Source organism: Jeotgalicoccus aerolatus (assembly GCF_014635205.1).
Taxonomy (GTDB): Bacteria; Bacillota; Bacilli; order Staphylococcales; family Salinicoccaceae; genus Jeotgalicoccus; species Jeotgalicoccus aerolatus.
In genome coordinates, this window is sequence record NZ_BMCN01000003.1 from 115344 (window position 1) to 173014 (window position 57671).

At 39.9% G+C, this 57671-nt stretch carries 59 protein-coding genes, 2 tRNA genes and 1 riboswitch (2 of these 62 cut by a window edge); of the genes, 43 read left to right on the forward strand and 18 right to left on the reverse strand.

What is annotated here, in order from left to right:
- Nucleotides 1-130, forward strand: partial view of a nucleoside hydrolase gene (locus tag IEU81_RS11000; RefSeq protein WP_245203013.1) — the 3' portion only. It extends 128 nt beyond the left edge of the window; the window shows 130 of its 258 coding nt (coding positions 129-258); its start codon lies off the left edge, out of view; it ends in the stop codon at nucleotides 128-130.
- Between the two features lie 10 nt (nucleotides 131-140).
- The gene (locus tag IEU81_RS11120) at nucleotides 141-374 is read left to right on the forward strand and encodes a nucleoside hydrolase (RefSeq protein WP_208454703.1); all 234 of its coding nucleotides are present in this window, start codon (nucleotides 141-143) and stop codon (nucleotides 372-374) included.
- Between the two features lie 48 nt (nucleotides 375-422).
- Here the strand turns inward: IEU81_RS11120 and IEU81_RS09050 are convergent, their stop codons facing one another.
- From IEU81_RS09050 to IEU81_RS09065, 4 genes are all read right to left on the reverse strand, one after another.
- A complete protein-coding gene (locus tag IEU81_RS09050; protein ID WP_186089280.1) occupies nucleotides 423-707 on the reverse strand; it encodes a hypothetical protein in 285 nt (94 codons plus the stop codon).
- A 24-nt stretch (nucleotides 708-731) separates the two neighbouring features.
- On the reverse strand, nucleotides 732-1601 hold the full coding sequence (locus tag IEU81_RS09055; protein ID WP_186089278.1) for a hypothetical protein: 870 nt from the start codon (nucleotides 1599-1601) through the stop codon (nucleotides 732-734).
- A gap of 131 nt (nucleotides 1602-1732) precedes the next feature.
- A complete protein-coding gene (locus tag IEU81_RS09060) occupies nucleotides 1733-2674 on the reverse strand; it encodes an ornithine cyclodeaminase family protein (protein WP_186089276.1) in 942 nt (313 codons plus the stop codon).
- A 20-nt stretch (nucleotides 2675-2694) separates the two neighbouring features.
- The gene (locus IEU81_RS09065; protein WP_186089274.1) at nucleotides 2695-4005 is read right to left on the reverse strand and encodes an MFS transporter; all 1311 of its coding nucleotides are present in this window, start codon (nucleotides 4003-4005) and stop codon (nucleotides 2695-2697) included.
- A gap of 157 nt (nucleotides 4006-4162) precedes the next feature.
- On the opposite strand from IEU81_RS09065, the gene IEU81_RS09070 reads away from it, so the two are divergent.
- From IEU81_RS09070 to IEU81_RS09110, 9 genes are all read left to right on the forward strand, one after another.
- Nucleotides 4163-4234: transfer RNA gene (locus IEU81_RS09070), tRNA-Val, on the forward strand.
- A gap of 122 nt (nucleotides 4235-4356) precedes the next feature.
- A complete protein-coding gene (locus IEU81_RS09075) occupies nucleotides 4357-5079 on the forward strand; it encodes an ABC transporter ATP-binding protein (RefSeq protein ID WP_092597832.1) in 723 nt (240 codons plus the stop codon).
- Entirely contained in the window at nucleotides 5076-6152 is a 1077-nt protein-coding gene (locus IEU81_RS09080; RefSeq protein WP_186089273.1) for an ABC transporter permease, read from the forward strand. Before IEU81_RS09075 ends, IEU81_RS09080 begins: the two co-directional genes overlap by 4 nt.
- 19 nt (nucleotides 6153-6171) lie before the next feature.
- Nucleotides 6172-6555 carry a VOC family protein gene (locus IEU81_RS09085; RefSeq protein ID WP_186089272.1) on the forward strand — a complete coding sequence of 128 codons (384 nt, stop codon included), beginning with the start codon at nucleotides 6172-6174 and terminating at the stop codon, nucleotides 6553-6555.
- A 10-nt stretch (nucleotides 6556-6565) separates the two neighbouring features.
- Entirely contained in the window at nucleotides 6566-7015 is a 450-nt protein-coding gene (locus IEU81_RS09090; protein WP_092597823.1) for a GNAT family N-acetyltransferase, read from the forward strand.
- A gap of 157 nt (nucleotides 7016-7172) precedes the next feature.
- On the forward strand, nucleotides 7173-10052 hold the full coding sequence (locus tag IEU81_RS09095) for a DEAD/DEAH box helicase (RefSeq protein ID WP_186089271.1): 2880 nt from the start codon (nucleotides 7173-7175) through the stop codon (nucleotides 10050-10052).
- Nucleotides 10053-10136: 84 nt separating this feature from the next.
- The gene (locus tag IEU81_RS09100) at nucleotides 10137-12050 is read left to right on the forward strand and encodes a hypothetical protein (RefSeq protein WP_186089270.1); all 1914 of its coding nucleotides are present in this window, start codon (nucleotides 10137-10139) and stop codon (nucleotides 12048-12050) included.
- Nucleotides 12040-12891 carry a hypothetical protein gene (locus tag IEU81_RS09105; protein ID WP_186089268.1) on the forward strand — a complete coding sequence of 284 codons (852 nt, stop codon included), beginning with the start codon at nucleotides 12040-12042 and terminating at the stop codon, nucleotides 12889-12891. Before IEU81_RS09100 ends, IEU81_RS09105 begins: the two co-directional genes overlap by 11 nt.
- Nucleotides 12881-13621 carry a hypothetical protein gene (locus IEU81_RS09110; protein WP_186089266.1) on the forward strand — a complete coding sequence of 247 codons (741 nt, stop codon included), beginning with the start codon at nucleotides 12881-12883 and terminating at the stop codon, nucleotides 13619-13621. The genes IEU81_RS09105 and IEU81_RS09110 overlap by 11 nt, the downstream gene beginning before the upstream one ends.
- A 30-nt stretch (nucleotides 13622-13651) precedes the next feature.
- On the opposite strand, the gene IEU81_RS09115 is transcribed toward IEU81_RS09110, so the two are convergent.
- Nucleotides 13652-15511: a DUF262 domain-containing protein gene (locus IEU81_RS09115; RefSeq protein ID WP_186089264.1), complete on the reverse strand. Its 1860-nt coding sequence runs from the start codon at nucleotides 15509-15511 to the stop codon at nucleotides 13652-13654.
- A 229-nt stretch (nucleotides 15512-15740) separates the two neighbouring features.
- Between IEU81_RS09115 and IEU81_RS09120 the strand changes: the two genes are divergently transcribed.
- From IEU81_RS09120 to IEU81_RS09130, 3 genes are all read left to right on the forward strand, one after another.
- Nucleotides 15741-17135 (forward strand): YfcC family protein, encoded by a 1395-nt coding sequence (locus tag IEU81_RS09120; RefSeq protein ID WP_186089262.1) that lies wholly within the window; start codon nucleotides 15741-15743, stop codon nucleotides 17133-17135.
- 20 nt (nucleotides 17136-17155) lie between these two features.
- Nucleotides 17156-18283 (forward strand): M20 family metallopeptidase, encoded by a 1128-nt coding sequence (locus IEU81_RS09125; RefSeq protein WP_186089260.1) that lies wholly within the window; start codon nucleotides 17156-17158, stop codon nucleotides 18281-18283.
- Between the two features lie 122 nt (nucleotides 18284-18405).
- Entirely contained in the window at nucleotides 18406-19581 is a 1176-nt protein-coding gene (locus IEU81_RS09130; protein WP_186089258.1) for a benzoate/H(+) symporter BenE family transporter, read from the forward strand.
- A 45-nt stretch (nucleotides 19582-19626) separates the two neighbouring features.
- On the opposite strand, the gene IEU81_RS09135 is transcribed toward IEU81_RS09130, so the two are convergent.
- Nucleotides 19627-20514, reverse strand: coding sequence for a diacylglycerol/lipid kinase family protein (locus IEU81_RS09135; protein ID WP_186089256.1), 888 nt, complete (start codon nucleotides 20512-20514; stop codon nucleotides 19627-19629).
- Between the two features lie 117 nt (nucleotides 20515-20631).
- Here IEU81_RS09135 and IEU81_RS09140 point away from each other — a divergent pair.
- Nucleotides 20632-20702 (forward strand) — tRNA-Thr (locus tag IEU81_RS09140).
- Between the two features lie 22 nt (nucleotides 20703-20724).
- A complete protein-coding gene (locus tag IEU81_RS09145; protein ID WP_186089254.1) occupies nucleotides 20725-21018 on the forward strand; it encodes a hypothetical protein in 294 nt (97 codons plus the stop codon).
- 334 nt (nucleotides 21019-21352) lie between these two features.
- Here the strand turns inward: IEU81_RS09145 and IEU81_RS09150 are convergent, their stop codons facing one another.
- A complete protein-coding gene (locus IEU81_RS09150; protein ID WP_186089252.1) occupies nucleotides 21353-22042 on the reverse strand; it encodes a YsnF/AvaK domain-containing protein in 690 nt (229 codons plus the stop codon).
- Nucleotides 22043-22158: 116 nt separating this feature from the next.
- Between IEU81_RS09150 and IEU81_RS09155 the strand changes: the two genes are divergently transcribed.
- The 4 genes from IEU81_RS09155 to IEU81_RS09170 all read left to right on the forward strand — a co-directional run bounded on the left by IEU81_RS09155 (nucleotide 22159) and on the right by IEU81_RS09170 (nucleotide 24888).
- Nucleotides 22159-22932 (forward strand): serine hydrolase, encoded by a 774-nt coding sequence (locus IEU81_RS09155; protein WP_186089250.1) that lies wholly within the window; start codon nucleotides 22159-22161, stop codon nucleotides 22930-22932.
- Nucleotides 22933-22956: 24 nt separating this feature from the next.
- Nucleotides 22957-23478 (forward strand): hypothetical protein, encoded by a 522-nt coding sequence (locus IEU81_RS09160; RefSeq protein WP_188352526.1) that lies wholly within the window; start codon nucleotides 22957-22959, stop codon nucleotides 23476-23478.
- Between the two features lie 210 nt (nucleotides 23479-23688).
- A riboswitch (TPP riboswitch) is annotated at nucleotides 23689-23785 on the forward strand.
- A gap of 83 nt (nucleotides 23786-23868) precedes the next feature.
- Nucleotides 23869-24549, forward strand: a complete 681-nt coding sequence (gene tenA, locus IEU81_RS09165; RefSeq protein ID WP_186089246.1) for a thiaminase II — start codon at nucleotides 23869-23871, stop codon at nucleotides 24547-24549.
- A 141-nt stretch (nucleotides 24550-24690) separates the two neighbouring features.
- Nucleotides 24691-24888, forward strand: coding sequence for a hypothetical protein (locus tag IEU81_RS09170; protein ID WP_092599382.1), 198 nt, complete (start codon nucleotides 24691-24693; stop codon nucleotides 24886-24888).
- An 83-nt stretch (nucleotides 24889-24971) separates the two neighbouring features.
- On the opposite strand, the gene IEU81_RS09175 is transcribed toward IEU81_RS09170, so the two are convergent.
- Nucleotides 24972-25391, reverse strand: coding sequence for a RidA family protein (locus IEU81_RS09175; protein WP_092599385.1), 420 nt, complete (start codon nucleotides 25389-25391; stop codon nucleotides 24972-24974).
- Nucleotides 25381-26601 (reverse strand): pyridoxal phosphate-dependent aminotransferase, encoded by a 1221-nt coding sequence (locus tag IEU81_RS09180; RefSeq protein WP_186089244.1) that lies wholly within the window; start codon nucleotides 26599-26601, stop codon nucleotides 25381-25383. Before IEU81_RS09180 ends, IEU81_RS09175 begins: the two co-directional genes overlap by 11 nt.
- Nucleotides 26602-26722: 121 nt before the next feature.
- Here IEU81_RS09180 and IEU81_RS09185 point away from each other — a divergent pair, with 121 nt between their 5' ends.
- From IEU81_RS09185 to IEU81_RS09210, 6 genes are all read left to right on the forward strand, one after another.
- The gene (locus IEU81_RS09185; RefSeq protein WP_186089242.1) at nucleotides 26723-27625 is read left to right on the forward strand and encodes a LysR family transcriptional regulator; all 903 of its coding nucleotides are present in this window, start codon (nucleotides 26723-26725) and stop codon (nucleotides 27623-27625) included.
- A 108-nt stretch (nucleotides 27626-27733) separates the two neighbouring features.
- Complete coding sequence (locus IEU81_RS09190; RefSeq protein WP_186089240.1) at nucleotides 27734-28984, forward strand: dicarboxylate/amino acid:cation symporter; 1251 nt, start codon at nucleotides 27734-27736, stop codon at nucleotides 28982-28984.
- A 14-nt stretch (nucleotides 28985-28998) separates the two neighbouring features.
- Nucleotides 28999-30273 carry an aminotransferase class V-fold PLP-dependent enzyme gene (locus tag IEU81_RS09195; protein WP_186089238.1) on the forward strand — a complete coding sequence of 425 codons (1275 nt, stop codon included), beginning with the start codon at nucleotides 28999-29001 and terminating at the stop codon, nucleotides 30271-30273.
- A gap of 83 nt (nucleotides 30274-30356) precedes the next feature.
- Complete coding sequence (locus IEU81_RS09200; RefSeq protein ID WP_186089236.1) at nucleotides 30357-30629, forward strand: hypothetical protein; 273 nt, start codon at nucleotides 30357-30359, stop codon at nucleotides 30627-30629.
- A 122-nt stretch (nucleotides 30630-30751) separates the two neighbouring features.
- Nucleotides 30752-31570: a metallophosphoesterase gene (locus IEU81_RS09205; RefSeq protein WP_092599400.1), complete on the forward strand. Its 819-nt coding sequence runs from the start codon at nucleotides 30752-30754 to the stop codon at nucleotides 31568-31570.
- Nucleotides 31571-31782: 212 nt separating this feature from the next.
- The gene (locus tag IEU81_RS09210; protein ID WP_268884116.1) at nucleotides 31783-32694 is read left to right on the forward strand and encodes a nuclease-related domain-containing protein; all 912 of its coding nucleotides are present in this window, start codon (nucleotides 31783-31785) and stop codon (nucleotides 32692-32694) included.
- Between the two features lie 319 nt (nucleotides 32695-33013).
- Here IEU81_RS09210 and IEU81_RS09215 read toward each other — a convergent pair whose 3' ends face one another.
- Nucleotides 33014-33448 carry an acyl-CoA thioesterase gene (locus tag IEU81_RS09215; protein ID WP_186089232.1) on the reverse strand — a complete coding sequence of 145 codons (435 nt, stop codon included), beginning with the start codon at nucleotides 33446-33448 and terminating at the stop codon, nucleotides 33014-33016.
- Between the two features lie 132 nt (nucleotides 33449-33580).
- On the opposite strand from IEU81_RS09215, the gene IEU81_RS09220 reads away from it, so the two are divergent.
- Nucleotides 33581-34438, forward strand: a complete 858-nt coding sequence (locus IEU81_RS09220) for a fumarylacetoacetate hydrolase family protein (protein ID WP_186089230.1) — start codon at nucleotides 33581-33583, stop codon at nucleotides 34436-34438.
- Nucleotides 34435-35154, forward strand: coding sequence for an MOSC domain-containing protein (locus IEU81_RS09225; RefSeq protein WP_308807835.1), 720 nt, complete (start codon nucleotides 34435-34437; stop codon nucleotides 35152-35154). The genes IEU81_RS09220 and IEU81_RS09225 overlap by 4 nt, the downstream gene beginning before the upstream one ends.
- 38 nt (nucleotides 35155-35192) lie before the next feature.
- On the opposite strand, the gene IEU81_RS09230 is transcribed toward IEU81_RS09225, so the two are convergent.
- From IEU81_RS09230 to IEU81_RS09250, 5 genes are all read right to left on the reverse strand, one after another.
- Nucleotides 35193-35960, reverse strand: a complete 768-nt coding sequence (locus IEU81_RS09230; protein ID WP_092599414.1) for an alpha/beta hydrolase — start codon at nucleotides 35958-35960, stop codon at nucleotides 35193-35195.
- Nucleotides 35961-36025: 65 nt separating this feature from the next.
- Complete coding sequence (locus IEU81_RS09235; RefSeq protein WP_186089227.1) at nucleotides 36026-36715, reverse strand: ABC transporter permease; 690 nt, start codon at nucleotides 36713-36715, stop codon at nucleotides 36026-36028.
- 1 nt (nucleotide 36716) lies between these two features.
- Nucleotides 36717-37643, reverse strand: coding sequence for an osmoprotectant ABC transporter substrate-binding protein (locus tag IEU81_RS09240; protein WP_186089225.1), 927 nt, complete (start codon nucleotides 37641-37643; stop codon nucleotides 36717-36719).
- 10 nt (nucleotides 37644-37653) lie between these two features.
- Entirely contained in the window at nucleotides 37654-38289 is a 636-nt protein-coding gene (locus tag IEU81_RS09245) for an ABC transporter permease (protein ID WP_092599423.1), read from the reverse strand.
- Nucleotides 38286-39440: a betaine/proline/choline family ABC transporter ATP-binding protein gene (locus tag IEU81_RS09250; RefSeq protein WP_092599426.1), complete on the reverse strand. Its 1155-nt coding sequence runs from the start codon at nucleotides 39438-39440 to the stop codon at nucleotides 38286-38288. The genes IEU81_RS09245 and IEU81_RS09250 overlap by 4 nt, the downstream gene beginning before the upstream one ends.
- A 265-nt stretch (nucleotides 39441-39705) precedes the next feature.
- Between IEU81_RS09250 and IEU81_RS09255 the strand changes: the two genes are divergently transcribed.
- The 4 genes from IEU81_RS09255 (at nucleotide 39706) to IEU81_RS09270 (ending at nucleotide 43102) form a co-directional block, all read left to right on the forward strand.
- The gene (locus tag IEU81_RS09255; protein ID WP_231957220.1) at nucleotides 39706-40620 is read left to right on the forward strand and encodes an AEC family transporter; all 915 of its coding nucleotides are present in this window, start codon (nucleotides 39706-39708) and stop codon (nucleotides 40618-40620) included.
- A 256-nt stretch (nucleotides 40621-40876) separates the two neighbouring features.
- Nucleotides 40877-41410 (forward strand): thioredoxin domain-containing protein, encoded by a 534-nt coding sequence (locus IEU81_RS09260; protein WP_176760660.1) that lies wholly within the window; start codon nucleotides 40877-40879, stop codon nucleotides 41408-41410.
- A 57-nt stretch (nucleotides 41411-41467) separates the two neighbouring features.
- Nucleotides 41468-41740 carry a YciI family protein gene (locus tag IEU81_RS09265; protein WP_186089223.1) on the forward strand — a complete coding sequence of 91 codons (273 nt, stop codon included), beginning with the start codon at nucleotides 41468-41470 and terminating at the stop codon, nucleotides 41738-41740.
- An 18-nt stretch (nucleotides 41741-41758) separates the two neighbouring features.
- On the forward strand, nucleotides 41759-43102 hold the full coding sequence (locus IEU81_RS09270; RefSeq protein WP_186089221.1) for an anthrax toxin lethal factor-related metalloendopeptidase: 1344 nt from the start codon (nucleotides 41759-41761) through the stop codon (nucleotides 43100-43102).
- 104 nt (nucleotides 43103-43206) lie between these two features.
- On the opposite strand, the gene IEU81_RS09275 is transcribed toward IEU81_RS09270, so the two are convergent.
- Entirely contained in the window at nucleotides 43207-44364 is a 1158-nt protein-coding gene (locus tag IEU81_RS09275; protein WP_186089219.1) for an aminotransferase class I/II-fold pyridoxal phosphate-dependent enzyme, read from the reverse strand.
- 136 nt (nucleotides 44365-44500) lie between these two features.
- Here IEU81_RS09275 and IEU81_RS09280 point away from each other — a divergent pair, with 136 nt between their 5' ends.
- The 5 genes from IEU81_RS09280 to IEU81_RS09300 are packed head-to-tail and all read left to right on the forward strand — an operon-like array spanning nucleotide 44501 to nucleotide 48384.
- Nucleotides 44501-45499: a DctP family TRAP transporter solute-binding subunit gene (locus IEU81_RS09280; RefSeq protein WP_186089217.1), complete on the forward strand. Its 999-nt coding sequence runs from the start codon at nucleotides 44501-44503 to the stop codon at nucleotides 45497-45499.
- A 1-nt stretch (nucleotide 45500) separates the two neighbouring features.
- Nucleotides 45501-45962 (forward strand): TRAP transporter small permease, encoded by a 462-nt coding sequence (locus IEU81_RS09285; RefSeq protein ID WP_186089215.1) that lies wholly within the window; start codon nucleotides 45501-45503, stop codon nucleotides 45960-45962.
- A complete protein-coding gene (locus tag IEU81_RS09290; RefSeq protein WP_186089213.1) occupies nucleotides 45963-47252 on the forward strand; it encodes a TRAP transporter large permease in 1290 nt (429 codons plus the stop codon).
- A complete protein-coding gene (locus IEU81_RS09295; RefSeq protein WP_092599447.1) occupies nucleotides 47253-47588 on the forward strand; it encodes a cupin domain-containing protein in 336 nt (111 codons plus the stop codon).
- Nucleotides 47589-47643: 55 nt separating this feature from the next.
- The gene (locus tag IEU81_RS09300; RefSeq protein WP_186089211.1) at nucleotides 47644-48384 is read left to right on the forward strand and encodes a 2-keto-4-pentenoate hydratase; all 741 of its coding nucleotides are present in this window, start codon (nucleotides 47644-47646) and stop codon (nucleotides 48382-48384) included.
- Between the two features lie 82 nt (nucleotides 48385-48466).
- On the opposite strand, the gene pdxS is transcribed toward IEU81_RS09300, so the two are convergent.
- The gene (gene pdxS, locus IEU81_RS09305; RefSeq protein ID WP_186089209.1) at nucleotides 48467-49321 is read right to left on the reverse strand and encodes a pyridoxal 5'-phosphate synthase lyase subunit PdxS; all 855 of its coding nucleotides are present in this window, start codon (nucleotides 49319-49321) and stop codon (nucleotides 48467-48469) included.
- Nucleotides 49322-49416: 95 nt separating this feature from the next.
- Here pdxS and pdxR point away from each other — a divergent pair, with 95 nt between their 5' ends.
- A complete protein-coding gene (pdxR, locus tag IEU81_RS09310; protein WP_092599453.1) occupies nucleotides 49417-50748 on the forward strand; it encodes a MocR-like pyridoxine biosynthesis transcription factor PdxR in 1332 nt (443 codons plus the stop codon).
- 49 nt (nucleotides 50749-50797) lie between these two features.
- Here the strand turns inward: pdxR and IEU81_RS09315 are convergent, their stop codons facing one another.
- A complete protein-coding gene (locus IEU81_RS09315; protein WP_092599456.1) occupies nucleotides 50798-51877 on the reverse strand; it encodes a branched-chain amino acid aminotransferase in 1080 nt (359 codons plus the stop codon).
- Between the two features lie 162 nt (nucleotides 51878-52039).
- Here IEU81_RS09315 and IEU81_RS09320 point away from each other — a divergent pair, with 162 nt between their 5' ends.
- From IEU81_RS09320 to IEU81_RS09340, 5 genes are all read left to right on the forward strand, one after another.
- Entirely contained in the window at nucleotides 52040-53188 is a 1149-nt protein-coding gene (locus IEU81_RS09320) for an NADH-dependent flavin oxidoreductase (protein WP_186089207.1), read from the forward strand.
- A gap of 149 nt (nucleotides 53189-53337) precedes the next feature.
- Entirely contained in the window at nucleotides 53338-54864 is a 1527-nt protein-coding gene (locus IEU81_RS09325; RefSeq protein ID WP_186089205.1) for an AbgT family transporter, read from the forward strand.
- Between the two features lie 86 nt (nucleotides 54865-54950).
- The gene (locus IEU81_RS09330) at nucleotides 54951-56120 is read left to right on the forward strand and encodes a M20 metallopeptidase family protein (RefSeq protein WP_092599465.1); all 1170 of its coding nucleotides are present in this window, start codon (nucleotides 54951-54953) and stop codon (nucleotides 56118-56120) included.
- Between the two features lie 119 nt (nucleotides 56121-56239).
- Nucleotides 56240-56536, forward strand: a complete 297-nt coding sequence (locus IEU81_RS09335; RefSeq protein WP_092599469.1) for a metal-sensing transcriptional repressor — start codon at nucleotides 56240-56242, stop codon at nucleotides 56534-56536.
- Between the two features lie 12 nt (nucleotides 56537-56548).
- Nucleotides 56549-57671, forward strand: the start of a protein-coding gene (locus IEU81_RS09340) for a heavy metal translocating P-type ATPase (RefSeq protein ID WP_186089203.1). It continues 1262 nt past the right edge of the window; 1123 of the gene's 2385 nt are visible here — the first part of the coding sequence; the start codon lies at nucleotides 56549-56551; the stop codon falls past the right edge of the window.

Genomic DNA, 57671 nt, shown 5'->3' on the forward strand with positions numbered 1-57671 from the left:
ACAGCTTGTTGCAGGAAATGTACATGGAGAGACAGGTATTGACGGACCTGTGTTTGATGAGTTGAAACGTAAAGCTCAAGATAAAAATGATGTTCAATTTATCATAGATACGTTAATGGAAAGGGTATGAAGAATTTGGTCTGGAAGCTGGACCTATACACGATGCAACGACGATTGCTTATTTGATAAATCCCGATCTATTTGAAGTGAAAGATATGTTTGTTGAAGTCGACATTAACCGTGGTCCATGTTATGGCCGAACGGTATGTGATGAATCTAATGTGCTGAAACAGAAAGCTAATGCTTTAGTGGGTGTAGGTATAAATAACGATCAATTCTTTGACTTGGTCGAAGAGTGTATTAGAATGTACTAAGAAAATAATAAGGCGTCTCTCGATTACATTACGAGAGACGCCTTATTATTACGATTCTTTCTTTTCCTCGAGCTGACGATCTCGTGTTTCCTGAATCAGCCAAGGGCTGTTCTTTTCAGCTGCATGTCTCTCATTATCTTCTTTAATCCGGTCCAAAACAACTTTCATTTCTTCATTTTCGAGAAGATAATTTTCCTGCTTCAAACGCTGGAGTTCAACTTCTTTATCGATTTGCTCAATTTTAATAGTTTCCATTTCTTTTCGATGGTTCAAGTAATTACTAATAATACCCGCTATAATCCCGGCAACAGCAATGATGACAATAAACCACATAAAAATTCCTCCTTCATATAAAACCTATTTAATTTCACCATCAGCATACGGGATGAACTCGCCGTATGCATATTCACCATTTTCATTAATATAATCGATCTGGCCGTATGGCCATACTCTGAACAGCCCGGTTAATCCGTGGTGGACATTGACGAATGGGATTTCAAAGTAACCGTCGGCTTCGCTGAATACAGGGTCTTCAAAATTAATCAGCGACATATCAAGCACATTTTTATCGTAATATGCTGAAATGAAATCCATCACATTGTCTTCATTGACGACTTCTGCATTCGTTAGCTGGGAAGGGTAAATCAAGCTGACATTGTCATCTCCATCGCCTTCAACTGCAATATAGAAGTTTGCATCGTCAGCAGGCTGATAGATTAAAATGCGGACGGTGCTGCCGATGTCTTCGGGTGATAAATCTTGTGTCGGCTCACCGAAAGCACTAATTATTTCATCGAAAGTAATTGTTTCATCGGGAGTGACTAAGACCTGCTCAACGGTGTCGGCTTGATAAGAGTATCTGACGGCCAGGTCGTTAAATATTTCATCTGCGGGTATATCGTCATCTTCCGAAGGTTCGCCTATAAGTTCTGCCACTTCGTCAGATGTCATGCCGCGTTCAATTCCGCCGTAACTGTAATAGTAGTAGTGATTTAAATAATCTTTGTGGAAGTTAGGGGAGAGAATATCGACATTGCCCGCATTATCGTATGCAGGTTCAAGTGCGGGTTCTTCTTTAGATTCTTCTTCAGAATTCTCAGTTTCTGCATCGTTTTCTTCTGCGTTTTCAGTGTCTGTATCTTCTTCAGTGACATCTTCATCGTCAACTGGAGAGTAGCTGCAGGCAGTAAGTATTACAATGGAAAATGATATTAAAAGCAATCTCATTAATAAACGCATCCTTATTTTTATTATCGGTGTGCCGCGATGTCTACCGGTAATCCATGAACGTTTAATCTTAGTTTCATTATACAACAAAAAAAGAACCGGTATTTTAAAATACCGGTTCTTTAATCAATTTAAGCAAACATTTTCATAACGCCGCCTGCGACTGCCAGGTCAAAGTAACCGGCACCGACGCATTTGTAAATCGTAATATCCGTATCATTTTCACGCAGGTGACCCTGGTCGTAAATATCCGCGAGTGTTCCTCTGATATCGTCCCAGCTGATGATTCCAGCCTCAACGGCATCGATCAGTTCACCGGCTTCGTCTTTGACACCGTCCATGTCATCGACATAGATGTGATTTGCACGTTTAATCGCTGTCTGGTCCATTTCTTTCATTTCATGAGTAAATGATCCGACACCGTTCACATGCGTTCCAGCAGCCAGTAATTCGCCGTTATATACGGGTGTTTTACTTTGTGTCGCACAGTTAATAATATCGCTCTGTTTGACTAGGGCATCGACGTCTGTCAGAACTTCAATATCAGCCCAAATGCCAAAGGCTGCAAGGCGCTGTTTAAACTGTTCTGCTTTTTCAGCCGTGCGGTTATAGAGATAAATTTTCTGAATGTCTCTGACTTCCACAACGCCGAGGACTTGTTCAAATGCCATATTCCCTGTGCCGATTACGCCTAATGATTTAGCATTTTGACGGGCCAGCTTATCTGTGGCAATGGCTGTCATCGCACCGGTACGCAGTCGCGTTAAGTACGACGCGTCCATCGTCGCCTTGTGGGCGCCGTCGGTTAAGTCTGTCACTAAAATATTGCCTTGAGTCGTCGGCAGATTTTTATTGTTCGGGAAAATCGATACTGTTTTAATAATCGATACTTGCTGAGTCAAGCTGATGCACGGCATGTACAGCATAGAGCTGTCATCACCCGCAGGCAGCACTGTGCGGATGGACTCGACAATATTATCTTCATTGTAATCTTTTAAAATCGCATTAACGTCTTTAATTGCATGGCTGATTTTATACTGTTCTGCTATTTCTTTATCTGTCAAAGTAATCAATGTATTCACTCCATAATATATTATTCGGCGTTCATTAATCGATCTTCTTTATCTTGTGCGTTTTCACCGCGCATTGCAAGCACAGCGATCAGTGATACGACTGCTGTGAGTACAATATACAGCGATACCGGTATGCTTGAACCGTTGAACTGGTTCATCAGGAACTCAGCAATCAGCGGTGCAGATCCGCCGGCAACTGCGGCACCAATTTGATAACCGAGTGTGACGCCGGTATAACGGACTTCCTTGCTGAATGATTCTGAGAACATGGTGCCGAGTATGGCAGTAATCGGCGGCCAAACGACAACCAAGCCGATAAAGGTCGCCAGAATAACGAGCACCGGTTCATGTGTATTGACGATGATGAAGTACGGGAACGCGTAGATCAGCATAGCGACCGCACCGATTAAGAACATTTTCTTGCGTCCGACTTTATCTGATAAACTGCCCATAATAGGAATCATAATCGTCGTCAGTACAGATACGGCCATAATAGACAGCATCATAAATTCAAACGATACGTCTAAATTCGAAACACCGTAACCGACGATAAATGTAGTAAAGATATAGAACGGCCCGGTTTCAACGAATTTAGCACCGGAAGTAATGAGTACTTCTTTCGGATGCTTCTTAAAAATTTCAACGATTGGCAAACGGCGGACTTCATTTTTCGCTTCAGCTTCTTTTTGCATAGCAATGAAAGCGGGTGTTTCGTCCAGTCCTTTACGAATTAAAAGACCGACGATGACTAAGAGCAGACTGAAGATAAATGGAATTCTCCATCCCCATGAAAGAAACATTTCTTCAGGCATTGCCCATGTCAGTAAAAAGAAAAATCCGTAAGCGAGCACGAGTCCAATCGGGATCCCCATCTGAGGGAAACTTCCGAACAGGCCGCGCTGATTTTTAGGCGCGTATTCAGTTGCTAAGAGCAGGGCGCCGCCCCATTCTCCGCCGATGCCGAGTCCTTGAATTAAACGGAATAAGAGCAGCAGCAAAGGTGCAGCAACTCCGATTTGTGCATATGTAGGTAACAGACCGATACCGGCGGTAGCCAGTCCCATTAAACTTAAAGTAATGATTAATGTTTTCTTACGGCCGACCCTGTCACCGATATGTGCAAAGATGACGCCCCCTAAAGGCCGTATAAAGAATGATAATGCCAGCCCGAAATAGGCCAGAATATTCGACAGGAACGCATCGTCTGTAACGAAGAACTGCGTATTAAAAATAATACTTGCTACAGCAGCGTACAGGAAAAAGTCGAACCATTCGATTGATGAACCAATTAAACTTGCTGATAATACTTTTCTTCTGAGTTTCTTATCCATATTAAACCTCCCCTTATTTAATCCAGATTAGCATATAAAAAAGTTCCTGAATATAAAAATATGCAATGTTCAGATTTGCCGGAAAAATTGCTGTCTTAAATAAAATGAAGTTGATTTTTATACAGGCATAGCGTAATCTATATTAGTAACCGAATATGATTCCGTAGCTCAGCGGGAGAGCGCTTCGTTGACATCGAAGAGGTCGGTGGTTCAATCCCACTCGGAATCATTACAGAAAAAGCAGTACGATGTTCCCGCATCGTACTGCTTTTTTCAAAAATATACGCTTGAAGTCAGCTGTAAAAGGGTATTCAGCAAGAAAAAGTGTAGACATGAAGGTCGTGATAGGAAATGGCTGAAATTATTGCATCACTGCACGACGCGGGAAAGAAGTTTTTCTTTCATCGCGTCCTTAAAAATATAAATTTAGAAGTAAAAAAAGGGGAAATACTTGGTTTAATCGGTCCGAGCGGTTCAGGTAAAACGACGTGCATCCGCTGCATGCTCGGCATGGAAGATTTAACAGAAGGTGAAGCGTTTGTGCTGAATGAACAGATGCCAAAGCGTAAAGTGCTGGATCGTACCGGTTATATGGGGCAGGAGACTGCCTTGTACGGCACGTTGACTGCCTATGAAAATATGGTGTTTTTCGGTCAGTTGAAAAATTTAAGCAAAGAGACCCTGCAGACGGAAATCGATAAAAACTTAAAACTCGTCGACTTATACGAATACCGCAACAAAGTCGTGACTCAGTTTTCCGGGGGTATGAAGCGGAGACTGTCGCTGGCGATTACACTGCTCGGATCACCGGAATTTATCGTGCTGGATGAACCGACTGTGGGAATCGATCCGAAATTAAGACTGTCAGTCTGGAATCAGCTGAGCGCCTTAGCAGATGAAGGCAAAGGTCTAATCGTAACGACGCATGTGATGAGTGAAGCGGAGAAATGCGACCGGGTGGCACTATTAGTTGACGGTGAAATTTTGGCTGTAGGCACACCCGAAGATTTAATGCGGGAATTTAAGGCGGCATCTATTGAGGAAGTGTTCATCAATATGGAGGTGGAAACATGACGCGTCTGAAAGCCATCGCGGTAAAGATTATCAGAGAGCTGATCAGAGACGTCAGAACGCTTGCTTTAATGATGCTGGCGCCGCTGATAGTGATTACTTTGATGTATTTTATCTTCGATGTGAATAATGAAGCGGATATTAGAATCGGTATACCGCATACGACGAATGAAACGTTTATAGAAGGATTGCCGGAAGACGCGGAAGCGGTGCCGTATGAAGTGGCACCGGTGATGGAGACGCTGCTCGATACGGATGATTTAGACGCCTTTGTTGAAATTTCGGATGAAGCGGTGAATATTACGTATAAAAATGAAGACCCGACAAGAACAACGGCAGTCAGGCAGATGGTGCAATCAGGACTTGAAGCAATGAAAGAAGAACAGCTGAACAGTGTCATGGGAGCCTTGCCGGAAGAAGCGGTGCTGCCGTCAGTTGATGTAGAAGAAGACTATTTGTACGGGAGTCAAAACAGTACGTTTTTCGATAAAATGTTCCCAATCCTCATCGGCTTTTTTGTCTTTTTCTTTGTCTTCTTAATATCAGGAATTGCACTGCTCAGAGAACGGACGATGGGCACGCTGGAAAGAATCTTATCGACATCGGTCAGACGGAGTGAAATCATCGTCGGTTATTTAATCGGCTTCGGTATATTTGCGATCGTCCAGACGATGATTATCGTAATGTACTCAATCTATTTACTGGATATGACAATCAAGGGAGCTGTCGGCTGGGTATTTGTGATTAACATCCTGCTGGCCCTAAGCGCTTTAGCCATCGGCATGTTCATTTCGACATTTGCAAAAACGGAATTTCAGATGATGCAATTTATCCCGCTGATAATCGTTCCGCAAATATTTTTCTCAGGGATTATTCCCTTGGATAATATTGCAGACTGGATTAGTGTAATCGGCTATGTCTTTCCGCTGAGCTATGCAGGAGACGCCTTGACTGAAGTGATGATTAAAGGCAACGGCTTCCTGCATATTTGGAAAGACTTATTGGCGCTGGTGTTGTTCATACTTGTGTTTGTGCTGCTGGATATTTTTGGTTTAAGAAAATACCGCAGGGTTTAGAATTTAAGGAGGAACTTAAATGATAAAAAAATTAATGAACGTCATGTTGTATGTCGAAGATATCGATCAGGCAGTAGACTTTTGGACGAACCGTTTAGGATTTACAGTTAAAAATGAACTGGATTTAATGGAAAACTTTAAAGGATTTGAAATCGCGCCGGAAGTGGCGTCAGAAACGACACTGGTACTGTTTCCGTTGGCATTTATAGAAAAATACAGCCCGGAAGTGAGCCGTGAAACACCGTCCTTGATGTTTGAAGTGGAGAATATAGAAGAGACGTATGAGAAATTTAAGGACAAAGGCGTGCATGTTGGAGAACTGGTGGAAATACCGGATATGAAGACGTTTAACTTTAACGATGGGCAGGACAACTACTTTGCGGTGAGTGAAGCGGTGGAATAGGAGTTGGCTGATGGTTGAGTTTGTTGAGATCAATGAAGAAAACTATGAAGCAGTGCTGCAGTTGAAGGTGACAGAAGCACAAGGGAAATTTGTTGCACAGAATGTGCGGTCGATCGCAGATGCGTATCTGTACCGTGAAGCGGGAGACGTGTTTCCGTATGCGGTACAGGATGGAAAAACTGTGGTTGGCTTCGTACTGCTGGATGAAGACGTGGAAGAGAAGGAATATATGATTTGGCGGATGATGGTTGGCCGGGAATATCAAGGTCAAGGCTATGGCAGAGCGATAGTGGAGAAAGTGATGGATATGTTTAAAAAAGACGACAGATTTGATGTACTCATTGCGGATTATGTTAAAGGCAATGAAGTGATGGGGAAAATTCTGGAATCTTTTGGATTTGAATATGGCGAGTTTGATGAAGAGAATAATGAGTATGTGATGAAGTATAAAAAAGCTTGAGAATATAAATATTCTTGAGCTTTTTTATATTAATAAGTAGATTTACGATACATTTATATTTTTGTAATTAATCGGAATCTTATATGAGTTCTGGATCTTCACTTATTTCGAAATCTTAATTATAATAAAGATATATCAACGGAACGGACGGGATGCTATGGAATCAAGGAAAGCAAATTTACTGAATGCTTACGAACGTGGCTTTATTGATCGCTTTACAACCAAGACTTCACATTATCCACCAGAATTGATTATTAATACTAAAGATGAAAATGTCTTGTCACCGATGCTCGACGCATTAGAATCATGTCAGTCTTTCGAGATCTCAGTTGCTTTTATTACCGAGGGAGGCATTGCTTCACTAAAGACTGTGTTACATGAACTTAACCAGCGTGGTGTAAGAGGTAAAATCATCACGTCTACATATTTAAATTTTAATAAGCCAAAAGTTTTTAAAGAATTACTTAAGATTCCTAATATAGATGTACACATTACTCAACAGGTAGGGTTTCATGCCAAGGGATATGTTTTTGATAAGAAAGATTATTCTGTAATGTTTATTGGAAGCTCAAACTTAACTGATGCAGCACTTAAAAAGAATTATGAATACAATTTGAAACTGACTTCTTTAGATAATGGTGAAGTGATTCAACATTTCAGATTACAATTCGAATTACTGTGGAAAGATTCTACTCTTTTATCGGAAGAGTGGATTAAAAGCTATGAGCAGACCTATTTAGAAAATAAGCCTGATGAAAAAGTTCTTCAGTTAATAGAAACAAAGAAACCATATCGCTACGATAATTTTAATCTAGAAGAGATAACACCTAATTTAATGCAAGAAGAAGCTCTAAGATCTTTGGAGGAACTGCGTTTATCTGGTGAAAAAAGAGGTCTGGTCATATCAGCTACTGGAACCGGGAAAACATATTTGTCTGCATTTGATGTCAGAAATTTTAATCCGAGTCGAGTTCTATTTATTGCCCATAGAGAACAAATTTTAATGAAATCACTAAATGATTATAGAAACTTAATTGGTGGAGATCCATCTGATTTTGGTATATACAGCGGATCTAAAAAGGATATCGATGCGAAATATATGTTTGCCACTGTACAGACATTTTCAAAAGAAAGTCATTTAGAACAGTTTCCCAAACACGCGTTTGATTACATTGTGATGGATGAAGCACATCGAAGCAGTGCAAACTCATACACTAAAATAATCAATTACTTTGAGCCTAAGTTCCTATTAGGAATGACTGCAACTCCGGAACGTACAGATAATAATGAAATTTTTGGTCTGTTTGATTTCAATATTGCTTATGAAATTAGATTACAAAAAGCATTAGAAGCTGAAATTTTATCACCGTTTCATTATTTTGGTGTGACTGATTATATTGTGAATGGAGAAACAGTAAGTGATACTAGCTCAATGAATGAACTGTTAGACCAAGAGAGAATCCAGCATATCATTGATAAGCTACATTATTACTCCCACGCAGGTGAAGAAGTGAGAGGATTAATGTTTGTTTCAAATAGGGAGGAAGCTCATAAATTATCTGAACTACTTAATCAAAAAGGGTATAAAACAAGAGCATTAACAGGTATGGATTCTCAAGAAGAACGTCAAGAAGCTGTAGTGATGCTAGAAGCTAATAAATTAGATTACTTAATCACGGTAGACATTTTCAATGAAGGTGTTGATATACCTTCAGTTAATCAGGTGGTCATGCTAAGACAAACAGAATCGAGTATTATCTTTGTCCAGCAACTTGGTCGAGGTTTACGAAAACACGTTGATAAAGAATTTCTCACAGTAATTGATTTTATCGGTAATTATAAAAATAACTATTTGATACCCGTAGCATTAACAGGAGACAAATCTTTCAATAAAGATAGTTTACGGAAAGATGTTGTTGGCGGTAGTTTAATAACTGGTGAATCAACAATTAATTTTGAAAGAATTGCTCAAGATAGAATTTTTAAGTCTATTTCAAAAGTATCATTAGATACCTTAGCTAACCTAAAGAAACTGTATCACTATACAAAAAATAAACTCGGACAGATACCGACGTTGGTTGAATTATATAAAGATCAAGATGCGATGAATCCAATGTTAGTATTAAATAAGTATGATCATTACGTACAATTTTTAACGAAAATCAAAGAGGAAACTGTACCACTTACCAACGGACAAGATAGGATATTAACTTATATATCGAAAGAAATTGTTGATGGTAAAAGAGTTACAGAGATTTTATTGCTCAAAAAGTTATTGAATGGTCCGGTTAATAAAAGCGAATTCCAAAGAGACATGAAAGAACATAATTATTACATGACAAATGAGACACTGAGATCGATCATCAGAATGTTTACTTTAGAATTCTATACTCAGCAAAAGCGGAAAAAATATAAATATCCGCTCATAGAAGTAGATGGTGAGAAAATATACGTGACAAAAGAATTTAGATCTTCTTTAAAAGATGAATATTTTAGAAAACAAGTAGACGACTTATTAGAATTAGGGTTACTACAATCGAAAAATTATGATCAGACGGTTCAACTAACGATTAATGAAAAATACAGTAGGACAGATGTGTGTAGAATACTGAACTGGGAAAAAGATGAGTCCAGCACGATGTATGGATACAAAACCAAACATAATACGACACCAATATTTGTGAACTATAACAAAAAAGATGATATTGATGAATCAGTTAGATATGACGACCGTTTCTTAGACTCTCATGTGTTTCAGTGGTATACACGAAAAGGGACGGATTTAGATTCCAAGATTAACAAAGAGATTATTGAGAAACATGAACATGACGCAACTGATATTCACTTGTTTGTGAAAAGAGACGACGATGAGGGTGTCTACCATTACTATATGGGTGAAGTCAGTATTGATATGTCCTCAACAGAAAATGCATCGATAGGGTTGAGTGAAGACAAACATAAAGTAGCCAAAATGAATTTCATATTGGAGAACCCGGTTGATTATAATATGTATCGGTTCATTGATGGAGAGAAATAATAATTTAAAAACTGATGTTTTTAAAGTTTAATTTCTCATTCATATTTAAGTGAAAAAATTAACTTAATAATTGGAGGAGCATAAGTGAATATGAATGACTTTCAATTTGCAAAGATTGAATATATTGAAAATACGACATTTGATGGATCATTGGATTCTTTTTATGAAAAAGGTATAGAAGGAACAATTAGAGAGAATATACAAAACTCTATAGATGCGAAGCTTGAAACTGAAAACAAAGTAAAAGTCAGGATTGTCTTAGGAAAGGTTGAAAGATCAGAATTACCGGGCATTAATGAAGTATTTCAGCATATAGATTCAATGGAAGGTAAAAATGAATATACGATTGAGAAGATAAATTATATGCAAGGAAGAAAAGAAGAGAACTCGATTAATGTTTTAACAATAGAAGATTTAAATACAAAAGGATTGTCAGGAGCTAAAAATGGTCAATCTGGTAGATCAGAAGATACATTTGGTTCCTATGCTTATAGAAAAGGATTTCATAATAAAAATGAAAATGCTGAAACCGAAATATCTCGTGGGGGTTCTCATGGTATTGGGAAAATTTCAAATAATGCGGTGTCAGATATCAACTTAATGTATTTTTCAAACTGTGATGAATTTGGAGAAAAGCACGTAGGCGGAAGTATTCATTTAATAGAACATAATCACGATAATCAAGATTATAGAGCCACAGGATATTTTTCAAAAAAAGATGCATATAATAATCGCTTATACCCATTTGAAAATGTAGGGTATAGTAAAATTTTTAACAAAGATACAAGGGGTCTAAAAATAATAATTCCCTATTTGCGTAAGGAATTTACAAATTTTCAAGAGATAGTAAAAGCTGTATGTGATAATTTTTTCGTTGCTATACTAAATGAAAATATAGAAATTGAAATTATTGATAAAATTCAAGACAAAAATATATATATTGATAAAAAAAGCTTATTAGAAATTGTGGAAGATAGAAATTATTATGAAAATTATAAACCGAGTATCAAAAAAATATTTACACCATTATATGTACAAACATTTCAAGAAGTAATCGAACCTACGAAGATAAAAGTAGATTCACTTAACGAAACCTACGAATTTGATTTATATTTTAAATATGATGAAGAATTGCCAGTTGGTCGAGTGGGGATAGTGAGATCTATGGGTATGAAAATTGTGGATTATAAAGTTGATAGATATATTAGACGCCCATACAATGCGGTTCTCATTGGTGGTCCTAAAGAAGATGGGTTCCTTAAGACAATGGAAAATGAATCTCATACCCAGCTATCAGCAGATAATATAAAAAATACTAACAGTAAGAAAAATGCTAAGAAATTTTTAAGCAATTTGACTAAGAAAATGCAAAAAATTATTGATGACTCTATTACAAGAAACAGTGTGGATAGTGGTGAACTTGATACTAGCCATATACTCTCAGAACTTGATTCCACATTTAGTAAAAATTTATCTAAATCTACAGAAAAAGTACAAGTGGATTCTAAGACTTCTCTTTTAAAGAAGAAAAATAAAGAGAGACGAGAAACAAGAAAGGAAAAAGAATATTCGATACAAACAAAGAAAACACAAAATAGAACACCTAGGAAGTTAAAACCAAGCGAGAAAGAAGAACAAGGATATGAAGCAATGATATTACCAAACTCTTCTGTAGAACGTATTTCTTTATCAGATAGGGAAATTATAAAACTGGATTTTAATAATATAGAGGGTTCTACTAATTGGTCAGAATGTGATATTACTTTTGTAGTTGTTGACGGAATGGGTCAAGAGCATCAACAAGAAGCTCGCCTAACTGATAGCTTTGAATCAATAACAAATCCAACGGGTAGTAAACACTATGATTTTAATGATTATAAAATAAAAAATGTGGAGATAGAAAACAATCTTTCGGTAATAAATTTAAATAAAAATGGAGATGTCAAAGATTCCTTGAAGTATTTATATAAAGTTGAGGTGGAAAGTCATGATATATAAAAAAGGTGCCTCATTTCCTCACCCAGTGTACTACGAGGACACATCAAGCTATCGAGATTGTGTTTTTGATTTTGATATTCAGAGCGTAAGTGAAGACAGGACACATTATATTTTTACATTTGAATATGAACTACAATCACAATTCCTTAAAGAATTATTGGCGAATAACGAAGTGAATTTAAATATAATTATTCAATCAAATGATAACTTTTTTTCTAAAATACATTTTCAAGATAAGATAATTAAAATACCTAAAAATCGGTTAAGCCTAAATAAGAAAACGTTGGTACAGTTACAATTACAAAGTAGAAAGGATATCTACTTTGCGAAAAATCATGAATTGACCACTTTTTATAATGAATATAAAGAGGATACAATTGTCCCTAAGAACTCACTATTAGGATTTTCAAATACTGTTAGATACGATGGGGAAGGTAATAAACCTCTGCTTCTTTTCGAGTATGAAACCGATCCAACTTTAAAAAGTGAATTTAAAGTTGATTTAAGACCAGAAACAATAGTTTTGATCTTTAAAGATGACAAGTATTTGATGAAAGAATTCAATAAAAATTTAGTTAATATGTATGTTTATGCAGGGCTAAGCCAAGCGCTAACTCTGTTCATTAATAAATATGGAAAAGAAGAAGAGTACGTTGTGTTGGAAAACTTATCAATATCTTATGATGATGTATTGGATCAAAAACTTTATGATTTGTTAGAAAGCAAACAAGTAATTGATGTGAGTTTAGAAGAAATTGATGAGGTTATTTACTTAATTACAGACAATATAGTTGGAAAATATGTTGAAGCGATTAGAGAGGTAAGTAATTATGAATATTAAACTTCTAGCGGATGGATATAAGAATAATCATTATTTATTTGAAGACTTCAAAAATAATCAAATTAATTTGGATGAAAGTTATTTTTCAGAGCAAAATATTTATATAGAAAATGCTCCGGATTTCCCTATATATATGGGGAAAGGGAAAGAGTCATATAAACGTGAAGAGTTTATAAAAGCAGTTAAAATAATTAAAGATCATTATATTGATACTCCTAGAGATATTCATTTGAATGGAAAGTTTTGGCATTCCTTATTAATAACATCAAAGAGAGATTATTTATTAAATAAGTACCCACAAATTGAGAATGCAAAAGAATTTTATAATATTGTGTTGAAAAAATTTGATTGGGAAAATTATATATATAAATGTGTATTGGCTGCAGAATATATTTCAGATGCAGGTTTAGAGGAAGAAAAAGAAGAAGAGTATATAAATTTAATTTATAATAATTTAGATGTATTTAATTACATTATTAAATATGAAATTTTCCGTAACTCCAAGTTTTTGATAAATTTATTAGATATTATTAAAGAGGAAAATTACAGTTCTATATTCAAAAAAAAGATTTTGAATCGGCCAGATCTTGGAGATGATGAAAGATATGGACGTAGAGTTATATTTGAATTGAATAAAAAATACCCAGTAGTTTTATCGCCTTTTATGGATAAAGATGATCTTAAAGAACAGGTAAAAAAAGCACTATCAATTTATTACAGTGAAGAGTAAAAGAAGCCTCAGTAAAGTCTGAGGCTTCTTTTATATTTTCTGTATTAATATATCAGCAAGGAAATGAGAAATTTCGGCAGATCGTTTATCAATCATCGACTTAGTGAAAAATTGTTGCTTACTAGTCAACTTAGGAGTGCTTATACTTTTGTTAATTTGATTAATCAATTTCGTATCTTTTCCATTACTGACACTAGTAGAAAGTTGTGTACTTAGTTTTTTAGTTAGGAAGAAGTCAACTTCCTTGTAATGCGGACTTTTTTCAGAGAATGGTTTATTGCCTAAAGATGAGTTATCTGTTGTATATATTAATGATAGGTTACCAATTCGATTAAGATATTGCTCGAATTCCTCTTCATCCTTGAACCCCATAACGGAGTAATCATACACTGTAAGTTTTCTTGACATAATATGTTCAATAGAGAATCGCTTACCTGTTTGTGGAGTGATCGCATCCATTCTATTGCAGTAATAACCTTCCAAAAATCTATAAATAGTAGTAGTTTTTTTACTTACTGTACCGTTTTTATTTTCTAATCTTCTTGCAGGTAAAGAATCTCTTATATCTGCTGCATATTTAGCGACTTCTTTGTTAATAAAAGATACCAACTTGTCTATATTAGGATCATTTTTATATTGTTGGATCATTTTCGGGATAAAGGCCTCAATTTGATTGGCTTGAGTAAAGCTGAATAGGATTGAAGCTACAAATCTTGTAGTAGCATCGAGTATTTTCCACTTATCTTCATTATCTACAAAATAGAAAGGCATCAGCATAGCTTTAGATTGTTCATTACCTAATATGTCATAAAGGATTGTCATTTCTTTATGACTATCTCTTAAGTAACTACCAAATTCTTTCATAGATAGTCTCGAATAAACTTCTGATACTTTATTTACATTTTTAGCAAAATCAATTAGATCTTTAGATGAAAGCTGATCATGTTTTTTCTTAAAGTATTCAAAGAGATCATTCTTTCTAACATTCTCACCTTCAAAAGCTAGAATATAGCTACTTAAAAAGCTAGAGGATGATAGTTTACTACGTCTTTTATCTTTAGTCATTGGGTACTCTAAGTTTTCACTGAATTTACTCCAATGCTGCAAGAATTCTTTCTTTTGAGTATTGTTTTTATCGTTCTTAGTAATTATTTTTAGAAACATATTTTTAATAAGGTCTAACGGTTCTAATGAACGACCTCTATCATTCAATACTTCAAACAACTGGAATGCCTTACTTTCATTTGGAGCGGTTGTCATAATTAAAAAGACGTTCTCTGTTAAATAGTTTATGAACCGAATCATTTTTTCTTCAGACATCTCTTCACTGTCAAAATATTCAGTAACGTAATCGTAAATTGATTGGATATTTTTATCGGTTTCTTTATCAGGGATATAATCAGATTCCAAGTCATCTTCCATAAGACGACGATAATAATCACCAAATGATAGGGAAGAGTCGTGGCTGATTTTTAATCCCTTATAATCTCCTAAATCACTTGTTAGACTATATCCTTTGGATAAGTTTGAGCTATAACTCCTCCATTTTTCTTGATATTTAGCAGAAGAATCATCAGCTTTATTTTTGGCATAGGCTTGCAATGCTTTAAAAATTATCGTTAAAGTAGTGAGCCGTTGCTGTCCATCGATTACCTCATAGTTTTTACCTTGACCAATTAGTACAATGTTTCCTAAAAGATATCCAGACAATTCGTCAGTTTCCTGTTCGAAATTGCGGGAATCTTCATCGAAGTCATTTATTAAATCTTTAATTTCGTTTTCTGACCATACAAAATCTCTTTGGAAATCAGGTATACTGAATACAGTATTACCGCTTAGTAATAATTCTGATACTGATTTATTGAGAGATGCTATTTTAGCATTTTCCATCATAACGCCTCCAAGTCCTTATATATCAATATATATTAAGAAACCGAACTTTTAAAGATCTTAAGTACTAAATTTTATTGGCAGGTTATTTTTTTTACTACTAAGCATGAATAAAGACTCTAGATATTAATTCTATAATTATTGTAAAATTCAAATTTATTATAATTAGATGTAGATTATTATGCTAATATTGCTTTGCAAGATACTTTTATAAATGGAGGGGAATACGATGGGGGAGAAAAAGAAAAAAAGATTTGCAGTACCTGATGCTTTTGTTATTATCTTTGGTATTTTAATTATTGCATCTATCGCTACTTATTTAGTACCGTCAGGAGAGTTTGAACGGGAGGATGTTGATGGTCGTTCAATAGTAGTAGAAGGTACATATCAAGGGGCAGAGCAAAGTCCAGTCGGTATTATGGATATTTTCTTAGCGATTCAAAATGGCTTAATTGAAAGCTCGGATCTAATTTTTATGGTATTGATTGTCGGTGGTGTTGTAGCGATTTTAGAACATACTGGTGCAATTAACTCAGGGATCAATGCATTGATTGATAAGGCAAATGGTAAAAAATATCCCTTAGTTATTTTATTTATAATTATTTTTGCATTTATGGATATGGCGGGAATTAGTGGTAACGCGATTATTGCATTTATTCCTATAGGAATAATTCTCGCTAAAGGACTGAAGCTAGACCCGTTAGTTGGGGTGGCTATGGTTTATCTGGGACAATATGTAGGTGTTGCAACTGGGACATTCGATCCAGTGATTACAGGACTCGCTCAGAATATCTCAGAATTACCTTTATTTTCAGGAGCTTGGCTAAGGTTTATTGCATTTGTTATCTTGCTCATTGTAACAATCGTTTATATTTGTCTCTATGTTAAGAGAATTAGTAACGATCCTAATAAAAAGATGGCGGAATTTGAAGTAGATGAGGAGCTTGAAGATACTCAAAATAAAATTGGGAAATTCACAGGGATACATAAAATTATTTTATTAGTATTCTTTGGGTTTATGGGGATTTTTCTGTATGGAGTATTCCAGCTTGAGTGGAATGTAAATGAATTAGCTGCAATATTCCTGCTAGCTGCAATTGTAATCGCAGCTATTGCTCGAATTAATCCAAATGAATTTGTAAAAGTATTTATAAAGGGTGCTCAGGGGCTAGTATATGGAGCACTAGTAATTGGTCTAGCAAGATCTATAGTATTAGTTCTAGAAGAAGGGGCAGTACTAGATACAATTGTTAATTATGCATTCGAACCTTTGAATGTTTTACCACCAATGCTTGGTGCAATTACGCTATTTTTCTTCAACTTATTTTTTAATTTAATCATTACATCTGGTACTGGACAAGCAGCAATTGTCATGCCATTCATTGTTCCTTTAGTAGATATGCTTGAAATAACAAGGCAGACAGGTGTTATTGCGTTTAAGCTAGGTGATGGTATCACAAACATTATTACACCTACATCAGGGGTGCTTATGGCGGTACTCGCTGTAGGTAAAGTTTCGTATGTCAGTTGGTTCAAATTTGTTTTACCATTAGTTTTAATTTGGACGGTAGTAGGTGTCTTAATCGTTGCAACAGCTGTGTTAGTAAATTATGGACCATTCTAATGAAGAGGATATGACTTAAAATGGATAAAGTATTAGATTATATGGAAGAAAATAAGCAAGATATTATTAAAGATATTAGATATTTAGTTGAAAGAGATTCACCGTCAAATGATGTAGATTTGGTTGACTTATGTGCCGATCGAATACAGAAGTTATTTGTAAGATATTTTGGTTATTCAGCAGACGTAATAAAAAATAGTGATTATGGAGATCATTTACGTTTTGAATATGGAGAAGGTGAACGAACGATTCTTATTTTGTCTCATTTTGATACAGTATGGGATGAAGGAGATTTAAAACTAAAAATTGATGGGGATAAATTATACGGTCCTGGTATTCTTGATATGAAGGGTGGTCTAGTACAAGCTATTTGGTCAATTAAAGCTATAAAGGACCTTTCTTTAGAAATGCATAAAAAGATAGTATTTTTATGTACTAGTGATGAAGAGATCGGAAGCCCATCCTCAAAATCTTTAATTGAATCCGAAGCTAATAACAGTGACTATGTGTTAGTAACGGAACCACCTGTTGCAGAAACTGGTGCGTTAAAAACAGGTAGGAAGGGTTCCTCAAGATATTTCGTGGAAGTGAAAGGAAAAAAAGCACATTCTGGTAATAATCATGAAGATGGTATAAATGCAATAAAGGAAGCTGCTAGACAAATCGTATATTTAGAATCACTCACGGATTATAAGATTGGTACTACGATTAATGTGGGATCTATTAAGGGTGGAGGTAAACTTAATGTTGTTCCGGACTTTGCGAAATTCGGTGTGAATGTCCGTGTCAGTACTAAAAAAGAACAGAAACGTATAGATCAATTAATTAAGAATTTATCTCCTTATGAAAATGGAATAAAATTGAAAGTCAGCGGTGGGATTAATCGGCCACCTATGAATAAAAGTGAAGCAACTGAGGAACTATTTGAAATAGCACAAGATGTAGCTGCAGATCTAGATCTCGGCGAGCTTGAACAGGCTTATGTTGGTGGAGGCAGTGATGGAAACTTTACAGCGAGTTTAGGAATACCAACGTTAGATGGGCTGGGGGCAGTCGGTGAAGGGATTCATGCTAAAAATGAGCATATATTAGCGAGTGAAATACCGAATAGAAGTGCATTGCTCTGTAGATTACTGACTGTATTATAAAATTGATTAAGAAAACTCTGAGGAATATTATCTCCTCAGAGTTTTTATAGTATTCCCCACTCACATACTATTATCTAGTGGTATCATCAATATATTACATATATAGTAACGGAGATTTTTATATGAACAACATTCGTAACAGAAGCTTCATTAACGATTTAAACACACAAAATATTTCCGCCGGTCTCATCACCGGGACACTCGGTATCGTCGGTGCCCCGATCATCGTCATTGAAGCGGCTACAGCGGGTGGTTTTTCTCATATCGAGACCATCTCCTGGTTTTACGCTGTACAGTTCTTCGGCGCGCTTTTCGGATTAATTATGGCATTGTACTACCGCATGCCCATAGTCGGTGCGCATTCCATCACCGGCGTCGCATTTTTAGTCACCGTCACACCGCATTTCACGTATTCCGAACTGGTCGGCGGTTTTATTATCACCGCCATTATCATTACGCTTTTCGGAGTTTCCGGCATTTTTAAGAAAGTCATGAGCTGGATTCCCCGCGAGATTATTTCAGCCATGCTCGCCGGTATTATTACCAGCTATGTCGTCGGCCTGATTCCCGCAGCACAGGATCTTCCGATTGTTGGAATCAGCGCAATTTCCGTCTTTTTTATTTTAACTAAATGGGATTTAAGAATCCCGCCAATGCTCGGTTCTGTTTTAACGAGCGTCATTGTCTTTTTCATTTTTTATGATTTTGACATGTCCGCATTAGGAACAGATTTTGTTATGCCGATCGTGCATATGCCCGATTTCTCACTGCAGGGTGCGATTTCTATTTCCATTCCTTTGGCATTGATGATTTTAAGCAATGATGCCACACCGGCTGTGGGTGCGCTCAATCGCGGCGGCTACAATGTTCCAACGAACAATATTTTAACAGTCAGCGGAATCTTATCGATTTTTACCAGCTTCTTCGGCGGTCAGTCTGCCAACGTGGCAGGAATGATGACAACGATCGCTTCGGATGAGGAGTCTGGTGAAACGGATAAACGTTACGTGGCTTCCATTATATCGAGTATTATTATGCTGATTTTCGGGCTGTTTGCCTGGGCACTGGTGCCTTTAATGTTTGAATTGCCAGAAGCATTAATGGCTATGCTAGCTGGTTTCGTCTTAATCGGTGTATTTGCTTCTACGATGAGAACGAGTTTCTCAAGTTCAAAAAATACGATGGCAGTTGTTTTTACATTTATTATTTCCGTATCGGGAATTTCAATATTCTACGTCAGTGCGCCGGTATGGGCACTGTTAATCGGAACGATATTGGCAAAAGTGGTTAGGAAATAAGAAAATACCGGAGTGTGAAGGTTTCATTCACATGTCCGGTATTTTTTATTCTTCTGTTTTATGCTGTACCAGTGTGATCCCGTCTTTTACTACAGAAATTTTCACATCTTCATAGTCGTTAATATCTCCGTCGATATTCATATCTTCTAAATCATTCGACCGAATTTCAATCTGTTCAGCCGTGAGGTATGTCACTTTCGGATGGTCGGTAATGTCTCCTTTGAAGGCTTTTAAAATAAGCGGTAACAGTTCTTTGAATTTTACTGGTGCCACATTTAATATGTGCAGGAGGCCGTCATTCGATTTCGCTTCCGGTATCAGTTTTTCTACACTGCCGACCGATGATATTTTAGAAACTACTGTAAATACAGAGTCTATTTCCATTTCGACTTGGTCGACCTTCATATTCAGCCGGTAGGTTTTTAAACTGATGATTGTTCGAATGCCGCGGATGAGATAGGCTGCGCGACCCAGCTTATTTTTTACGGAACTTTTTACTTTGGCGAATGATGTCATGAAGTTGCCGAAAGCAACTAAGTAGCCGGCATAGTTTTCATTAAGTTGAATGGTGTCGACTGTTTTAGCAGATGTTGTATCCAATGTTTTCGCAGCGCTCACCGGATTCAGCGGGATATCATTCGCTCTTGCAAAGTCGTTCACTGTTCCTGCAGGGATGACTGCTGCCGGAGTTTTTATATTTTCACTGACGAGTATGCTGATCAGTTCGCTGACAGTGCCGTCTCCGCCAGCTACCACAAATAAATCAGTATCCGGTTCATGTTTCATTACTATGTGTTTAAAGCCGGTCGGCTTCGTATATTTAATGACCGTTTCATAGTCTTGGGATTTTAAATTGCGGATCAGTGCCGCTTCAAGTTCTGCTTTTTGTCCCATGCCGGCAGTCCGGTTTATAATTGCCAAAGCTTTTTTCATCGTCCGTCCTCCGTTCTTTGGTGCATGTATGTATACTATTATACCGCAACATTACCACTTGTTGGGGCTGGATAAAACACGGAGAATATACTATAGTAATAGCTGATGCTAATACATGCCGGCATAGTTTAATGGCAGAACGCAGCCATGGTAAGGCTGAAATGCGAGTTCGATTCTCGCTGCCGGCTTAGTTTAAGGAGAATGCTCAACATGATTACGATAGGCGCCGTGCTCCTAATTGTTTTAACTTATGCACTGGTAACAGCAGTGAATTTCTTTAAAGATACAGAACTGAGTAAAGAAGCGAAAGAAAAAATACTGGACAAGTCTTTTAGAGCAGCTTTTATTACAGTCATTGCAGGCTGGATTGTCTTTGAAATGCTGATGGTTATGCGAATCGATCCATCATTTGAAATATACCGTTTGGTCATGCTCGGTCTTGTGATTATTTCATTTATCGTCTTCGGTTTGAACTTAAGAGTTCAGAATCATCGCCCGGACTAAGTATTAATCTTTTTTAATATTCATTCAGGATGCTATGATAAGGAAGACTTTAAATAGAAAGATGCAGGTATTTATATGAAGAATATGATTATTAGACTGATTAGACAGACGATGAGTGACCCGGTTAAAAGAGAAAAAGTGATTAATGCGGTGAAACCGTACATTTCCAAATATACAAATAAGAAAAAATAAGATAAAGGGCTAAGACAATAGCTCATAAAATGTTATCAATTTTGCACAAGACAAAGAAATCCGTACGTTAGACTCCTGATACACGAGGAAAGCTGACGTACGGATTTTTTTATTATGGATATATTTATGTCCCAATTCCTTTTTACTTGTCTAAGTCTTCGTTTTTTACTTCGCTTACTCTAATATCTTCACGTCTGACTGTGCCGGAGACATGCTCTGTTTTTTCAATGACTTCTTTTCTGACGATAATTTCTTCCGTGACGACCTGCTCTTTAATAATCCTGATACGTTCTTTAGTAATCGGGATGCGAATCACATTAAGATCGTCCTCGCCGTCCTCAGTCTGGTTGTATGTTTCAAACAGCGGTTCGCCTTCTACCGGACGGCGTTCGACTGTGACATTATCCATATTCACAGGAACGTCAAATTCTTCAATTTCTGATTCTGCATATTTTTCTACGACGACTTCACCCTTATTGACGGAATCTTTATTCACAGAGAGCCGTTCTTTACGGAGTTTAATCGTTTCTTCGTCAGCTGCAGCAGGTGCTGATGTATCATTTTCAATATATAAGAGCAGTTCACCCTTATTTAATGCATCGGTATACTGACCGGCTTTTTCGTCAGAGACAGCGATATATCTGCTGAAAATGTCGGCGATATCACGCCCGCCGGCCATCTCTTCTTCAACGCTGGGATAGTCTCTTAAAAAACCTTCAACGCCGCGGTTTGACACCACAATTAATTTGTTTTCCGGCACGCCGCTGTCGATATGGTGCTGCAGCCTTTCTTGTAAATGCCGTTCATCTTCAATGATTTCAATATGTCCCACTATGCCAAACCTCCATATAAATTAGTAATTAAAGTTATATTCCCCGTTAAGACTAAGTGCAAACGGCACATGACTTATGATAATGTTTAGTTAAACAAAGCCAAGGGGATGACTTTATGTTTATAGATGAAATCAAGGCGCTGGTCGAGCGTCAGCCGACCAGTGATATTTCTTACAAAATACAATTTGAAGATCAGGTATACGTCCATAATGAGCATGTTGTATATCCATCAGCCAGTACGATAAAAGTGCCAATCAGCATTATCAATCTGCAGCAGCATTTTCATAATTATGAAGATACCTTACTGACTGTCGGTAAGAAAGTCGGCGGCTGTGGTGTCCTTCATACATTACAGGATGTTAAACGTCTGACTTTATGGGATACCATTGTGCTGTCAACGATCGTCTCGGATAATACTGCAGCCAATATGCTGATTGATAACATGGGCATTGACCGCATTAATGAAGGGTTTACGGCACTCGGTCTGCACGACACGACATTGGCGCGCAATTACTATGACACTGCCGGCATTAAAGACGGCAAGCGAAATGCAACATCTGCTGCAGATATGTTTACTTCCATGCAGTACGTAATTAAAGAAAACGATGTGCTAGAAGAAAACGTTAGAAAGAACTTTTACGATGTGATGAAAAAACAGCAGATCAACGACAGAGTCGGCGGCTGTTTTAATATCGATGAAGATGATGATGCAGAGTTTATCGCGTCGAAAACGGGTTCAGTGACTGCACTGGAACATGAATTCGGTATCATTCAGCAAAACGGCAAACAATTAATTTTCTCGATTTTTTCAAATCATTGGCCATCTAACCAGGAAGGTAAGTATTTCCTGAATGATATGGGTAAAATTTTTAAGAAATACATGAATTAAACTAAAGGACTACAGGAGGCAATGATGACAACACTTACTTTGCAGGAAGCTATTTTTACAGTCAGTAATCTCCGCACACAGTTAAATAAAGAATATACGAAGTTTGATACAGAATATCGTGTGCCGATTGCTGTGAATAATGAGAGTGTCGTTAAGGCGGATAAAAAAGAAGATGTGAAAGCGTCACTAAACAAAATAGAAACGGTTAAACAGGATATTATCGCTTTAAAAGCAGCCATTCATGTTAAAAATACGACGGGCACGATTAATATCGACGGGCAGGAGGCGACGGCATCTGAAGTGCTGGAATCCTTAAAACTGGAGCGGGATATCGTTAATAATCTGCAGAACAATACGTCCTTCGGTTACAGCAGAGAACGTATTAAAACAGTGTCCGGTGTCGGTATTGTTGAAGAGGGGATTATTAACGAAGCAGAAGTGCTTCAGTACATTGAAGAGATGGAAGTGACAGTACACCGGAAATCGATGCTGATTGATAAGTTCAACAGTACTGAAACCGTAGAAGTGACGCTTCAGTCACTGTAATAATTTTTGGCAGAAATCAGATCATTCCTTATTTGAGAAATTAATGGATTACCATTTACGGCTTACTCATCTATTACGTTTTAAGAATTCGGATACTGGATACGATACACACATTGTGCTGATCATCTGATTTCGACGGGGGCTTTGCCTCAAAAACTTCCGGACGGAAAGTCTTGCCTTTAAGACCGTCCATCATGTTTAAAATAAAATATAAACGGCTGGGGGCGCACTTTAAGTGCTGAGAGATCATATCGACCCTTTGAACCTGTAGGTTAGTACCTGCGCAGGGAAGTCTGTGTCGATATATGTGCCTGTATATTCATATGACCCGGACCCTCAAAAGGTTCGGGTTTTTATCGTCTTCAGCTGTAAAAAAAGGAGAACAGTTAAATGAAATTTACTGACAGGTTGTGGCGCAGTGTTGAGGATATTTGGAATGGTTATCTCGAGCATCCTTTTGTGGACGGTTTAGGGGCGGGGACGCTCGATGAAGAGAAATTTCAGCATTGGCTGAAACAGGATTATGTCTACTTAATGGAGTATTCAAGATTGATGGCCATCGGTGCAGATAAGGCGCCGGATTTAAAGACCATGCAGATGTTTTCGGAGCTGCTGCACGGGACGCTTCACGGTGAGATGGCGCTGCACAGAGCGTATGCAGCTGAGTTCGGAATTTCTGAAGCGGTGTTATTAGAGACGAGGCCTTCTGCGGTCAATACGGCTTATACGAGCTACATGCTGAATCATGCTTCGCGGGGCGACGCGGCAGCGGTTGCGGCGTGTCTTCTAGCTTGTGCCTGGAGTTATAATTTTATCGGCAATCATTTAGTCAAAAAGTATCCAAACCAGGAAAACAATCCGTATAAGCAATGGGTAGATACGTATTCAGGTGAAGATTTTACCGAACTGAACGGGACGGCGATGACATTATTAAACGAGCTGGCTGAAGGTAAACCGGAGCGGGAACTCGAGGCGCTTGAGGAGATTGTTGTGACAACCAGTCTGTATGAATATATGTTTTGGGACATGTGCGAGAAGAAAGAAGCGTGGCCGGTTCAAGCTAAGTTATAGATGGTTATCAGTTTTAATAAGTTTTCGAAATTGTTAAGGCTTGGTAAATTAGGTATAAGCATGTTTTACTCTGGGGTATTGTAGATTTAACATCAAGAATCAGTCTGGAATATAATCTACTTTAAGGAGCTGGAATTCATAATGAAGAAACTTTTAACAGTTGGATCATTAGTTGGAGTATTAGCATTAGCTGCATGCGGCGGAGGCACTGAAGAAGAGAGCACAGAGGAAACTGGCACTGAAGAGTCAGGAACTGAAAGCACAGAGACTGAAGACAGCACAGAGACTGAAACAGATACAGAAACTGAAGATACTGAATCAGACGACGAAGGCGCATAAGCCTATTAAGCAATTGAAATTAGAGTATGTATAGAAAAAGGACGTTTGAATCGAGCTTTCGATTTAAACGTCCTTTTTCTATGCTATTTTATTTTTGCAATTAACGATATTTCGAGCGGAGCATTGCCTGGCAATGACGACACACCCACTGCAGCTCTTGAACCGGTAATGCCGGTACCAAAAGTTTCTGCAAGATAGCCGGAAGCAAAGTCAGCAATTTGTGAATGTGCTGTAAAGTCTTCTGATGAATTGACGTAAACGGTCATCATGATCATTTGTTCGATGGACTCATTATCCTCGAGCTGTTCTTGAATGACCTGAACGGCATTTTTAACAGCCTGCTGGGTAATCTGTTCGTATTCCGTTAAATCTGTTTCACTATTCAGCTTGCCTGTTTTAATCAGTTTTCCATTTATTTTCGGTGTAATGCCTGACGTGTACACTCTATTGCCATCGCGTGTGGCCAGCTTATAATTACCGTTTGGAATCACATTATTTTTCATTTTTATAATACCCCGCTACTTTAATAATTCGTTTTACAGCATCGACTGCTTTTTCTTTATCTTGTGAGAAGTTTAATCTGATGCAGTCGGTGAACTGCGGACCAAACTGGGTTCCCGGTGTGACGGTCACTTTCGCTTGTTTTTTTAATACTTTAACAAAATCATCGCAGTGGATAGACAGATTATTTATTTTAGGGAAGATATAGCTGCCCGCTTCAGTTGTTCTTACTTCAAAACCGGCACCCTTAAACAAGGCAGTCAGCGTATCTCTAATATCCTGGTGTGCCTGAATACGACCGCGCATCCAGCCTTCGGGTTCACTGAACCAGTTTTTTAGCACGATTTGACTGTAGCCGCTCGCTCTCAGTGAGACAATCGCCTGAAGCTGCTCCATTCTATTAATAATTTCTTTCGAACCGTAGGCCGTCCCCAGTCTGAAGCCGCTGAGAGATTCGGTCTTAGACGGACCGATAATCGTAACAATATTTTCTTTCGGTACGATATCTAGACTTGCGAGATGGGTATATTTTCTATCATCAAACAGCTGACGGGAGTATAATTCATCGACGATAACATTCACGCCGTATTGCTTAACCAGCTGGGCAATTTTAGTAATCTCATCTTCGCTGTACACGACGCCGCTCGGATTATTCGGATTAGAGAAGATAAAAGTTTTCACACCCGCTTTAAAACTGTCTTCCAGTGTTTCGAGATTAATGCCTGCTTCATTCTGATGATTTAAATAATCGAGTTCAATCGGGTAAAGTTCCCCTTGAAAAAAGTGAACGAGTTTTCTGTTGGCATAGTAATCCGGTTCGACAATGGCAACCTTACCACCGCGCGTCACAGTGGCACCGACAGCGAGGAAGAGTGCCCCTTGGGTTCCGGGTGTAATGATAATTTCTTCGAATGGGTCAATCGCTGTGTGAGAGTAATTAGAAAGTTTTTCAGCGACATCCTTTAAAATATCTTCACGGCCGCGGTAAACCGTATAAGCCTGCGAACCGCCGACTTCTTCAAAGCCGTAAACAAAATTATCAAGTGCACCGGGGACGGGTTTAAAAGCATCGACATCACCGTGGGAAAAATCGACAGGATCTCCGGTGAGTATTTCGCCCTTGAATTCAATATCATCGACATTTATACGTTTTTCCTGACCGGGGGCTAAATCAGCATTCAGTTTATTAAAAAGATTTTCAACTTCAGACATCAGATACACTCCTTCATTGCATTTATATGTGATTAAGTTTAGATTAGCATCAAAGCTCATATAATGTAAAATACGTTATTATGAAATTAATTATTAATAAATACGGTATTTGGAGGGTGCTATGAATACATCAGAAATTGAAGCTTTTCTTGCTGTTGTCAGGTCTGGGAATATATCGAAAGCCTCAAAACAATTATTTATATCTCAATCGACAATCAGCCAAAGAATTAAAAGTCTGGAAACAAAACTGGAAGTTAGACTGATCGAACGGTCAAAGGGTGTGACCTCTATTAAATTAAGTCATGATGGAGAAACATTTTATAAAATCGCGCTGCAGTGGGAACAGCTGATGACGGATTCAAAAATGCTGAAGCAAAAACAATATGATAAGAATGTTTCAATTGCAGGGGTCGACAGCATTAATAATTTTGTCTTAACAACTATTTTCCGCAAGCTGGTGAGCGATCACGACTCGGTCAGTTATTTTATAAGAACCCATCAATCAGATGAAATCTATTCACTGGTCGAGGACAACGTTGTCGACATTGGTTTTATTCTTCAAGAAAGAGTTTCGGAAACGGTAATTAAAGAAGAATTTTTCAGAGAAGAACTAGTGCTGGTAATTAACAGGGCATCGTCAGCCGATGTGACTTTGGATTCTCTCGATGCGTCAAAGGAATTGTACATCAACTGGGGACACGTCTTTCAGCAGTGGCATGAGCAACACTTCGGCTATGCAGGCACTTTAGGAGTAGAAGTCCATACAGGTATACTGATCAATGAATTTTTAAAATCGCCTGACTATTGGGCCATTGTACCGGTATCTATGGCTAAAGCATTTTCAAAAGAAAGAAGTTTGCAGATTATTAAATTTAAAAAAGATAAACCGATTCGTATCTGTTATTTAATTTACGAAAAAGATAATAATAATTTTAAGGATACATATCACAGTATTTTAGAAAATAAAGAAATGATGGCAGAACACCTCCAACTGGATGAATCGGAAGTTACTGGTGAGTTGTAATTAAATACCGTATTTTATCGTAATTATTATTAAAAATACGTATTTTACAATATTATAAAAGCTTGATATCGTCGTTTGTGTAAGGGTTTTCAAAAAAGGGGGATGCTTGTGAAGTATTGGTTTAAGTTGCCGCTGTATACGCAAATTGCGATTGGTGCCATTATTGGTGTTATTCTTGGATTTATATTGGGAGAAAACGCCAAGTATATTGCACCGATAGGTGATGCATTTCTTCAGTTTCTTAAGATGCTAATTATACCGCTTGTTATTACAACAATTTTATCCGGCATTTTGAAAATGAATGATATCAAATCTTTCGGTAAAGTTGGCGGAGGTTTTTTATTCTATCTGCTTATTACAAGTCTGCTTGCAACTGCGATAGGTTTTATAGTTGCTTTAATAATACAGCCGGGTAAGGGTAACACGAGCTTTTTAGATCATGGTGAAGCAGTAGAGACGGAAGAATTCAGTTTCTTAGATCATTTTTTAAATATGATTCCTGCAAATATATTCGAGTCACTGACGAATATGGATATGCTGCCAATTATTATCTTTACAATAATTGTGGGTCTGATTATTTTAAGTATTGGTAAAGAAAAAAGTGGGACAGTTATTAAGTTTATAGAAGAATCGGCAAATATTATGATAAAAATGACTGAGTTTGTTATACAGTTGGCCCCATACGGTATTTTGGCATTGATGACAAATTTAGTTGGTACTTTTGGATCGAATATGTTGAGTGCAGTAGCTTCATTTATTTTAGCGGATTATCTAGCAATGGCTTTAGTATTTTTACTAGTCTATCCATTGATTTTAAAGTTTATTGCAAAAGTAAATCCATTTCAATTTTATAAAAATATTTATCCATCGATATTATTTGCCTTCACAACTTCAACGAGTTCAGCGACGATTCCTGTTTCTTTAAGGGTAATGAAAAGAAATGTAGGAGTGTCCGAAAAGACATCGGGCTTCACAGTACCTTTTGGTGCAACAGCTAACATGGACGGTATGGCAGTCGCACTTGGTGTAATCAGTGTGTTCGCCACAAATTTATATAATATAGAACTAACAATTGGTTTATTTTTACAAATCATATTCTTAGGATTAATACTAAGTTTAGGTGCAGCAGGCGTTCGAGGCGCTGGTATCATCTTCTCTATGATTTTACTTGAAACCCTGGGGCTACCATTAGAATTAGTTCCTGTTTTGGCAGCAGTTTGGCCAATTATTGACATGGGGCATACTACAGTCAATGTGACGGGGGATCTAACAGGTACCACTGTTGTAGCAAGAAAAACAGGAGATTTTGATGAAACAGTATTTTATCAAAAAAATAATAATATAGACATTAATAAATAGGAGGATGGAACATTATGACTGAGAGAAATAAAGAGTTTTTTCCTGATGAGCTGCAAAATAAACTGAGAGACCAATTTTACTATTTAGATACAGATTTAAATGGAGATAAGAGACTATTCTTTGAAAATGCTGGGGGTGCACTGCGTCTGAAGTCTGCGGTAGAAAAATATACGGAAGTATCGATCATTCCGGACTCTCCTGTCAGAAATTATGATATTGCACAGATTATTAATCAATATATTACTGACGGCAAGGGGGATATCCGCCAGCTGTTGAATGCCACAGGCGGGGAAGTGGCGATATCATTAACTGCGTCTAAAATAATTTTTGAAATGATTACTGCAGCTGCAATTTATTTACCAAAAGGGAATGTTGTTGCGACTTCAATTGATCATCCTTCATCATTTGATGCCTGTCAGTTTTCTTCAGAGCAGTATGGCCATGAGCTGCGTGTTGCTAAAGCAGATGCTGCAACGGGCAGCATATTTCTGGAGGAGTTACTGTCGCACATCGATGAAGAAACAAGGGTAGTGTCATTAATTTTAACTTCTAATATTACTGGAGCAATGCATGATTTGGAAACTTATACGAAAGCCATACACGATAAAAACAGTGAAACGATTATTATCGTCGATGCTGTCCAGGGTGCACCGCATGAGTTAATTGATTTAAGCAAGTGTTATGTCGATGGGATTAATCTGGCTCCTTATAAAATGTTTGGTCTTAGAGGGACTGGTTTTGCTTGGATGTCGGAACGGCTGGCGGCTGTGCCGCATCATCGCTTGCTGGCTACTGACGAAACGAATTGGGATTTGGGGAGTGCGACACCAGCTCTATATGCTTCATTTTCTCAAGTCGTCAATTATATTTGCAGTATTGGTCAATATTTTATTGGCGAAGCTGAAAGAAGAACGTTGATAGAAGAAGGTATGACGAGGATTCAGCTGCAGGAGCAGGCAATTTTAAACAGATTGCTGAACGGAACGGATTCAATTGAAGGGACTAAAAAACTGAAGAACGTAACCATTCATTTTGAAGCAGCTAACGGCGTTAAACAGGATCTTATTTTGGCAATGACTTTCAGCAATATTTCAAACAGCAGAGCAGTTGAAATTTATAAGGAGAATAACATCCAGGTATTTGCCAGAGAATCTGACAGCCACTACTCTAAACGTATATTGGAAGCGGTAGGACTTGAATCGCTGGTCAGGGTTTCTCCTGTCCATGTTCATAATGCCGCAGATGTGGATGAATTTTTAAGAGTAACAAAATTAATTAATGAAATGTAAATGAACAAACGGTTGATTTTGGGGAGTTATTACAGTGAATGCGGGTATATATTTATATACATAAAAAGGAAGTGAGGGATATTATGAAGAAACTGAGTGTAATGACCACGTTACTTGCTGTATTAGCTTTAGCAGCCTGCAGTGATACTGAGGATGAAGATACGAGCCCGGGAGAAACTGGTGTTGATGAATCCGAAACTGAAGAAGAGACACTGGATGATGATAACGATGATACAGACGATGACAACGAAGTAGAAAATGACGACGACAGTGACGGTGACGATTCGGATGACGATGACTCAGACGATACAAATGATGACTCAGACGATGATGATTCAGATGACGATGAAGACTAAAAGATGTGAGAACCGCCGTTTCGGCGGTTTTTTTAATGTCTCTAAGTGAAGCGTAACTTTTTAAAGGGTACATCACTTGTGGTAGCATTGAATCAATTAATGGATTCGGGAGCGAATGGTATATGAAAATAGGTGTAATCTCAGATTTACATATCGATCGTTATAACAGCGAAACGCTGAAACAGAAAGACTTCTCCCTGACACTCGCTAATGAGGTGAGCCGGCAGGCGCTCGATATTCTTTTAATTGCCGGTGATATTTCTAATGACCACATTCGATCTTACCGGTTTATGCAGGCACTCGAACAGATGACGGGTGTAACGATTTATTTTGTGCCGGGCAATCACGATTTCTGGAATTTCAGCGGGGACGCGAAGAGCACACGTGACATATATGAATACTTTAAGGCGACGAAGTATTTTAATGATGAAGCAGCAATTGAACTGAATGATGAGTGGGTGCTCGTCATGAATCCCGCATGGTACGACTACACATATGCCAGTGAGCGTTTTTCAATGGAACGTCTCGCTAAGCGGGAATATTACGGCGGGACTTGGCAGGATAAGGTGAAAATCGACTGGGGAATGACAGATCCTGAAGTGTCATCAAAAATGGCGGCACGTGCCGGCCAGGTTTTAGAATCTGTTAAAGATAAAAAAATCATTCTCATGACCCATGTTGCAACGAATAAAGCATTTCGTGTACCGATGCCGCACCGCTTATTTGATTATTACAATGCCTTTATCGGCACATCGGATTTTGATTCGTTTTATGACACATACGATATCCGCTACAGTGTGATGGGACATATACATTTCCGCCACCAGGTGACTGAAGGGGATACAGATTATGTTTGCGCATGTCTCGGTTATAAACGTGAATGGCCGACCGAAGATATCGTCCATGAAATGCGTCATGCCATGCAAGTGATAGAGATTTGAGAAACCGTCTAATAGGTGGTTTTTTCTATTTTCTGTAATCTTTTTGATGTTATACAAGAAAATAAAATAACTTGTACAAAATAAAAATAAATCGCTGTTTTTCCCTATATATAGTATGAAGACTATTTTTTTAAGGGAGGCAGTCATGATTATATCTAAACGGAAAACAAGCAAAGAATTATTGTTTTACAGAGCATTAAGTTTTCGCGATTATCTTTCAGAACAAGAAGGGAAGAAGTTGTCAGTTTTGGAGGGGGGGATATGAGGGTGAGTGTATTTACGATAAAGTGTTTGAACAGACGTCGGGGCAGACTGTCCTTGTTTTCAGGGACATCTATTTGAAAATTGAAGACAGTGTCGCTCAATACGATTCGCTGATTGTGAGCGATGGTGAAATAACTGTAAATGAAATAAAAAACTTCTCGGGTCTTTATCTATTTGAAAATGACAAATGGTATATACGCGATTTTGAAGTACCGGATGATCCGGTGTCCCAGCTGAAGCAGGCGATGAATAAGCTCAAGAGGCTGAGTTACGGCAGCCCATTAAATTTTAAAGTGGGCGGCAAGCTGGTGTTTCCGCATGTGGAATTCAGTTTGCAGACTTCGGACAGGGCGTTACAGGATATAGTGATTAGGCGTTCGGGGCTGCGGGGTTATTTAAAAGAGTTTCAAAACATGTATGCGGGGCGGCATGCTGAAGCAATTGCGGCAGCTGTTTCTAAACATATTATTGAGAATCCATATTTTGATAAAAAAGCCGATTTTGAGCGTGACAGAAAAGGTGTGTATTGCGGGAAGTGCGGCAGTTTTGAGCTGCGAAAAAGTCATTATTATTTGAATTGTGGCCGCTGCGGATGTCAGGAAACGAAGGAGACGCATATGCTGCGGGCAATGAGTGATTTTAAAGCGTTATTTTTAGAGGATAGAATGACGAAGCAGAAATTTATGAGATTTATAAATTGTGCAGTAAGCGGCCGGACTGCACAGCGCATGTTGAATAAATATTGCGAACGGATCGATCAAGGCAGTCATACGTATTATTTGTTTCGTTATCATGATTTTGATGAGGCGTATGGTCAATATGAAGGAACATATCGATATAAAGATAAGAGAATGATGTGAATATGAGAGTGATTTTGGTCTGGCCGGCCAATCAGAAGAGTTGATTGTCCGAGTAGAGGGTCTGGCCGGCCAATGAGGAGAATTGATTGTCCGAGTAAGGGGTCTGGCCGGCCAATGAGAGAGACTGATTGTCCGAGTAAGGGGTCTGGCCGGCCAATGAGAGAGACTGATTGTCCGAGTAAGGGGTCTGGCCGGCCAATGAGAGATGCTGATTGACCGAGTAAGGGATCTGGCCGGCCAATGAGCAGGAGAATCTACCCAAACAGGACACATTCTCCCGCCAGCAAAAAGAAAACGTCCTGATCTCAGGACGTTTATCTTATTTCTTCACTTTAATTTCTTCATATTTAGCGTACCACTCGGGGAAAGCGCGTTTGAAGACGACGGGCTGGAATTTGCCGTCAACTTTTTTAACGACGATTAGCGTCGTGGTGCCGTGTGTACATACTTCGCCGTCGCCATTTACGATTTCGAAGCCGTAAACGGTACGGACGCCTGTATTTTCTTCGACCCATGTGCGGACGAAGGCGCGGTCACCGTATGTTAATGATTTAGCATAGGTAATATTGACATTATGGACAGGGGCTAAGTAGCCTTCTCGTTCCATTTTTAAATAATCATAGCCGATATCTGTAATCAGCTGCATGCGGCCAAGTTCCAGCCATTTGATGTAGCTGCCGTGGTAAATCACACCCATCATATCGGTATCAGCATATAAAATCTGTATTTCTTTTTCTGCGACATATGCACTCATGATACTTCCTCCTAACAATATCTTAAATCTATTATATCATTCTGCATCCCCGAAGTTTCAAAGGAGTTTATCGTTCTGACTTAAAAGGGTATGATAGAAAGATAAGGTAATCAGAAATGGGGCAAAGTGAACATGAAAGTACTGACTTTTGTAGATCAAGCGAGCGGGGAGTATCACCTCGGTGTATTAACGTCGAAAGGGGTGCTCGATATTTCCGATGATTTTGAAACACTGCAGGAGGTCATGGCGAATAAGGAAAAGGCGGAGGCGCTGATTGAGTTTTATTTAGAAGCGGATTACATCGAACTGTTAAATTTCGATGAACTGACGCTCGGTCCAGTCGTACCAAATCCTGAAAAAATTATTTGTGTAGGCGTGAATTATAAACGCCATGCTGAAGAGATGAAAATTGAGACGCCGGAAATGCCGATATTGTTCTCTAAATTTAATAACACTCTGACAGCGCACAACAGCACGATAAAAATCCCTAAAGATACTTATATGATTGATTATGAAGGAGAACTGGCGATTATTATCGGCAAAGAAGGCCGCAATATCGACCGTGCAAATGCCATGGACTATGTATTTGGTTATGCGAATGCAAATGATGTATCTGAAAGAAGTTCGCAGTTTGCAACCAGCCAGTGGCTTGCAGGCAAGACTTATGACGGCTTTTGCCCAGTGGGTCCTTATATCGCGACGCTCGGTGAAATTGGTGAACCGCATAAACTGAGAATTAAAACGTATGTCAACGGAGAGCTGCGCCAGGATTCGAACACCAACGATATGATTTTTAAAACGAGAGGGCTCGTCAGTCATATTTCAAAATATATGACGCTGAAACCTGGAGATATTATTCTCACAGGGACACCTGAAGGTGTCGCGTCAGGTTATAAAACTGCGGACAAGCCGTGGATTAAAGAAGGCGATACAGTGACAGTGGAAATAGAATCACTCGGCCGCCTGACCAGCCATTTTGTAAAGGAATGATTACGATGGAAGTCTATGGAAAAGTGCACACTCTATATAGAGGCAAAGTGAAAACGGTCGGCAATCCTGATGCCGAGAGAAAGATGGAGCAGCAGTGGAAAACAGGCGCGTTTAAAGAAAAAACGGACAAGCCGGTCTTTTTATCTAAAGAGGGTCTCACTGGCGACGAATGTGCGGATAAGAAAAATCACGGCGGGAAAGAAAAGGCTTTGTTTGCCTACAGCCGTTCTCACTATGATCAATGGCAGCGGGAACGGGGCAATACGGATATCGGGCCCGGGGGCAATGGTGAAAATGTTTCGGTAACGAATATGGATGAGACGACAGTTTGTATCGGCGACATATACACGCTCGGCGAAACGACCTTGCAAGTATCTCAGCCGCGCCGGCCGTGCTGGAAACCGGCACGCCGTCATAACGATATTGATTTAGCGAAGAAAATAGAAAATACAGGACGGACAGGCTGGTATTTCAGAGTTTTAAAAGAAGGAAATATTCAAGCCGGCGATGCATTTAAACTGCTCGAGCGGCCATGTCCTGAGTGGACGATTGCTCAGATGAATGAAGTGCTGTACCACAACCAAGAAAACATCGGCCTGATGGAAAGTTTACGCGACTGTGAATATACACCGCCCAGCTGGGTATCGACACTCGATAAACTGCTTGCTGGTGAACAGGTCGATGACTCAAAACGACTCTACGGGCCAAACATATAATAGCAAAATGAGAACGGCTGAATTCAGCCGTTCTCATTTTATTTCTCCGTCATCCACTTAATTGCTTTTAAGATGCCTTGATCCCAATAAGCATAATCGTGGTCTCCGGGACCCTCTTCATATTTAAATGAAACATCTTTAGATTCAAGAAATGATTTGAACTCCACGTTATCTTCATATATAAAATCTTCGGTGCCGCACATCATATATAACTCAGGCAGGCCTTCAATTCCAGCTTCATCAATTCCATTTTTAACAATCTTTTTAATATCTAGAGAAGTGCCGGCTGTTGTTGTAACGTCACCGATGATACCGTACATTTTAAAATCCGGCCAGTCGTAGTTTAACAGCCGTTCGATGTCAGTCGCACTGGACATAAAGCATGCTTTGCCGAAGAGCTCAGCTTGCTCAAATGCTGTTTTAATAACTCCGAAACCGCCCATGGAATGGCCTGCTAAGAAGTTGTCCCCGCGTTCTTTTGACAAGGGAAATACCTGGTGAGCGTAGCGCCACACTTCCATAATATGATTGGCATAGCTGTGGCCGTACAGCATATTCGCATAAAAACTGTGATCACCGTCCGGTAAAATGACAGCGATATTATGTTCATTTGCGTAGCGTTCAACGTTCGTAAAACGTAAATATGAATTGTTGTCGCTCGATAACCCGTGAAGTATCATTACCGACGGTAAGAGGGGGGGCACAGCATTCATGTCATAATGTTCACTCTGTTCCGGCAGTATTAAATTAAAGTGATGATGCTTGCCCAGTGCTTCTGAGAAAAAGTTAATCCGCATTAAAGCCATATAATAATCTCCTTTTACAAATTAATAAAAAACAGCCCCGCCAAAACGGCAGGACTGAAAACATGCTAATCGTTAACCGTTTGGGCTTTCGGTGTTTTATCGTCGGGGTTATAAGTCGGATCGAGTTTACGTTCCAGGAAGCGAAGCGCAAAGTCGATTATAATCGCGATTAAGGCGATTGGAATCGCACCGGCTAAAATATACACCGTACCGTCAGTTGCATTCGTACCGCGGATAATTAAATCCGACAGCGTCGGCGCACCGATGAATGAACCGATGGCAACAATACCGATCGCAACGACGAGCGCAATGCGCAGCCCGCCGATAATAACTGACAAGGCAAGCGGCAGTTCAATCATGCGCAGTACCTGATTGCGTGTCATGCCCATACTTTTCCCAGCATCAGTAATATTTTTATCGACACCTGTAATGCCGGAGTACGTATTTTTAATAATCGGCAGGAGCGCGTACAGGAATACCGTCAGAATAACCGTATTCGTGCCGAGTCCCATAACGAGCATTAAAATCGACAGCATCGCGAGGGCGGGAATCGTCTGGATAATATTCGCAATTGTAATCACGACACCTGAGAGTTTCGCATAGCGCGCGATAAAAATACCAATTGGAATGCCGACGATTGCGGCAAACAGCACGCCGTAAATACTCATCAGCAGGTGGTCTGTAAACAGGCTAAGCAGATAGGCGAAGTTGTTGACGAAATAATTATATAAATCCGTTAATAAATTACCTGTCACATTACTCACCTTCCTCTTCAAAGTAGTTGTGTTCTTCTAAAAATTCTTCCGCAACGAGCGCAGGCTCAATGCCTTCTTCATCTGAACGGTAGTTTAAATTCTGCATAGTCTCTGTTGAAACTGTACCGACCAGACGAGACAGCGCATCGTCAATTTCCGGATATTCTGCAATGATTTCATGTGTTGCAAACGGTGATGCATCATAAGGCGGGAAGAACTGCAAATCGTCTTCCAGGACGACTAAATCATAGGCCGGAATACGGCCGTCAGTCGTGTAGCCGAGTGCCAGGTCCAGACTGCCTGTGTTTAATGCTTCATATACAAGACTGATCTGCATCGCACGGATGTTGTCGAACTCGAACCCGTAAGCTTCCTGGAATGCAGGATAGCCATCGCCGGGACGGTTGAACCATGAAGTATCCACACCGACTGCGAATTCATCCGTGTATGCCGCTAAATCTGATGTCGTTTCAAGATCGTACTCTTCGGCAGTTTCACTGGTTACCATAAAGGCATACGTGTTATCGAAACCGTAAGAATCGTAAAATTTCATATCAAATTCTTCATCAAACGCTTTCTGGGTCTGCTCAAGTGCAATATCAGGGTCGCTTTCCGGGTCTTTATCCAATACACCAGTAAGCTCTGTACCGGTATAACGTACTCCGGATACCTGAGCATCTCCTGAAAGCAGTGCGTTGTGCTGAATCGTTGATGAACCGAGGTTGTTTATCATTGTCGGCTCAATTTCTCCATCGCTGTAATGTTCAATCATTAAGCGCGACATATGAGAAACAATCTGTGATTCTGTTGTCGTCATTGATGTGATTGCAATACCGTCGCTGGAACTGCTGCTGAGGCCGGGCAGGCTGCACCCGGATAAGACAGTCAGAGATACCAGTAAGGCTAATAATTTTTTCATTTGTCTCATGATACTCCTCCTATCGGGATACTTTTAAGCCTTTTGGCGTAGCCCATTTTTCTGTCAGCGATAAAATAAAATCTGCAATGAGTGCAAGCAGTGTAACCATAACAGCAGCGCTGATAATCAGTTCAGGCTGGTAAGAATTCAGTCCATTGAAGACAAAGTCCCCAAGACCGCCGGCCCCGATGTAGCTGGCAAGTGTTGCCCATGAAATGACATAGACCGATGATAATCTGATACCGCTTAAAATTAACGGTATGGCAATCGGCAGTTCGACATTCCATATTAGCTGCATACGTGTCATGCCCATACTTTTGGCTGCTTCTTTGACATTTGGATCAATATTTTTAACACCGATAATCGTATTATTTAAAATTGGCAGCAGGATATATGCGCTGAGCGCGATAATCGCCGGTACGCGTCCGACTCCAAAGAGCGGAATCATCAGCGCGAGCACTGCGAGTGTCGGTACAGTCTGCAGCACGCCTGCTGTTGTTAATACATAGTTGCTTACTTTTTTAGTGTTGGCAATTGCCATACCTAAAGGCACGGCAATCAGAATACCGATAATTAATGAAATAATAGACAGGTAAAAGTGTTCCCAGGTTTTAACGAGCAGTTCTGAGCCGTTTACACTTAAAAATTCCATCATACTTCATCAGCTCCTGACGTAACCGGAAGAGACGTCTCCTCGCCCCAGATTGTGTCGTACACGATATCTACTAAGTTAGAACGTGTGATTAAACCGATTAACGTATTATTATCATCGACTACAGGAATATTTCTGACGTTGCGTTTTAATATCGTGCGGACAGAATCCTGCAGTTTTGAATCGATGCCGATTTTGTAAATATCGCGGCCCATTAAATCAACGATGTCCATACCTTTACGGTAGCCTTCGTTAATATCTTCAATATCGATAAAGCCAAGCAGCTTTTTATGACTGTCGGTAATGAGTATCGTATCGATTCGTTTTTCGCGCATCAGGGCAATACAATCGTTAATAGACTTGTCGATAGTAATGCTGACCGGTGTAATCATTGCATCTGCGACAGTACGCATATTCGGTCTGTCCTGGATCAGGCGGCCTTGACCGATGAAATCGCGGACGAAGTCATTTGCCGGATTGCGCAGAATTTCGTCCGGTGTATCAAACTGAATAATTTCTCCGTGGCTCATAATACAAATTCTGTCCGCGAGTTTTATCGCTTCATCCATATCGTGGGTAACGAAAATAAAAGTTTTGCCGAGTTTCTGCTGGAGTTCTTTGACCAGGTCCTGTAATGTATCGCGCGTAATTGGGTCGAGCGCTCCGAAAGGCTCGTCCATAAGTATAATGTCCTGTTCGGCTGCGAGTGCTCTGACAACACCGATACGCTGCTGCTGTCCGCCTGAAAGTTCAGAAGGATAGCGGTCTAAAAATTCTTCCGGCAGATCGACGAGCTTAATTAATTCTTTTGCTTTTTTATCTTTATCTTCGTCGGACCATTTTAAAAGTCGCGGGACTAAAGTGATATTCTCTTTAATCGTCATATGCGGCAACAGACCAATCTGCTGAATCACATAACCGATTTTTCGGCGGAGTTCAACCGGGTTTTTCTTCGTGATATCTTCACCGTTTATCGTAATTGTGCCTGAAGTCGGTTCAATCATACGGTTAATCATACGGAGCGCAGTTGTCTTACCGCTGCCGCTCGTGCCGATAAATGCGATAAATTCACCTTCCTCGATATCGAGGGAAATGTCGTTAACGGCTTTTTTATTGCCGCCGTAAATCTTAGTTAAATTCTTTATACTTAACATAGTCGTCTCCTTTACTTTATAAAGTTGAGCAAATTTATACTTTATAACTATAACATAATAGGGAATCTGTTTCATTTTGCTCTTGGGATTTCACACATAAGAAATGTGGTTTTACGCATATTCTGTAATGCATTGTGAAAATTTAAACTGAAATTTTATTATATTAATTATAAAAAAATATAAAATTATTTCTATTATAATTTCAACTGATTTTGACAGTGATGATAGAATAAAATAAAACATAGTATATAGAAGGGGAATGCCAATGCTGTCATTATTAATGATTGTCGTGCCTGTATTCCTGGTTTTTGTGATTGGCTTTACCGCACAAAAACTTTTGAAAATGGACATTAAATCTGTGTCATCCGTCTCGCTTTACATATTATTTCCCGCACTGGCCTTTACGACATTTTATACGAATCCGCTGGACGGGGAATTTCTATATGCACTGCTGTTCTCGTTAATTTTAATGCTGATTTTAACTGTAATCACTATAGTGATCGCGAGATTTCTAAAATACGGCAGAGCGGAAATCGGTGCGATGCTGCTTGGCGTGCTGTTTCCAAACAGCGGAAACTACGGTGCACCGGTCGTCCTGTTTGCGATAAATGCCGCGGCATTTGATTATGCAATTATGCTGACAGTTATTCATACATTTATTATCAGCACGGTCGGAATCTTTATAGCATCATACGGCAACGGTGCAGCGATTACTGTACGTGAAGGTCTGAGAAGCGTTATGCGCGTACCGGTAATATATGCGGTCGTTATTGCGATTGTATTGCAGCTGATGAACTTCGAAATTCCGACGGCATTTATGGAGATTATTGAAATGCTCGGTGCTGCATCGATTCCAATTGTCATGCTGATTTTAGGTATGCAGCTGGCTGATATGAAGTTTGGCCACAGCAGAGTGACTGAAGTTACCGGTCTTGTGACAATGCGCATGGTTGTATCGCCGGTAATTGCAACGGGACTGACTGTATTCATGCCGATTGACGATACGTTTAAACTGGTCTTTATCATACTGAACGCCATGCCGGTCGCAGCGAATGCAACGATGATTGCTGCTGCTTATAATACAAAACCGGATACTGTTTCTCTTGGTGCATTGCTTACGACACTATTAAGTCTGATTGCGCTGCCGATCTGGCTCTGGGTGCTTGGGATTGGGGTGTAGGGCAGTGTTTAATATTTAATTATTATACAGCTAAAAAATATATTTATCAAAACTTTCAGAATATTCATTGACGAGAATAATGAAAGAATGGTAATTTAGGGGCTAATCCAAATTTGCTTAGCTGTTTTAAAATATATAACCCCTTAGCAGGCGTCTTCCACCCGGGAAGGTGCCTGTCCTCTTTTTAGGAGATTGCGAAGGATGAGTTATGGGTATGATTAATATTATAAGTGATATAAAAATAGGGGGAGTTTTTGTGAAAAATAGATACAGTGCCGATATAGAATATTTAACAGTCGGATTAGAACATGCAGCGATTGAGGTGGAGGCTTTTGTTAATCTTGGCTGCCCCTATAGTGCGAAGTTCTTTGAAATAGCATCCGAAGTAATTAAACCTTACACGGATGATGGACACGTTAAATTCGTTGTGAAACATGTCGACCGGACAAAAGGCCAGCTCTTACGCGGAACAGTGGCCAATCATTTTGTTGATCATGACGATCCTGCAGAAGGGATCACTGTTATGAAAACATTATTCGAAAGACAAAATGAATGGGTAAACAGTTTCAGAGAAACACTGGACATGTGTGAGCACACACTCGGACTGCCTGAAAATAATGCGGCTGACGACCGCGGTGCTGAAGTGCTTGAAGACTTTAATGCACGCGGATTAAAAATTGTTCCGACAGTCTTTATCAACGGGGAACATTTGAGTGAATATCAGCCTGCAAAACAGAGTAAAGATGAAATCGTTAAAGTGATTACTGAACGGATAGAATTGCTGAAATAGGTTAAGGTTTTAAGTCTGAAATCTTTTAGTGTATATTACTGTTAAGGAGATGGACAGTTGAAATATTTCGCAGTGTTTTTAATGATGAAAGATGAAGAATTGTCACGAGTACACAGACCGGAGCATTTGGAATTTTTATCCTGTCAGAGAGAAGCGGGAACTGTTCTGATGAACGGCCGTTTTACAGATGGTGCCGGCGGTCTGATTATATATCGTGCAGAAGATGAAGCATCAGCAGTCTCGCTCGTTAATCAGGATCCCTATATTTCGCTTGGTGCCAGAGATTTTGAAATCCATGAATGGGATATGGAATCGGATTACGAGTTTTAAAAGTTCGGAGTGATAGTGATGAGGGTAGCTAGGAGAGTTACGTTATTTACACTGGTAATATTATTGTTTTGGGTACCAAATGCTAATGCACAGGAAGCAATAAACCCGTATTTGCAAAATATGGTTGATGTACGTGCATCATCGGATGAAAGCTGGCAGGAAGCACAGAAGATGATTGCAAGAATGAACAATGTTGAGAACAGTATTTTGTATCAGACTAATAATAATGGGGCTCTATTTATACTTGCGGATACACCGATTACTGAACAGCCGGAATTTGCACACTTAAAAGGCGTTGTACCAAGAGGACATACAAACTCCTGGGATGAAATACCCGGTGCCGGCGGCCACGTATCGATGGCGCGTATCGGTTATAGTGATTATGGCAGAGGGCATTCTACTATAAATCTTGAACTCCATGAATATGGGCACGTTGTCGATGCATTTACTGTCGGTGTTCAAGTCAGTGAAACAGAGCAGTTTAAAGCCATTCATGCCGAAGAAGTCGATAAGCTGTTTGGAGATAGTTCACAGCGTGATTACTACGACATGGTCGGAGAGTATTTTGGCGAAACTTTTGCTATGTATTACTATACGGAGGAATCCCGGGCGGAACTGATGCAAAAAGCACCAAAGACCTATGAATTCTTTAAAGATTTTGATCACCGGATACTATCGACAGGCGACGTGACCGGTAATACTGCAGTCATGTTTTGGGATGCCCATGAAGATGCGGCAGAATACGAAGTATTCCGTAACGGAGAATCTGTCGGTACAACTCAGGGCACCTCATTTAGAATTGAGGGTCTGACAACTGATACGACTTATGATTTTCATGTTGAAGCAAAAGATGCGAGCGGCAATACACTGTATACATCGTACACACGCACAGCATTAACAGGCAGTGTGCCGGATGCAGATACATCCGCACTTGAAGCAACGATTGCGGAAGTGGAAGCAGCATATACTGAAAGAGAAATGGGAGAATCATTAACCCGTGCTCTGGCAAATGCGAAAAGTTACATTAACAGTGATGAAAACCCTGGCCAGGCAGAAGTTGACAGTCTGGACAGCAACTTGAACGAGGCTTGGGAAGCAGACGAAGCAGCGCACCAGAAAGCAGAAGAACAGCGTCTTCGTGAAGAGCAGGAAGCCCGTGAAGCAGCAGAACGTAAAGCCGAAGAAGAAAGAATCGCTGCAGAGAAACAAGCAGCAGAAGAAGCAAAAGCTCGTGAACAAGCTGAAAGAGAAGCGGCGAGACAGGAACTTCAGAATACAATAATGAAAATTGCGGCCGGATTGGCAGTTATTATTATCATTATTGGCGTCATCATAATTTATAGAAGAAAAAATAAAAAATAGAATATGTAATATAAAAAACGTACGTCAGACTCCGAGGGATGCCTCAGGAAAGCTGACGTACGTTTTTTTATTTTGGAGATACTTAATATTAATTTTTAAAAAGCCTACTGTTTTTTTAATGTTTTAACAAATGACTCCAGTCTGTCCATACCTTCTTCCAGCGTCTCGATAGCGCTCGCGAATGAGATGCGGATATGGCCTTTACCGTGTTCTGAAAATGCTGACCCGGGAACGACGGCTAAGTGCTGATCTTTTAATAAAGCTGTCGCAAAGTCCCAGTCTTCCATGCCGGTGAAAGATATGTCCGGAAAGATATAAAAGGCACCGCCCGGTTTTTTCACATCGCAGCCCATATCGACTAATCTGCTGTATACATAGTCCCGGCGTTTTAAGTATGCCTCATTCATCACTTTTGGATAGTCTCTTGCATTGGTCAGTGCCTCAAGCGCAGCATACTGACTCGGAACGGCGGCACAGATTGAGTTATTTAAATGAACTTTTAATATCTCATCGCTTAAGTGTTTGGGTGATAATGTGTAGCCGACTCTCCAGCCGGTCATCGAATGCGATTTCGACACACCGTGAATCAATATCGTCTGATTGCGGATTTGTTTTTGACTTGCAAAAGAAATGTGTTTATTTTCATACACATTTTCACTGTATATTTCATCGCTGATTAAAAATAAATCCTGTGTGCTGATGTAATCGGCGATGTCAGAAACATCTTTTTCTGATAAAGAAGCCCCCGTTGGATTCGATGGATAGTTTAAAAGTATCGCTTTAGTGTTACTAGTAACTAAAGCATCTAATTTTTCTATATCCGGAATAAACCCGGTATCGCTGACATTCAGATATTTTACGATACCGCCGTTCAGCTCGATCAATGATTCATAAGCAGGGTAGGCAGGTGCGGTAATAATGACTTCATCACCTTCTGTCAGTATTGTTCGAAGGACTGAGTCCAGCGCTTCGCTGGCGCCAGTCGTAATCACAACTTCATCAGCAGAATACTCACCATCGTATTTTTCTTTAAAAAAGTCTGCAGCGGCCTGGCGCAATTCGACGATACCGGCATTTAATGAATATCCAGTTTTGTTATTTTGAATCGCTGTAATCGCAGCATTCTTTACACTGTCTGGTGTCGGAAAGTCCGGCTGGCCAATGGTTAAGTTAACGCCGTCTTCAAGTGTTTGAACCTGATTTGAAAATACTCTGATTCCCGGTATTGACAGCGCAGCTGCACGCGGATTTAATTTTGGCATGTGTGTCACTCCTATAATGAACTATTCTATACATTATAGAATTTTCAGTTAATAAAAAGCAAATCAGAATTTATTTTGTATAATTTTGCAGTATAGTTTATAATTATAGAAATAATGAAGGGGAGCTGATTAAAGCTTGAAAAAATATTTATTATTAACCGGTCTTTTATCGTTTTTATTATTAATCAGTGCATGCAGCAATGACACGGAGAGTGTCACGCTTCAATTCGGTCATCCTTTGCCTGAAGATACGAATCAGGCGATGAAGATTAACGAAATGGCTGAAGCTGTCGAAGCGCAGACAGACGGCAGAGTTAAATTTGAGATTTACCCCAATTCACAACTGGGCAGTGAAACGGAAATGCTGCAGCAGCTCGATGTTGGAGCCATGAACGGACTTGCCATTATGGTCGGTTCCATGCAGACGATGGATATGCGTCTCGCCATTGAAGATCTGCCGTATATGTGGCCGGGAGCAGAGGAAGCAAGACAGGCATATCAAGGGGAATTCGGCGAATACATATCAGATATTGTCAGTGACTACGGTATGCATACGGCAGGTTATCTCGAGTGGGGCTTTCGTCACGTGACGAATAACGAAGGGCCCATCGTACAGCCGGAAGATTTACAAGGTATGAACATTCGTGTCGCTGAGACGGCGCTTCGTGTAGATACTTTTGAGCAGGTTGGCGCATTGCCGACAGTGATGGCATTTAGTGAAGTCTACGGTGCCCTGCAGCAAGGTGCGCTCGATGCTCAGGAAAATCCGCTCGAGAATATCGTTGCACCGCGTTTAAACGAAGTACAGGATTATTTGTCATTAACCGGACATTTCTATAATACGCTAATGATTGTTGTCGACGGTGAAACATGGGAGAAAATCAGACCTCAAGATCAAGAAATTTTAACTGCAGAAATCGATAAAATATCTAAAGAAATCCAAACAGCTAACGATGAAACAGAGTCAGAGCATATTGAGTTTCTAAAAGAAAAAGGTATGGAAGTTAATGATGACGTGGACAAAGAAGCGTTCAGGGAAGCGATGCTGCCGGTATACGACGAATGGGAAGCAGATGTATTCGGTCAGGAAATGATGGATATGTACCGGAGAAATTCCGGCTGGGGGGATGAATAATATGACCAAAGCTCTTGTGAAAACACTCTATACAGCATGTGCAATCGTCATTGCGCTTTTAGCATTCATCGTGCTGGCCCAAGTTGTAACGCGCTTTTTTGATTACTCCATGCCCGGTACCGAAGAGCTGTCCCGTCTTTTTATCGTGTGGATGACCTTTCTCGGTACGAGTCTCGCAGTTTATGAACGGGGACATCTTGCAGTCAGTTTTTTTGTCAAACGTGCAAACGATAAAATCCGTCCGTATATATATTTAGCAGTCAATATATTGCTCGGGCTGTTCTTTTTAGTTTTAACAGTGTACGGCTTTATTTTTTCATATCAGTCGCTCGATTTTACATCGTCGACGCTGCAGTTACCTATGACGGTATTTTATATTGTCATACCAATCAGCGGGCTGCTGTCGCTGTATTTTATAATAATTAATGCCTGGAGACCGCAGGATGAAAGCGAGGCGGTTTAAATGCTGATTATCAGTATGCTGTTCTTATTCTCTCTGCTGTTGTTCTTAGGAATGCCTATCGCGTTTGTTATCGGAATCGTCGGTCTGGTGATGTTGATTATCGGGGATATTCCGCTGGAAATTATCATTCAGCGCAGTTTTGCCGGAGTGAATAATTTTTCATATTTAGCAATTCCTCTGTTTATTATGGCGGGGGATATTATGGGGAAAGGCGGACTGACGCGACGCTTAATGACATTTGCGAACGCTGTTGTCGGTAAGTTGTCAGGCGGTACAGCCATTACAACCGTAGTAACATCAGCCTTGTTCGGTGCAGTGTCCGGTTCAACAGTTGCAACGACTTATGCTGTTGGTTCAGTCCTGGTCCCGAGATTAAAAGAAGAAAAATATTCGAATTCATTTATAGCAAGTATTATCGGACCAGCGGGTGTGCTCGGTTTAATTATACCACCGAGTATTACGATGGTTATTTTGGGGATTACAGCAAATATATCAATCGGTGACTTATTCTTTGCTGGAATTATTCCGGGAATTGTACTTGCACTCGCGATGAGTATTTACGTTTGGTTTATGAGTAAAAAAGAAGGATTCGGTGAAGTCAGAACTGAAAAGGTTACAGGGAAAGAGTTCTGGAAGGCAGCGAGAGAAGCGTTCTTCCCGCTGTTAACGCCGGTATTTATACTGGGGAGTATCTTTTCGGGATACGCCACAGCAACTGAAGCGGCTGTCATAGCAGTGGTTTACGGTTTTATCCTGTCGCTGTTTTATAAGGAGATGTCCTGGGCTAAAATTAAAGAGATACTCACAGGCTCAGCAGTCACATCAGCGGCGATTCTCATTATTATTTCGATGGCGAATGTTTTTACATACGTTTTGACAGTGAATCATATCCCGGACGCAGTATCCGGCTTCTTCTTAAACTTTGCAGACTCACCGATTGTATTTCTGCTTGTTGTATCGGTCATATTGTTAATTTTAGGGATGCTGACAGAAGTTACATCACTAATTGTACTGTTAACACCAATATTCATGCCGATTGCCACTGAATTTGGTATCGATCCGACTCACTTTGGTATGGTAATGATTATGAACTTTGCACTGGCAAACATTACACCGCCGGTTGGTTTATCGTTAATTGCCGGTGCATCTGTGACCGATAAAAAAATGGGGATCGAAGATACACTGCCGTATATTCTGCATATACTGTTAATTGTTGCAGTTATGGTTATACTGATTATATTCGTACCATCTATTTCTACATTTTTACCAAATATGCTGGGAGGCCAATAAATGATTATTAACGCAGAAGAGACGATAGAACTGAAAAACAGATTCGGCGGAGAGGGCAGTATTTTTTCGACGTCTTATATTAAAGAAGATGATTTTGAAGGGATACGTAAAGTGCTGGAAATTGAACTCGAGCCGCATGCTTCTATCGGTTACCATGAACATCCGAATGACAGCGAAATTTATCATATAATAGAAGGAAAAGGGAAATTCCAAGATGCGGATGGCGTATTTAAACGTGTAGAAAGAGGGGACAGCTGTGTCATTACTCAAGGCCAATCCCACGGCTTAGTGAATACAGAAGATCAACCGCTCAAAATCGTAGCCATTGTATTTTAAAATTGGCTGAATATTATGATATATTAAACATATTGTATTATTCAGGAGGGGTAGCATGACAGACGCAAAAAAATTATACGAGGCAAGATTGAACGGCAGCATATTAAAACCTGGACAGGATATTGCTGCAGATACAGTAGAAGCAGCATATAAAGTACAAAAAGAAATTTTGAGTTTGGGAAAAGAAACGGCTCAAGGCTATAAAATTAGTATGACCAGCCCGGAAACACAACGTTTATTTGACAGCAGTGAACCGGTCTACGGACCATTTACCGGCAGTCAGGTGATTTCAGAATTGAGCCTGACTGATTATAATATTCCGCTGGCAGAGCTGGAACTGGTTTTCTATATTAATGAAGCGATAAAGATCACTGATACTGCGGATGACATCTTAGGGAAATGTACTGTAGCACCTGCGCTGGAGCTGCCGGACGGCAGGTATGAAGACTGGTTCCCTAACATTTCGAAATACGAAGTCGTTGCAGACTGTGCGGTCGCGGGTGCAATAGTGATCGGTCAGGCAAAATCTGCGGATTACAATATGCTCGATAATATTTCCGGAGTATTGAAATTTAACGGTGAAGAAATAAAGCGGGGGCAGTCAAGCGAAGTGATGGAACATCCGGCAAACGCTGTGAAATGGCTGGTTAATAAACTGGACAGCCAAGGCAAACAGCTGGAAGCCGGGCAGTTTGTTTCTTCGGGGACATTTATCCTGCCAGTTAAACTGGAAGTTGGGATTTACGAAGGGATATTTGATGGATTTGGCAGCGTATCAATAGAAGTAACGAAATAAACCTCTCAATTTGAGAGGTTTATTTTTTAGTTATTGGGTTGTATGCGGGGGTCGGAAGACAGCGGCGAATTCCCCGTGTGAATTACCAGCCGCGTTCTGCCATACGTTCTTCTAATGACATCGTGTGAACATCCAGACCGGTCATCGCACTGCCCAATTCTTTAGAAAGTTCACCAATGAGTGTGTAGTCAGTGTAGTTTTCAGTCGCCTGCACGATTGCTTTAGCAAATTTCTCAGGATTTTCAGATTTGAAAATACCGGATCCGACAAATACGCCGTCTGCGCCGAGTGCCATCATTAAAGCTGCATCTTGAGGTGTTGCAACTCCGCCTGCTGCAAAGTTTGTGACAGGCAATTTACCGTCTTTTTTAATTTGTTTTAATACATCGTAAGGTGCGCCGAGTTCTTTAGCAGCAGTCATGAGTTCGTCATCACTCATCACGCTAATCTGTTTTACTTGCTGGTTGACCAGACGGATATGACGCACGGCTTCTACGATATTTCCTGTTCCAGGTTCCCCTTTAGTGCGGAGCATTGACGCACCTTCACCTATGCGTCTCGCTGCTTCCCCGAGATCTTTACAGCCGCACACAAATGGTGATTTATAATCATCTTTTTTCAAATGATATTCTTCATCAGCTGGTGTGAGCACTTCTGATTCATCGATGTAATCCACGCCCATTGCTTCCAGCACACGTGCTTCAACGATGTGTCCAATACGGCATTTTGCCATGACTGGAATGGATACTGCATTTATTACCTCTTCAACAATTGTTGGATCACAGGCTCGGGCAACACCGCCTTCTGCTCTAATATCAGACGGTACTCTTTCCAGTGCCATGACAGCAACGGCACCCGCTGCTTCTGCAATTTTTGCCTGTTCTGCATTGACCACGTCCATAATGACGCCGCCTTTTAATTTTTCTGCTAAGTCCATATTTCATCCCTCTTTCTTTGTAATTAAATCCTAGTTTAGAAGATGATGTGATATTGTATAAGTATCAGAATAGATAAAAAATTAGGGGTCAGATGATGTTTATCAACTTAAATAAAGAAAGCAGTACACCGTTATATGAGCAGCTGTATCAGGATATAAAAAATAAAATATTAAACGGTTACCTGGCTGCAGATAGAAAAATGCCGAGTAAACGCCAGCTGGCCTCAGATTTGTCAATCAGCATGACAACTGTTGAGCGGGCCTATAATCTGCTGATTGATGAAAATATGATTTACACGAAAGAGAAGAGCGGGCACTATATTGTACCAACTGAAACCCTACACACACAGGATAAAAACCTGTCTGTCATTAAACTAAAAAAGACTGCAGAATCCGTCCTGCCGTTAGGTAAAGTGGACACATCCATCGTTCAAAATGATGTGATTAAACAGCTGAGTACCGCAGTATTTTCGGATATATCATTATTGAACAGCGGTGATAGAAGCGGGGAGAGTGCATTAAAAGAAGCGATTAAAGAATATCTGTATGTCAATCGAGGGGTGCAATGCGTGACTGAGCAAATCTTTATCGGGCCGTCTACAGAATATTTGCTGGAACAGGTATTTTATCTGCTGGATTATCCTTCCATCACTCTGGAGGATCCGGGTTATCCTGTCGTAAAAAATGTATTGAATCGTTTGAATATGCCTTATCAGTCGGCGCCGGTAGAAAAGGATGGCATCGATGTTGAGACGGTGAAAGGAAACAATACAAAGCTGACGCATATCACTCCGTCCCACCAGTTTCCTGGCGGGGCAGTCATGTCTTTAAACAAAAGAATCAAATTATTGAATGCAGTCAGTGAGCGGGACCGTTACTTGATTGAGGATGATTATGACAGTGAGTTCCGTTATACAGGACGGCCGCTGTCTTCATTACAGGGGCTCGATAAAAATAATCGGACGATTTACATGAACACATTTTCAAAATCATTATATCCGTCGCTGCGGCTGGCAGTCATGATATTGCCGCCGGAACTGGCTGAAAAGTATTATGACGGCGGCTTGTCGTGCAATGTATCGAGACAAATGCAGCACATTGTAGCAGGATTTATCAGTGAAGGGTATTTAGTCAGACATATTAACCGTGTCAGAAAATTTTACGGTGAACGGATGAAAGAAACTGTTAAAGTGCTGACTCAAAAATATCCGCAAGTAGTCATCAGCGGGGAACATACCGGCATGCATTTTGTATTAAAAGTGCCGGGCACAGATGTCAGAGGACCGGCAAAAAAACATCATATTATCTCTATGTCTGATTATTCTAGAGGAGAAAATTTTAACGATACAGTTCTGGTGGGCATCGGCAGTCAAAATACCGGGGAAATCGTCAATATTTTAAGTGATTTTTTAGATGAAGTGCTGTAAACAAAAGCCGGCCCCGCTCAATCATTTAAGCGGGGCCGGCTGTATTATTCTACTTCACTGTTGATGTCACTTGGAGGACCCAAGAATTTTTATCTTCCAGCTTGCCGGTCTGAATGCCGGTCAGTGTATCGTATAATTTTTGTGTTACTTCACCGATTTCATTGCCGTTGATCCGATAGTCTGTGCCATGAATATTCATTATACCGACAGGGGCGACAACGGCTGCGGTGCCGGCACCGAAGACTTCTGTAATAGAACCGTCTTTAATGCCGTCTTCAATATCTTTAATATGAATACGCTCCTCATTCACTGTATATCCCATTTCACCAGCAAGCTCAATTAATGATTTTCTGGTGATTCCCGGTAAAATTGACCCGTTTAATTCTGGGGTCAGAAGTTCACCGTTTCTCACAAAGAAAATGTTCATGCTGCCGACTTCTTCGACATATTCCTGATGGACACCGTCGAGCCACAGTACTTGCTCATAGCCGAGATCTGCTGCTTTTTGCTGAGCGTGCAGACTTGCTGCGTAGTTTCCACCGAATTTAACTTCACCGACACCGCCGCGTACTGCACGTACGTAACTGTCCTCAACGTAAATACTCGTCGGATTCAGCTGAGCACCGTAATATCCTGCCACAGGTGACAGTACAATCAGCATTTTATAAGTTTTTGCCGGGCGAACTCCAAGATAGGGTTCGTTGGCAAATACAAATGGGCGGACATATAAAGCCTGGCCTTCGCCGTCCGGGACCCAGTCATGTTCTACTTTGAGTAATTCCAGCAGCGCCTGCAGTGCAAATGCTTCATCAATTTTAGGCATTGATAAACGCTCTAAGGAACGATTTAAACGTTTAAAGTTTTCATCAGGACGGAACAGTGTGACTTCTCCGTCAACATTATATGCTTTTAAACCTTCAAAAACTGTTTGGCCGTAATGCAGTGCTTGAGCACTGGGCGAAACTTCTAGAGGTGCGTAAGGAATAATTGCTGCATTATGCCAGCCGAGTTCTGCCGAATAGTCCATCGAAAACATGTGGTCAGTAAAGTAACTTCCAAAAGGAATACCCGCCACTTCAGGTTTTTCTTTTAATGTTCTTACTTTAGTAATTTGAAGCTGCTGTGTCATATAATGGGTCCCCCTAATTTATCTATATGGAATTTGAAAATTGTTATCATTGTAACAACATAAAATTAAAAAGGCAATATATTTTCAGACAATTTAGAATAAATATTATAATCTGTAATTCATACTAAAGTAATATGTTATTTTAGTGCGATAACGTGTAGTATGAAAGTATATATCAGTAATTTATCAGGAAGGGATTGGAAAATTATAATGACTAAAAATATATTCGATAAAATAGAACTGTCATCAGGTAAAACCTTTGAAAACAGACTGGTCATGGCACCGATGACGACTCAGTGTTCATTTCACGACGGTTCAGTGACAGATGAGCTCGTCCAATATTACACCCGACGCGCAGGCGGCCCCGCAGCGGTTATTGTTGAAAGTACTTTTATAGATAATTACGGCCGGGCTTTTGAAGGTGCACTCGGTGCAGATTCGGACGATAAAATACCTGGTTTAAAAAAACTTGCAGACGGTATTAAGAAAAAAGGATCTAAAGCAATTATTCAGCTTTACCATGCCGGACGCATGGGGACTCCGGAGCTAAATAAAGGACGCCGGCCGATTTCAGCAAGCAGTATTGCAGCCTTAAGAGACAATGCTGTTGAACCGAGAACTTTAGAAGCAGACGAAATTGAAGATATGATTCAGCTATTTGCAGATGCTGTCAGACGTGTCATCGAGGCCGGGTTTGACGGTGTGGAACTGCACGGGGCAAATACATATCTGCTGCAGCAATTTTACTCGCCGCATTCAAACAGACGGGATGATGAGTGGGGTGGTTCCAGAGAGAATAGACTCCGTTTCCCTAGACGCGTTGCAGAAAAAGTGCGTGAAACAGCGAATGAATTGGGTCAGCCGGACTTTATTATCGGCTACCGCTTTTCACCCGAAGAGCTGGAAGAACCGGGAATTAATTTTGATGATACGATGTATTTATTAAATCATTTGGCAGACCATTCCATCGATTATTTCCACTTCAGCATGGGCAGCTGGCAGCGGACATCGATTATTGATACAGCAGACGAAGAGCTCCTGCTAGATAAGTATTTAAATGCTGCAAGCGAGCGCCTGAAAGAGATACCGATTATGGGAGCGGGCGGAATTAAATCTGTCGAAGATGCAGAAGCTGCTATACACAGCGGTTTTGATATGATGAGTGTTGGCAAAGCGCATTTAATTAACCCAGATTTTGTAAATCTTCTAAAAGATAATGAGCTGCCGAATTCATTCTTAACAGAGGGGGATGATGTCAAATTGACGATTCCTGCACCGCTGTGGAATATTCTTGGATTTTTAAAAGAATAAGATAGAGTAATATTATCTGACTATTTGCAAGCCTTTGTATAAATTTTACAAAGGTTTGTTTTTATTTTCATGAATGTATAGTAAACTCGTTTTATAAGTCAGATTGAAAAGGCTTACTTATACATAAATGAAAGAAGGAGTGACATCTTTTGGAAAATGAGAAGAAGAAAAAAGGGATAGGACAGTCCTTCTTGGATATTATTGAAAAGCTGGGTAATAAGCTCCCGGATCCGATAGTCTTATTCATGATTATTGCCGGATTGATACTCGTTGCCTCATGGATTACAGGAATGCTCGGCGTTTCTGTTGAGAATCCTGCAGACGGGGAAACAATCGAAGCAGTGAACCTGCTGTCCGGTGAAGGTATAGCAATGATACTGACAGAAGCGATTAATAACTTTGGGGCATTCCCGCCGCTGGCCATGGTGCTCGTCGTCATGATCGGTATCGGTATTGCAGAAAAAACCGGGTACTTCGAAGCACTGATGAAACGTTCGCTTGAGATCACACCGACAGCACTGATACTGCCTATGGTAATCTTTGTCGGCATCATCAGTAACGTGGCCGGTGATGCAGGACCAGTAATCTTGCCGCCAATTGCAGCAATGATTTTTATCCGTCTTGGTTTAAATCCAATCGGCGGTATATTCATGGCCTATGCAGCGACTAACGGTGCATTTGCAGCAAACTTTATACTGGGAATGACAGATGCATTGGCAGTAGGTTTTACAGAGCCCGCTGCGCAGCTTGTGAATCCTGACTATGCAGGAAATATCGCAATGAACTATTACTTCATTGCCGTATCTGCCATTTTCCTAATGATTATTATTTATTTTGTAGCTAAGAAAATCTCAATTCCGCGTCTCGGTAAATATGACGGGCCGCCAGTTGATGAAGAACCGCTGACGAACAAAGAAAAAACAGCTCTAATGTGGACAAATATTACAGCAGTTATTTTCGTTCTGATTATTGCAGCGGGTGCACTTTTACCAAATGGTATTCTCCGCAACCAGGAGACGGGATCAATTCTTCAGGAATCTCCTTTGATGGATTCAGCTGTATTGTTAATTACAGTTTTATTCTTTATACCGGGACTGGTATTCGGTCTATTAATGAAGAATATTGACGGAACTAAAGGTTTTGCAAAAATGCTCGGCGATTCGATGGGCTCGATGGGACAATATATCGTGCTGGTCTTCTTCGCAGCACAGATGCTGGCTTACTTTGACTGGAGTAATCTCGGACCGATTTTAGCTGTGGCCGGTTCTGATTTCCTGCAGTCGATTAATTTAACAGGAATACCGCTGTTTATCGGCTTTATTTTAGTCGTTGCACTGATAAACCTGTTAATCGGTTCTGCAAGTGCAAAATGGGCAATTCTCGCACCGGTCTTCATACCGATGTTTATGTTCCTCGGTTATGATCCGGCATTTACACAAATGCTGTACAGAGTCGGGGATTCTGTGACGAACCCGATTGCACCAATGATGCCTTTCCTGCCGCTGATTATTATGTATGCTCAGCGTTATCAGAAAGATATTAAACTGGGTACTGTCATTGCCAACTTGCTGCCGTATTCGATTGCACTGCTGATTACATGGACAATATTTACGATTGTCTGGTACCTGATCGGCTTGCCTGTCGGTCCAAATGGTCCAATCAACTTGCCGCAGTAAAAAGTGGTATAATATATTTAAATTGTTAGAAGACTTCGAAAACTTTCAAGGTCTTCTAATTTTAAAATTGGGAGATGAATAATTTTATGATAGAAGAAGCAATTAAAAAAGTAGAACCTAAAGTCATCGAATGGCGCCGTGCCATGCACAGACATCCCGAGCTCTCATTTGAAGAATACTGGACAAGTGATTATATAGAAAAAGCATTAAAAGAAATGAATGGTATTGAAATCAGCCGTCCGACAGAAACGAGTGTTCTCGGTATAATTAAAGGCGATCATCCCGGACGTAAAGTTGGACTGCGCGGCGATATCGATGCACTGCCGATCCAGGAAGACCGTGAAGAGCTGGACTTTGCTTCAGAAATTGACGGTGTCATGCACGCCTGCGGCCACGATTCTCATGCAGCGATGCTGCTTGGTGCAGCATCCGTACTGGCGGATAATAAGGATAAAATTCATGGTGAAATCTATCTTATTTTCCAGCACGCTGAAGAATTACCGCCGGGCGGTGCTCAGGAAATGGTTGCAACCGGCCTGTTTGATGATCTGGATGTCGTCTTTGCACAGCATATTATGACATCTAAACCGCTCGGTGAAATTCATATTAAATCAGGTGCAGTGACAGCGAACTCAGATCAATTCGAGTTAACGATCAACGGCCAGGGCGGTCATGCATCTCAGCCGGAAAGCTCAGTCGATCCGCTGCTGCTTGCATCACGTATTGTGACACAGGTCCAGGATATCGTATCAAGAATCGCAGGCCCGCTTGATAATCTGGTTATTTCAGTAACGAATTTCAATGCAGGGACAGGCGCGAAAAATGTAATTCCGCATACGGCAGAATTAAGCGGCAGTGTCCGTTCTGCAAGTAAAGAAATCAGAGAACTGGCCCGTGAAAAAATTGAATCAGTTGTTAAAGCTAACTGCGACATCTACGGTGCCACGTATGACTTGAACTATCAGTACGGCTATCAGGCAGTCATGAATGATGGTACTGAGACAGCACGTGTAAAAGAAACATTGAACAATGTTTTCGGTGAGGACAGAGTGATCGAACAGGAAATGATGATGGGCGGCGAGGACTTCGGTGCTTTTACAGAGAACCTGCCGGGGGTATATATTTTACTGGGAACTTACAATGAAGAGAAAGATTATGTCTACCCGCATCACCATCCGAAATTCGGCATCGATGAAGAAGCCTTTATCGATGGTGTCCGTGCTCACGTGAACGTTGCGCTGGATCTTGGAAAATAAAATATAAATTTTAAAATCGTCTGGTCATAAGATCAGGCGGTTTCTTTTATTTGATTTATACCCCAATAGGGTATATAATAGAGGTAATCAAAGTAATAGAAGAGAGCAGGTGTTGATCAATGGAAGATGTTAAACATATGTCCAGACCGCGCCCCGATGATGAAAAACAGAAAATATTAAATCGTTTAAAGCGCGTTGAAGGCCAGGTCAGAGGGATACAGACAATGGTGGAGGAAGATCGTTACTGCGTGGATATTTTAGTCCAGCTGAGTGCAGTTCAAAGTGCTTTAAAAAATACAGGTATGACAATTACTGAACGTCATATGAAACATTGTGTAACGGATGCAATTGAATCAGGGCAAGGTGAAGATTCTATAGAAGAGTTAATGGCAGTGCTTAAACAATTTGCTAAATAAGGAGGGATATCAATGGAAAAAAAGGATCATGTCAATTTGAATATTACCGGTATGACATGTGCAGCGTGTTCAAACAGAATAGAGAAAGTATTGAATAAAATGGACGACGTCGATGCGAGCGTTAATTTAACGACTGAGAAAGCGAGTGTAGATTATAATCCAGATTCTGTTTCACTAGATGAGATTACCGGACGTATTGAAGATATCGGTTACGGCATACGCTATGAAAAAAGTGAGCTGGATATTACCGGTATGACTTGTGCAGCATGTTCGAACCGGATAGAAAAAGTACTGAATAAAACTGAAGGTGTTCAATCAGCCACGGTAAACCTGACCACTGAAAATGCTTTAGTCGAATACAATCCTTCAATGACAGATGAGCGGAAGATCATCGAGCGGATTGGCAATCTTGGTTACGGTGCAGAACCTAAAAAATCAAATGAAGAAAAGCTGTCTTACAAAGATAAAGAACTGAAAACCATGAAATGGAAAGTTATTATTGCAGCACTCTTATCGCTGCCGCTTTTAGTTACCATGCTAGACCATTTATTCGGTGCTGATTTGCCGGCGATATTTATGAACCCATGGTTCCAGCTGGCTTTTGCTACACCGGTGCAATTTATACTCGGCTGGCAGTTTTACGTCGGTGCCTATAAAAACTTAAAAAACTTTACAGCAAACATGGATGTACTCGTCGTGATGGGAACTACAGCCGCATACGGATTTAGTTTGTATCAGACTTATTTATGGCTAAACGGTACAGTCGAACATCCGCATTTGTATTTCGAAGCCAGTGCAATTATTATTACGCTGATTTTATTTGGTAAATATCTTGAAACCAGAGCAAAATCACAAACAACTGGAGCGATTTCAAAACTGCTGGACATGCAGGCGAAAGAAGCGAGAGTCATTCGAAATGGTGCTGAAACAATGGTCGCTGTCGAAGAGGTTAAAGTGGATGAAGTACTCATCGTGAAACCCGGTGAAAAATTTCCGTTAGATGGACAACTGATCCAAGGGCGGACAGCTGTTGATGAGTCCATGCTGACGGGAGAATCCATTCCTGTAGAGAAAACAAGCGGAGACGACATTATCGGTGCAACGATGAATCAAAATGGCACCGTTCAGCTTAAAG

What these genes read in the sequence shown, in the direction of transcription:
- IEU81_RS09200 (WP_186089236.1), top strand. Translation starts at nt 30,357, where the DNA reads ATGAAGAAACTGAGTGTAATGACCACGTTACTTGCTGTATTAGCTTTA.
- IEU81_RS09240 (WP_186089225.1), bottom strand. Translation starts at nt 37,643, where the DNA reads ATGAGACAAATGAAAAAATTATTAGCCTTACTGGTATCTCTGACTGTC.
- IEU81_RS09095 (WP_186089271.1), top strand. Translation starts at nt 7,173, where the DNA reads ATGGAATCAAGGAAAGCAAATTTACTGAATGCTTACGAACGTGGCTTT.
- IEU81_RS09220 (WP_186089230.1), top strand. Translation starts at nt 33,581, where the DNA reads ATGAAAGTACTGACTTTTGTAGATCAAGCGAGCGGGGAGTATCACCTC.
- IEU81_RS09180 (WP_186089244.1), bottom strand. Translation starts at nt 26,601, where the DNA reads ATGTCTGAAGTTGAAAATCTTTTTAATAAACTGAATGCTGATTTAGCC.
- IEU81_RS09225 (WP_308807835.1), top strand. Translation starts at nt 34,435, where the DNA reads ATGATTACGATGGAAGTCTATGGAAAAGTGCACACTCTATATAGAGGC.
- IEU81_RS09155 (WP_186089250.1), top strand. Translation starts at nt 22,159, where the DNA reads ATGTTTATAGATGAAATCAAGGCGCTGGTCGAGCGTCAGCCGACCAGT.
- IEU81_RS09120 (WP_186089262.1), top strand. Translation starts at nt 15,741, where the DNA reads ATGGGGGAGAAAAAGAAAAAAAGATTTGCAGTACCTGATGCTTTTGTT.
- IEU81_RS09215 (WP_186089232.1), bottom strand. Translation starts at nt 33,448, where the DNA reads ATGAGTGCATATGTCGCAGAAAAAGAAATACAGATTTTATATGCTGAT.
- IEU81_RS09230 (WP_092599414.1), bottom strand. Translation starts at nt 35,960, where the DNA reads ATGGCTTTAATGCGGATTAACTTTTTCTCAGAAGCACTGGGCAAGCAT.
- IEU81_RS09300 (WP_186089211.1), top strand. Translation starts at nt 47,644, where the DNA reads ATGACAGACGCAAAAAAATTATACGAGGCAAGATTGAACGGCAGCATA.
- IEU81_RS09125 (WP_186089260.1), top strand. Translation starts at nt 17,156, where the DNA reads ATGGATAAAGTATTAGATTATATGGAAGAAAATAAGCAAGATATTATT.
- IEU81_RS09270 (WP_186089221.1), top strand. Translation starts at nt 41,759, where the DNA reads ATGAGGGTAGCTAGGAGAGTTACGTTATTTACACTGGTAATATTATTG.
- IEU81_RS09330 (WP_092599465.1), top strand. Translation starts at nt 54,951, where the DNA reads ATGATAGAAGAAGCAATTAAAAAAGTAGAACCTAAAGTCATCGAATGG.
- IEU81_RS09080 (WP_186089273.1), top strand. Translation starts at nt 5,076, where the DNA reads ATGACGCGTCTGAAAGCCATCGCGGTAAAGATTATCAGAGAGCTGATC.
- IEU81_RS09175 (WP_092599385.1), bottom strand. Translation starts at nt 25,391, where the DNA reads ATGAAAAATAATGTGATTCCAAACGGTAATTATAAGCTGGCCACACGC.
- IEU81_RS09290 (WP_186089213.1), top strand. Translation starts at nt 45,963, where the DNA reads ATGCTGATTATCAGTATGCTGTTCTTATTCTCTCTGCTGTTGTTCTTA.
- IEU81_RS09135 (WP_186089256.1), bottom strand. Translation starts at nt 20,514, where the DNA reads ATGAAAAAAGCTTTGGCAATTATAAACCGGACTGCCGGCATGGGACAA.
- IEU81_RS09050 (WP_186089280.1), bottom strand. Translation starts at nt 707, where the DNA reads ATGTGGTTTATTGTCATCATTGCTGTTGCCGGGATTATAGCGGGTATT.
- pdxS (WP_186089209.1), bottom strand. Translation starts at nt 49,321, where the DNA reads ATGGACTTAGCAGAAAAATTAAAAGGCGGCGTCATTATGGACGTGGTC.
- tenA (WP_186089246.1), top strand. Translation starts at nt 23,869, where the DNA reads ATGAAATTTACTGACAGGTTGTGGCGCAGTGTTGAGGATATTTGGAAT.
- IEU81_RS09085 (WP_186089272.1), top strand. Translation starts at nt 6,172, where the DNA reads ATGATAAAAAAATTAATGAACGTCATGTTGTATGTCGAAGATATCGAT.
- IEU81_RS09170 (WP_092599382.1), top strand. Translation starts at nt 24,691, where the DNA reads ATGAAGAAACTTTTAACAGTTGGATCATTAGTTGGAGTATTAGCATTA.
- IEU81_RS09315 (WP_092599456.1), bottom strand. Translation starts at nt 51,877, where the DNA reads ATGACACAGCAGCTTCAAATTACTAAAGTAAGAACATTAAAAGAAAAA.
- IEU81_RS09275 (WP_186089219.1), bottom strand. Translation starts at nt 44,364, where the DNA reads ATGCCAAAATTAAATCCGCGTGCAGCTGCGCTGTCAATACCGGGAATC.
- IEU81_RS09160 (WP_188352526.1), top strand. Translation starts at nt 22,957, where the DNA reads ATGACAACACTTACTTTGCAGGAAGCTATTTTTACAGTCAGTAATCTC.
- IEU81_RS09115 (WP_186089264.1), bottom strand. Translation starts at nt 15,511, where the DNA reads ATGGAAAATGCTAAAATAGCATCTCTCAATAAATCAGTATCAGAATTA.
- IEU81_RS09255 (WP_231957220.1), top strand. Translation starts at nt 39,706, where the DNA reads ATGCTGTCATTATTAATGATTGTCGTGCCTGTATTCCTGGTTTTTGTG.
- IEU81_RS09105 (WP_186089268.1), top strand. Translation starts at nt 12,040, where the DNA reads ATGATATATAAAAAAGGTGCCTCATTTCCTCACCCAGTGTACTACGAG.
- IEU81_RS09295 (WP_092599447.1), top strand. Translation starts at nt 47,253, where the DNA reads ATGATTATTAACGCAGAAGAGACGATAGAACTGAAAAACAGATTCGGC.
- IEU81_RS09195 (WP_186089238.1), top strand. Translation starts at nt 28,999, where the DNA reads ATGACTGAGAGAAATAAAGAGTTTTTTCCTGATGAGCTGCAAAATAAA.
- IEU81_RS09075 (WP_092597832.1), top strand. Translation starts at nt 4,357, where the DNA reads ATGGCTGAAATTATTGCATCACTGCACGACGCGGGAAAGAAGTTTTTC.
- IEU81_RS09285 (WP_186089215.1), top strand. Translation starts at nt 45,501, where the DNA reads ATGACCAAAGCTCTTGTGAAAACACTCTATACAGCATGTGCAATCGTC.
- IEU81_RS09065 (WP_186089274.1), bottom strand. Translation starts at nt 4,005, where the DNA reads ATGGATAAGAAACTCAGAAGAAAAGTATTATCAGCAAGTTTAATTGGT.
- IEU81_RS09250 (WP_092599426.1), bottom strand. Translation starts at nt 39,440, where the DNA reads ATGTTAAGTATAAAGAATTTAACTAAGATTTACGGCGGCAATAAAAAA.
- IEU81_RS09130 (WP_186089258.1), top strand. Translation starts at nt 18,406, where the DNA reads ATGAACAACATTCGTAACAGAAGCTTCATTAACGATTTAAACACACAA.
- IEU81_RS09320 (WP_186089207.1), top strand. Translation starts at nt 52,040, where the DNA reads ATGAAAGTATATATCAGTAATTTATCAGGAAGGGATTGGAAAATTATA.
- IEU81_RS09090 (WP_092597823.1), top strand. Translation starts at nt 6,566, where the DNA reads ATGGTTGAGTTTGTTGAGATCAATGAAGAAAACTATGAAGCAGTGCTG.
- IEU81_RS09205 (WP_092599400.1), top strand. Translation starts at nt 30,752, where the DNA reads ATGAAAATAGGTGTAATCTCAGATTTACATATCGATCGTTATAACAGC.
- IEU81_RS09055 (WP_186089278.1), bottom strand. Translation starts at nt 1,601, where the DNA reads ATGAGATTGCTTTTAATATCATTTTCCATTGTAATACTTACTGCCTGC.
- IEU81_RS09245 (WP_092599423.1), bottom strand. Translation starts at nt 38,289, where the DNA reads ATGATGGAATTTTTAAGTGTAAACGGCTCAGAACTGCTCGTTAAAACC.
- IEU81_RS09335 (WP_092599469.1), top strand. Translation starts at nt 56,240, where the DNA reads ATGGAAGATGTTAAACATATGTCCAGACCGCGCCCCGATGATGAAAAA.
- IEU81_RS09110 (WP_186089266.1), top strand. Translation starts at nt 12,881, where the DNA reads ATGAATATTAAACTTCTAGCGGATGGATATAAGAATAATCATTATTTA.
- IEU81_RS09145 (WP_186089254.1), top strand. Translation starts at nt 20,725, where the DNA reads ATGATTACGATAGGCGCCGTGCTCCTAATTGTTTTAACTTATGCACTG.
- pdxR (WP_092599453.1), top strand. Translation starts at nt 49,417, where the DNA reads ATGTTTATCAACTTAAATAAAGAAAGCAGTACACCGTTATATGAGCAG.
- IEU81_RS09185 (WP_186089242.1), top strand. Translation starts at nt 26,723, where the DNA reads ATGAATACATCAGAAATTGAAGCTTTTCTTGCTGTTGTCAGGTCTGGG.